This window comes from Kitasatospora sp. RG8 (assembly GCF_017813315.1).
GTDB lineage: Bacteria > Actinomycetota > Actinomycetes > Streptomycetales > Streptomycetaceae > Kitasatospora.
Map to the genome: position 1 here is coordinate 459,776 of NZ_JAGIYX010000004.1, position 57,671 is coordinate 517,446.

The window sequence follows — 57,671 nt, forward strand, 5'->3', positions numbered from 1 at the left end:
CCGGCCGGTGGGGGCGGCCAGCACCGGGCCGACCTGGGTGCCCATCCGCTCCAGCCGGACCAGTGCCTGGAGCCCGGCCTGCTCGGGGACGTCCAGGACGTCGAAGGCGCGGCCGGTCGGGAACAGTACGGAGACGCTGGCGCCGGAGCGGGCGGCCGGCTCGCCGCCGGGGGCGGGGTGCAGGCCGGGTGCGGCGCAGCGGGGGGTGCCGCAGTGGCAGCGGGCCGGGGTGGTGGCCGGGCGGGCCGGGTTGCCGACGGCGACCGCCCAGCCCCAGCGGCCGGTGTACTCCGCGGCCGCCTGGGACGCCGTGGCCCGGGTGCGGCGGCGCGCGCTCAGCGGGGCCAACCGCAGGTGCCCCAGTCGAAGTTCGCCGAACAGGTTGTCCATGCCTCCCCCAACAGGTTCTCGTTGCCGATGGTTACGGGATGGTGACTTTGTGTTGATTGTCCGTTGCGTGGTGCGTTGTGCGGTGGCGGCGCGCAGCGCGTGGCGTGCGCCAGTTGCGGGGCCGCGCCTCGGGCGCCGCCTTGTGGGGGGCGGGGCCCGTGCCGGATCGTCGGGTGCGCGGGAGGGTGGTCGGCCGGCTCGGCGGCAAACTCGCCGGTGGCCGCCGTGTGTTGCCGGTCTGAGCAGGGGGGCCGGTGGGGACTTGGCAGCCCGCATATGCCGGGCCGTCGGGACTATCCAGTGAAGCGTGTGCGGACTTGCTTCGGTTCACTCATGGGGGTGGCGAAAGGTGGCGTTTCGCCAGGGCCGCTCCCACGGGTACCACGCGGGGCATTACGTTCAGCACACGGACGCCGTCGTTGAGTCCGCTCCAGGCCCTCGGGGGACGGGAGTTGGGGAAACTGACGGCCCGTCCGCAAGGATGGCACACCAGTACGACAGCGGTTTCAAGAAGCGGTTCAAACAGCGGTACGGAACAACGCGGAACAACGGTGGCGGGGCGACGGCCCCGGAACGCCGCGGCGAACGGTCCGGCACCCGGCTTCGGCCGGCGGCACCGGCCCGCGCTCCCGGCGGCACCTCAGGTACGGCACGTCTGGCAAGAGCCCGCAACCGTCGGGCGGTCACGATCGGGGGCCCCGCAGCAGGGGCCGGGCGGGATGGGGACGTTCCCATGGCAGAGAAGCAACCCAATGAGAAGCTGACCACGTGGTTCACCCGCAGCGGTTGGTCCAAGGGCGAACTGGCGCGCCAGGTCAACCGCCGGGCCCGCCAGATCGGCGCCCACCACGTCTCCACCGACACCTCGCGGGTGCGCCGCTGGCTCGACGGCGAGCAGCCCCGCGAGCCGATCCCCAAGATCATGTCGGAGCTGTTCTCCGAGCGCTTCGGCTCCGTGGTCTCCATCGAGGACCTCGGGCTCCGGGCCGCCATCCCGGTCTCCACCGTGGGCGGCGGCGTCGACCTGCCGTGGAGCGCGCCGCAAACCGTCCAGCTGATCAGCGACTACTCGCGCAGCGACCTGATGCTCAACCGGCGCGGCTTCCTCGGCACCTCGCTCGCCCTGACGGCCGGCGCCGCGCTCATCGAGCCGATGCAGCGCTGGCTGGCCCCCGGTCCGACCGGCATTCCCACCCCCATCCTCACCGCGGCCAACGGCGGAGAGCCGTTCACCGGCCGGCTCTCCGAGCCCGAGCTGGAACTGCTGGAGCAGACGACCGTCATGTTCCGCCAGTGGGACGCCCAGAACGGCGGCGGGCTGCGCCGCAAGGCCGTCGTCGGCCAGCTGCACGAGGTCACCGACCTGCTCCAGGAGACCTACCCCGAGCAGACCACCCGGCGGCTGTTCCGGCTCACCGCCGAGCTGGCCCACCTGGCCGGCTGGATGTCGTACGACGTCGGAATGCACCCGAGCGCGCAGAAGTACTACGTACTGGCGCTGCACGCGGCCAAGGAGGCCGGCGACCGTCCGTTCGGCGCGCTGATCCTCACCGACATGAGCCGCCAGATGATCCACCTCAACCGCGGCGAGGACGCCCTGGAGCTGATCCACCTCGCCCAGTACGGCAGCCGCGACACCGCCACCCCGCGCCAGCAGTCCCTGCTGTACGCGATGGAGGCCCGCGCGTACGCCACCATCGGCGAGGTGAACCGCTGCGCCCGGGCGGTCCGGCTGGCCGAGGACACCTTCACCGACATCCGCGAGGGCGACGGCGACCCGGACTGGCTGAAGTTCTTCTCACCGGCCGAGCTGAACGCGGAGAACGCGCACTCCTTCCGCGACCTCGCCTACCACTCCGACAACGCCGAGCTGTACGCCTCGATGTCCGCCCCGGTGATGGAGCGCGCGGTCGACCTCTTCCGCCAGGACGGCGACCACGTCCGCTCGTACGCCTTCAACCTGATCGGCATGGCCAGCGTCCACCTGCTGCAGAAGGAGCCGGAGCAGGCCGTGGAGTACGCCGAGCAGGCGGTGGAGATCGCCGGCAAGGTGCGTTCGGAGCGGCTCAACTCGCGGGTGCGCAAGACCACGGAGGCCGCCTCCGTCCGGTTCAGGGGCGTGGACGCGGTGAGCCGGCTCCAGGAGCGGGTGGTCCAGGACATCCCGGAGTACGTCTCGGTGGTCTGACCCGTCCGCGTGGTCCGGCCCGTCCGCGTGGTCGGGCCTGCGCCCGCTGCCCGGGTGCCCCGCCGCCCGTGTACCGCTGCCCGTGATCCCGCCCCACCGTGAACCCCGCCGACCGTGACGGCCGCCGCCGCCACGGTCGGTGGCCGTTTCCGCACTCCCCGTGCCGTGCGGCGGCACGGTAGCCCATCCGGCGGCGCGGCACGGCCGTGGTTCACGCAGGCGTAACCCCACCGTCGCCGTCGTCACGGTCGCGAAACAACGGGCCGCATCGGCCGAAACCAGCCTTCGGCACTCTCCTTCTCATCGCCGACACCCCGGGTGGCACGGGACAGGTAACCCGGGTGTGGAGCGGCTTCCATTCATGAGGAGACGCCGATGCCGGACGGCTTCAGCGCGGGCGATACCGCCTTCGTGCTCATTTGTGCGGCCCTGGTCATGGTGATGACCCCGGGCCTGGCCTTCTTCTACGGAGGCATGGTCAGGGCCAAGAGCACGCTCAACATGCTGGCGATGAGCTTCCTCTCGCTCGGCATCGTCAGCGTGCTCTGGGTCCTCTACGGGTACTCGCTCAGCTTCGGGCCCGACGCGGGCGCCGGCCTGATCGGCAACCTGGACTTCCTCGGGATGCGCGGCATCGGGCTGAACGACCTGACCGGGACGATCCCGGTCACCGCGTTCTCCGCCTTCCAGCTGATGTTCGCGATCATCACCCCGGCGCTGATCAGCGGTGCGGTCGCGGACCGCGCCAAGTTCACGGCCTGGGGCCTGTTCATCGCGCTCTGGGTGACCGTCGTGTACTTCCCGGTCGCGCACTGGGTCTTCTTCTTCGACGGCGGCAACGGCGGCTGGCTCGGCGACCGCAACGGCGTGATCGACTTCGCCGGCGGCACTGCCGTGCACATCAACGCGGGCGTCGCGGGCCTGGCGCTCTGCCTGGTGCTGGGCAAGCGGGTCGGGTTCCGGAAGGACCCGATGCGCCCGCACAGCCTGCCGCTGGTGATGCTCGGCTCCGGGCTGCTCTGGTTCGGCTGGTTCGGCTTCAACGCGGGCTCGGCACTGGCCGCCAACGGCGTCGCCGCGATGGCCCTGGTCAACACGCAGGTCGCCACGGGCGCCGCGCTGGTCGGCTGGCTGGCCTATGAGAAGCTGCGGCACGGCGCCTTCACCACGCTCGGCGCCGCCTCCGGCGCGGTGGCCGGCCTGGTCGCCATCACCCCGGCCTGCGGCTCGGTCAGCCCGCTCGGCGCGGTCGCGATCGGCCTGATCGCCGGCGCCGTCTGCGCCGCCGCGATCAGCCTCAAGTACCGCTTCGGTTTCGACGACTCGCTCGACGTGGTCGGCGTGCACGCGGTCGGCGGTGCGATCGGTTCGCTGCTGGTCGGCCTCTTCGCCACCGGCACCGTCGGCCAGACCGCCAAGGGCCTCTTCTACGGCGGCGGCCTGGAGCAGCTCGGCAAGCAGGCGATGGGCGTGGCCGTGGTCGCCGCCTACTCCTTCGTGCTCTCCTGGCTGCTGGCCAAGGCGATCGACAAGACGGTCGGCTTCCGGGTCGCCGAGGAGGTCGAGGTCGCCGGCATCGACCAGGCCGAGCACGCCGAGTCCGCGTACGACTTCAGCGCGCTGGGCGCCGGCCTGGCCAGGAGCACCCCCGCCCCGGCCGCGGCCGTGGTCGCCGCCCCCGCCCCCGCCGCGCCGGCCGCTGCGAAGAGCACCGGGAAGCCTGCCGAGAAGAACACCGAGAAGACCGAGGTCGACGCCTGATGAAGCTCATCACCGCGGTCATCAAGCCGCACCGCCTGGACGACGTGAAGGCCGCCCTGCAGGCCTTCGGGGTACACGGCCTGACCGTCACCGAAGCCAGCGGCTACGGCCGCCAGCGCGGCCACACCGAGGTCTACCGGGGCGCGGAGTACACCGTGGACCTGGTGCCCAAGGTCAGAATCGAGGTCCTGGTCGAGGACGACGACGCCGAGCAGCTGATCGACGTCCTGGTCAAGGCGGCCCGGACCGGCAAGATCGGGGACGGCAAGGTCTGGAGCATCCCGGTCGAGACCGCCGTCCGGGTGCGGACCGGCGAGCGCGGCCCCGACGCCCTCTAGGGACACGCTCTAGCATTCAGCTTGATCACGCAGGCGGACCTGCGGCCGGCCCCCGGTCGCGGGTCCGCCGACGGCGTATCGGCGCCGTTGGTTCAACCGCACGACGGACGGGGACTTCGCATGGCCACCGAAACCGACGACCCCTGCGACTACGGCGCCGCCCGCGCCCGGCTGCTGGACGAGCCCGGCCCCGCCGGCAGCGCCCGCCGCGCCGCGCTGGCCGCGCTCACCGACGACTGGCTGGCCGGCCTGCTCACGGCGGCCGGAGCCCCGGCCGGCGTCGCCCTGGTCGCCGTCGGCGGCTACGGGCGCGGCGAACTCTCCCCGCGCAGCGACCTCGACGTCCTGCTGCTGCACGACGGCCCGCTCGACCCCGCGCTGCCCGAACGGATCTGGTACCCGGTCTGGGACACCGGCACCGCACTCGACCACTCGGTGCGCACCCCCGCCGAGGCCCGCGCGGTGGCGGCCGCCGACCTCAAGGCGCAGCTCGGCCTGCTGGACGCCCGCCACGTCGCCGGAGACCCGGCGCTCACCGCCTCGCTGCGCTCCGCCGTCCTCGCCGACTGGCGCGCCGCCGCCCCCGCACGCCTGCCCGAGCTGCGCGAACTCGGCCGGGAGCGGGCCGAACGGCACGGCGAGCTCTCCTTCCTGCTGGAGCCGGACCTCAAGGAGGCCCGCGGCGGCCTGCGGGACGTCGTCGCGCTCAACGCGATCGCCGCCACCTGGCTGGCCGACGCCCCGCGGGACGGCCTGGACGCCGCCGCGACGCGCCTGGCCGACGTCCGGGACGCCCTGCACCTGGCCACCGGCCGGGCCACCGAGCGGCTCAGCCTCCAGGACCAGGACCAGGTCGCGGAGCGGCTCGGTGTGCTGGACGCCGACACCCTGCTGCGCCAGGTCTACGAGGCCGCCCGCACCATCGCCTACGCGAGCGACGTCACCTGGCGGGCGGTGGACCGGGTGCTGGCCGCCCGCGCGGGCCGGGGCCGGCGCACCTCCCGGCTCTCCTTCCCGTTCACCGGCGCCGGGCGCGGCGCGGGCGCGGTGGCCCGTGGTGCGGTCGAGCGCCGTCCGCTGGCCGAGGGCGTGGTCGAGCAGGACGGCGAGGCGGTGCTCGCCCAGGGCGCGCGCCCGGCCGCCGACCCGGTGCTGCCGCTGCGCGCCGCTGCCGCCGCCGCGCAGAACGGCCTGACCATCTCCTACTCGACGGTGCGCCGGCTGGCCTCCGAGTGCCGGCCGCTGCCGGTGCCCTGGCCGGACGAGGCCCGCGAGCAGCTGGTCACGCTGCTCGGCGCGGGTGAGGCCTGTCTGCCGGTGTGGGAGGCGCTGGAGGCGGAGGGGCTGATCACCCGGCTGCTGCCGGACTGGGAGCGGGTCCGCTGCCGCCCGCAGCGCAACGCCGTGCACCGCTGGACGGTCGACCGGCACCTGGTGGAGACGGCGGTGCGGGCCGCCGCGATGACCCGCCGGGTGGCCCGGCCGGACCTGCTGCTGGTGGCCGCGCTGCTGCACGACCTCGGCAAGGGCTGGCCCGGCGACCACAGCGAGGCGGGCGAGGTGATCGTCCGTGACGTGGCGGTCCGGATGGGCTTCGACCGGGAGTCGGTCGAGACCCTGGCGATGCTGGTCCGCCACCACCTGACCCTGGTGGACACCGCGACCCGGCGGGACCCGGACGATCCCGCGACCGTAGAGGCGATCACCAAGGTGGTCGCGACCCTGCCGCAGCTGGAGCTGCTGCACGCGCTGACCGAGGCCGATGCGACCGCGACCGGCCCGGCGGCCTGGAGCCGCTGGCGGGCCTCGCTGGTGGACGGCCTGGCGGCCAGGGCCGCCGCCCAGCTGGCCGGCGCGTACCCTTCCCCGGCCGTCGGCCGGGGGTACCCCCACCCCGGGGAGGCCGCGCCGACCGCGGAGCAGGAGCGGCTCGCGGTGGAGGCGGCCCGGACGGGTGGGCCGGCGCTCTCGCTGCTGGCACAGGCCGAGGTGGCGGCCCAGGCCGGGGAGGCGGGCCTGAGGCGGGAGCCGGGCCTGGCCGCGGGTCAGGGCCGGCCGGGTGGAGGGGAGCCCGGCACCGAGCCGATGGGCGTGCGGCTGACCCTCGCCGTCCCGGACCAGCCGGGGTTGCTCGGCACCGTCGCCGGGGTGCTGGCCCTGCACCGGCTGACCGTCCGCTCGGCGGGCCTGCGCGAGCTGGACCCGATCGGCGCCGGCCCGGTGCTGCTGCTCTCCTGGACGGTGGCGGCCGAGTTCGGCGAGCTGCCGGAGGCGGCCCGGCTCCGGGCCGACCTGCGCAGGGCGCTCGACGGTTCGCTGGACGTCTCGCGCCGGCTCGCCGAGCGCGACGCGGCCGCCCCGCGCCGGCGCGGCATCCCGACCCCGCCACCGCTGGTCGCGGTGGCCCCCGCGGTGGCCTCGGCCACCGCGACCGTGCTGGAGGTGCGCGCCCACGACGCCCCCGGCCTGCTGCACCGGATCGGGCGGGCGCTGGACGGCGCCGGCGTCCGGGTCCGGACCGCGCACGTCTCCACGCTCGGTGCCGACGCCGTCGACTCCTTCTACCTGACCGACGACGCCGGCCGGCCGCTCACCGCCCAGCGGGCCGGGGAGGTCGCGGCGGCGGTCCGGGCGGCGCTGGGCTGAGCCCCGAGCCGGGGAGCGGCCTCCCCGGCCCGCTGGGGGTGTTCCGGGCTTTGATCCGGGAACGCTCCGGGGGTGCTCGGCGGTGCTCCGGGCGTGCTTCGGGCGGGCCCCGGGGAAAGCTCCAGGGCCGGTCGTCCCGGGGGTGGAGACCGTTCCCAGGGCGGCCGGATACCCTTGGGGACGACGACCGTACCGATACCGATGCCGCAGAGGACCCGCGACGACGTGTTCGACACCCTTTCCGATCGCCTCGCAGCGACGTTCAAGAACCTCCGTGGCAAGGGCCGCCTCAGCGAGGCGGACATCGACGCCACCGCCCGCGAGATCCGCATCGCGCTGCTGGAGGCGGACGTCGCGCTGCCGGTCGTGCGGGCCTTCATCAAGCAGGTCAAGGAGCGGGCGCTCGGCGCCGAGGTCTCCGGCGCGCTGAACCCGGCGCAGCAGATCATCAAGATCGTCAACGAGGAGCTCATCGCGATCCTCGGTGGCGAGACCCGCCGGGTGAGGTTCGCCAAGAGCGGCCCGACGGTGATCATGCTCGCCGGTCTCCAGGGTGCCGGTAAGACCACCCTCGCGGGCAAGCTCGGCCACTGGCTGAAGAAGCAGAAGCACACCCCGCTGCTGGTCGCCTGCGACCTCCAGCGCCCCAACGCCGTCAACCAGCTCCAGGTCGTCGCCGACCGCGCGGGCGTGGCCTTCTACGGCCCGCAGCCGGGCAACGGCGTCGGCGACCCGGTGCAGGTCGCCCGCGACTCGATCGAGTACGCGAAGCAGAAGCAGTACGACGTCGTCATCGTCGACACCGCCGGCCGCCTCGGCATCGACGCCGAGCTGATGCAGCAGGCCGCCGACATCCGGGCCGCGGTCAACCCGGACGAGGTCCTGTTCGTCGTCGACGCGATGATCGGCCAGGACGCGGTCACCACCGCCCAGGCCTTCCTCGACGGCGTCGACTTCACCGGCGTGGTGCTCTCCAAGCTCGACGGCGACGCCCGCGGTGGTGCCGCGCTCTCGGTCGCGCACGTCACCGGCCGCCAGATCATGTTCGCCTCCAACGGCGAGAAGGTCGACGACTTCGACGCCTTCCACCCGGACCGGATGGCCTCGCGCATCCTCGGCATGGGCGACATGCTGTCGCTGATCGAGAAGGCCGAGCAGACCTTCTCCCAGGCCGAGGCCGAGAAGATCGCCTCCAAGCTGCAGGGCGGCGGCAAGGACTTCACGCTCGACGACTTCCTGGCCCAGCTGGAGCAGGTCCGGAAGATGGGCTCGATCTCCAAGCTGCTGGGCATGCTGCCCGGCATGGGCCAGATCCGCGAGCAGATCAACAACATCGACGACAAGGACGTCGACCGCGTCGGCGCCATCATCAAGTCGATGACCCCGGCCGAGCGGACCGACCCGAAGATCATCAACGGCTCGCGCCGCGCCCGCATCGCCAAGGGTTCGGGCGTCCAGGTCGGCGAGGTCAACAACCTGGTCGAGCGGTTCTTCGACGCCCGCAAGATGATGTCGGCGATGGCCTCCGGCAAGGGCATCCCCGGCATGCCGGGGATCCCGGGCATGGGCGGCGGCTCGAAGAAGTCCGCGAAGAAGGCCCCGGCGGCCAAGGGCAAGCGCAAGAGCGGCAACCCGCTGAAGCGCGCGCAGGAGGAGGCCGCGGCCGCAGAGCGCCGCGCGCTCGGCGCGGGCGGCGGCCAGGCCCCGGCCCAGGGCGGCGCGTTCGGGCTCGGCGCGGGCAAGGGACCGGCCGACTTCGAGCTGCCGAAGGAGTTCAAGGACCTGCTGTAGGTCCGCTGCGCAGCCTCGCGCGGCCCGCCGTCCGGATTTCCTCCGGGCGGCGGGCCGTTCGCATGTCCGGGGAGGCCGTTCGCGCGCCCGGGGAGGTTGTTCGCCGGTCCGGTGCGGCCCTTCGCCGGTCCGGTGCGGCCCTTCGCAGGTCCGGGGAGGTCATCCGCCGGTCCGGGGAGGTCATCCGGCGGTCCGGTGCGGCCCTTCGCAGGTCCGGGGAGGTCATCCGCCGGTCCGATGCGGCCCTTCGCAGGTCGGATGATCCGCATGTCCGATGATGAGGGGGTGAGAGTGACGATCAGGGCCCCGCGGGCCGAGGACGTGGTTGCGTACGCCGAGGCGGTCCGACGGTCCGCCGAGCACATCGGACGGTGGAACCCGGTGGAGCCGGACGGCCTGCCGGACCTCATGGAGCGGCAGGGCGCCGGGCTGCGGACCTTCCTGATCTTCGACCGGGAGACCGGCGGGCTGGTCGGCAAGGTCAACGTGGCCAACATCGTGATGGGGCGGTTCTGCAACGGGGCGCTCGGCTACGACTCGTACCTGCCGTTCGCCGGCACCGGCCGGATGACCGAGGGCATGCGGCTGGTGCTGGACAGCTGCTTCGCCCCTCAGACGGCCGGCGGGCTCGGGCTGCACCGGCTGGAGATCAACGTGCAGCCGGACAACGGGCGTTCGATCGGGCTGGCCAAGCGGCTGGGCTTCCGGCACGAGGGGTTCACGCCCCGGATGCTGTTCCTGCAGGGCGAATGGCGGGACCACGAGCGCTTCGCCCTGACCGCCGAGGAATGGCCGGGCTCCGCGGCGGCGTAGCCGTCGGGGGGTGGCGCTGCCGGGGGGTTGGGGGCCGGGGGTTGCGGGCTCGGGGGCGGGGGTCCGCGGCTCCGGGGGGTGCGGCGTTGCGGATGGATCACCCGAGCAGGTGTCCGTATTGTCCGACGGGTGACCGAACCGGCGCCGCCTCGCCAGACCCCCGACCAGCCCTGGCGCTCCGAGGGTGCACCGCCCCCGCCGCCCCCGCGCCGCAGGATGCCCGGCGGCTGGACGGGTCTCATCCTCACCGCGCTGGTGGTCTTCCTGATCACCGACCTGCTGCTGTCCTTCTTCGGCAAAGCCGGCGCCACCACGATCTCCTACACCGAGTTCAACAACCAGCTGAACAAGGGCAACGTCGCCAAGATCTACTCCAAGGGCGACGCCATCGAGGGCACCCTGAAGAACGCCGCGCCCAAGCCGGACGGCGGCAAGGGCGACTACACCGACTTCGACACCCAGCGGCCCTCCTTCGCCGGCGACAGCCTCTGGACCACCCTCCAGCAGCAGGGGGTCGAGGTCACCGCCAAGCCGGTGGTCCAGCAGCGCAGCTTCCTCGCCAACCTGCTGATCTCGCTCGCCCCGATGCTGCTGCTCATCCTGGTCTGGGTGCTGCTCGCCCGACGGATGGCCGGCGGCCTGGGCGGCGGCGCGCTCGGCCGCAAGGCCCCGCCCAAACCGGTCGCCGCCGAGTCCGGCAAGCGCACCACCTTCGCCGACGTGGCCGGCATCGACGAGGTCGAGGCCGAACTCACCGAGGTGGTCGACTTCCTGAAGAACCCTCAGCGCTACCGCAGGCTCGGTGCCAAGATGCCCCGCGGCGTCCTGCTCAGCGGTCCGCCCGGCACCGGCAAGACCCTGCTGGCCCGGGCCGTCGCCGGCGAGGCCGACGTGCCGTTCTTCTCCGCCTCCGCCTCCGAATTCATCGAGATGATCGTCGGCGTCGGCGCCAGCCGGGTTCGGGACCTCTTCACCGAGGCCCGGAAGGTCGCCCCCTCGATCATCTTCATCGACGAGATCGACACCATCGGCCGCCAGCGCGGCGGCAGCGGCGGCATGGGCGGCCACGACGAACGCGAGCAGACGCTCAACCAGATCCTCACCGAGATGGACGGCTTCACCGGCTCCGAGGGCGTCATCGTCATCGCCGCCACCAACCGGGTCGACGTCCTCGACCCGGCCCTGCTGCGCCCCGGCCGGTTCGACCGCCGGATCACCGTCAGCCCGCCCGACCGGGACGGCCGCGCCGCCATCCTGCGCATCCACACCAGGACCGTCCCGCTCGCCGGGGGCACCGACCTCGCCCAGCTGGCCAAGGTCACCCCCGGCATGACCGGCGCCGACCTGGCCAACCTGGTCAACGAGGCCGCCCTGCTGGCGGTCAAGCGCAAGCAGGACGCGGTGGGGGAGCGGGACCTCTCGGACGCACTGGAGAAGGTCCAGTTGGGCGCCGTCCGGCCGCTGGTGATGCCGCAGGACGAGCGGGAGCGCACCGCGTACCACGAGAGCGGCCACGCGCTGCTCGGCATGCTCCAGCCGGGCGCCGACCCGGTCCGCAAGATCACCATCGTGCCGCGCGGCCGGGCCCTCGGCGTCACCCTCTCCACCCCCGAGACCGACCGCTACTCGTACACCGAGCCCTACCTGCGCGGGCGGATCATCGGCGCGCTCGGCGGGATGGCCGCCGAGCAGGTCGTCTACGGCGTCATCACCACCGGCGCGGAGAGCGACCTGGAACAGGTCACCAACATCGCCCGCGGCATGGCCGGCCGCTGGGGCATGAGCGAGCGCGTCGGCCGGCTCACCGCCGTCCCCTCCGACCCCCAGGGCGCCTACGGGCTCTCCGCCGCGCCGACCACGCTGGACGCGGTGGACGAGGAGGCCCGGCGGATCGTCTCCGAGTGCTACGACGAGGCGCTCCGGCTGCTGACCGAGCAGCGGGACCGGCTGGACGCGTTGGCGGCGGCCCTGCTGGAGGCGGAGACGCTGGACGAGGAGGAGGCGTACCGGGCGGCGGGGGTGCCGCGGAAGGCGCTCGACCAGGCCTGAGGCGCTGGGGACGGGGGTGTTCGGCGGGACGGGTTGGGGAGGGGCGCTCGCGGTGGGTGCGGGCGCCCCTCCGGTGTGCCGTCGCTGCGCTTGCCGCGGGCGAGCGGCCGGGATGCCGAGCGGGCGGGGCCCGGCCGGCGGTCGGGTGGCGGGCCCGGCCGGCGGTCGGGTGGCGGGGAGTCGGGCGACCGGGTGGTCAGCGGGGTTGTTCGGCGACCAGGTAACGGAAGACGTTCTCCATCCGGACTGAGCCGTCCGCGCGCAGGTACGGGTGCAGCACCTCCGCCAGCTCCTTCGCCACCAGCGGCAGCCCCGAGAACTCCGCCGCCGCGTTGTACAGACCGGTGGAGAGCAGCCCGCGCACCGCGCTGTCGAGGTCCGGGTAGGCGAACGGGCAGCCCACCCGGCCGCTGCCGGCCGGGCGCAGGCCGGCCGGTGCCAGGAGATCCTCCAGGGCGCCGGGCGTACTCAGTCCGAACGGGTCGCGCGCGGTGGTGCGCCCCGCCATCCGGCGGGCCACGTCCAGCACGGCCGCGCTCTCGCAGCGCTCCGGCGGACCCCAGGCGGCCAGCACCACGTGTCCGCCGCGCAGCGTCAGCCGGGCTGCCTCGGTCACCACGCGCTGCGGTTCCGCGGCCCCTGGCAGCTGCTCGAAAACCGTGACCAGCGAATGGGCCGAGCGGGGGACGGCCGATGCGGTCCGGGCACTCGCGCCCACCTGGAGCCGACGGCCCCGGGCCAGCTCGCGCAGCTCGTCCTGCGGCTCCAGTCCGGCGACCTGGGCACCCCGTCCGGCCGCCAGCAGCAGGGCCAGGCCCGACCGGCAGCCCAGACCCAGCACGCTGGTCGCCGGGCCGACCTCCAGGCGGTCGTAGACCGCTTCGTAGAGCGGCACCAACATGCGTTCCTGGATCTCCGCCCAGTCGCGCGCCCGCGCGGGCCACGCTGCCGGGGGCAGCGGGTCGTGCGGTCGTGCGCCCGCGGGTCGTACGGTTGTGCCGGTCGATCGAGCTGAAGCCATCGCGGCCTCCCATCCGGTCCTTCGGTGTGCTGCTACGGCTCCCCCAAAGTCCCGCCCCACTCCAGCGAACAGCGGCTCGGGCGTGGCGTCCAGAGGGGTGCAGGGTGGTGCGCGCGTGTCGCGGTCGTGCGCCCCCCGGCAGCAGCCGCGTTGCCGGTCCCGTCGCCCGACCCGTTGCCGGTCCCGGTGCCCGACCCGTTGACCGACTCACGGCCGATGCCGTTGCTGTTCAGGTGTGGTGCGGGCCGTCGGGCCGGTCGGCCCGGCGGCCGATCCGCTGCCGAGCCCGTTACCGATTCGAAGTCAGGGCCCTGCTCCCCGTACCATTCGCCCCATGGCAAAGGCACCCGTTCTCACCCCCCAGGCGGACGACTTCCCGCGCTGGTACCAGGACCTCATCAACAAGGCCGAGCTGGCCGACAACGGTCCGGTGCGCGGCACCATGGTCATCCGACCGTACGGCTACGGCCTGTGGGAGCGGATGCAGCAGGAGATGGACGCCCGCATCAAGAAGGCCGGCGCTCAGAACGCCTACTTCCCGATGTTCATCCCGCAGTCCTACCTGACCAAGGAAGCGGAGCACGTCGAGGGCTTCGCCCCCGAGCTCGCGGTGGTCACCCACGGCGGCGGCAAGCAGCTGGACGAGCCGGTCGTCGTCCGGCCCACCTCCGAGACCATCATCAACGAGTACTTCTCCAAGTGGGTGCAGAGCCACCGCGACCTGCCCCTGCTGATCAACCAGTGGGCCAACGTGGTCCGCTGGGAGCTCCGCCCGCGCGTCTTCCTGCGCACCACCGAGTTCCTCTGGCAGGAGGGCCACACGGCCCACGCCACGTACGAGGACGCCCGTGACTACGCGTCGATGATCCACACCCAGGTCTACGGCGACTTCATGACCAACGTGCTCGGCATCGACGTCGTGCTCGGCCGCAAGACCGCCAAGGAGCGCTTCGCCGGCGCCATCAACACCCTCACGCTCGAAGGCATGATGGGCGACGGCAAGGCGCTGCAGATGGGCACCAGCCACGAGCTGGGCCAGAACTTCGCCAAGGCGTTCAACACCACCTACCAGCTCCAGGGCGCCGAGCGCGAGTACGTCTGGCAGACCTCCTGGGGCGTCTCGACCCGCATGGTCGGCGGCCTGATCATGTCCCACGGCGACGACAACGGCCTGCGGGTTCCCCCGCGCCTGGCCGCCGTCCAGGCCGTCGTCCTCGCCATCAAGGGCGACGACGCGGTGATCGCCAAGGTGCGCGAGATCGGCGCCACGCTGGAGGCCGCCGGCATCCGGGTCGTCGTCGACGACCGCACCGACACCCCGTTCGGCCGCCGCGCGGTCGACTGGGAGCTCAAGGGCGTTCCGCTGCGCATCGAGGTCGGCCCGCGCGACCTGGAGAACGGCACCGCGATGCTGGCCCGCCGCATCCCCGGCGGCAAGGAGCCGGTCTCGATCGACGCCCTCGCGTCGCTCGTGCCGGGCGTGCTGGAGGAGGACCAGGCGCTGCTGCTGCGCCAGTCCCGCGAGCGCCGTGAGGCCCGCACCGTCGACGTGAAGAACCTCGACGAGGCCGTCGAGGCCGCCGCGACCGGCTGGGGCCGGATCTCCTGGGCCGAGCTTGGGCCGGAGGGCGAGGCCAAGCTGGCCGAGCAGGGCGTCTCGGTGCGCTGCATCGTGGCCGCCGACGGCTCCGTGCCGGCGACGGACGACCAGGACGGCAACATCGCCATCGTCGCGCGCGCCTACTGATCGACTCGGGGACGGGGCTCCGGTGCCGGTGGTTCGGTGCCGGGGCCCCGTTTCGACGGTTGGGTGATCTGGCGCCGGCGGTTCGGCGCTCCGGTGCCGCGGTTCGGTGCTCCGGTGCCGGTGGTTCGGTGCTCCGGTGTCGACGTTCCGCTGCCGGCGTTCCGGCGTCCGCGGTTCGGTGCGAGCCGTTCAGTGCGAGCCGTTCGGCGGGAGTCGTCGGCGCGAGTGGTTCGACGCCAAAGGGTTCGATACCAAAGGGCTCGATGTCGGGTGGTTCGGTACCGAAGATCCGAGGCTGAGCGTTTCGGGGCGTTCGGGAGTGATTCCGGCGCGTTCGAGGTGTTCGTGGTGCCGGAAACCGACTCGTACTGATGAGTAATGACGGGCCCCGGCAGCCGCCGCCGGAAATTCCGACGGTAACCGCCCCGGCGTCGTCTCGGTCGTCGACATCCCTACTGGCCGGTCAACTCCCGGTATTAACGGAATAGCGGTACGGTGTACGGCCCGTGGCCCTGTCAACTCGACAGGATCATGGGCCGTACGTATGTCCGGGGAGCGACAGCCCGTTCCCCGTGGCAGAAAAGGGATGAGGCCCGCCGAGCTGCGACGGGCCCAAACGTGCAGGGGGTTGGTCTTGCGTCAGATCCGGAACGCGCAATTTGCGCGCGCTCGTACATTCCTGAGAGTTTCCTGGGAATTCCCGGGGAACGGGAACATGCGGAACATCGGCTCGCACTCCATCGTTGGTCTAGCGTGAGCACGACACAGCCCCTCGTTCTCGCGGCCGAACTGGCCGCCGCCTGGAGCGACATCCAGGCCTTCCATCAGGACCTCCCCGACCTCGCCTCGCCCGAGGCGTTGATCGGCGAGTCCTCCTCGGCCTGTGGCACGCGGCTCGGTTTCGAGCGGCTCCTCCACGAGGCTGCCCACGGTCTGGCCGCGGCCCGGGACATCCGGGACACCTCGCGCGCCGGCCGCTACCACAACCGACGCTTCCTGCTCCTCGCCTCGGAGCTGGGCCTGGCGCACCCGGTGGAACCGCACGCGAGCAGCGGATTCTCCCAGGTGACCATGCTCAAGGAGACGCGCGAGCGGTACGCCGAGACCATCGAACGCCTGGACCGCGCCCTCGGTGCGCACCAGGAGGCGGTGGCCGGTGACGGCGCCACGCGGGCCTTCCGCGGCCCGGCCGCCCGGCACGGCTCCTCCGGGGGCGGCGTCCGGGTGAAGGCGGTCTGCGGCTGCGGGCGCAACGTCCGGGTCGTCCCGTCGGTGCTCGCGCAGGCGTCCATCGTCTGCGGGGCCTGCCAGCAGCCGTTCAAGATCGCGTAATCGGCGTCGGCGGAAGCAGTCGGCGGAGGCGGTCGGAAGGAGCGGCCGGTAGCTGTGCGGGCAGCTGCCCCGGCCGGAGCGAGTCCGTGGCGCCGACGCCGATCGGTGCGCGGTTGATCGCCGGACCTGCCTCCGGTCCCGATTGGCCGGTACCCGGCCGACCGGTGGTGGTGGGAGTTGGGCTGACCGGGAGCGGGGGCTCCCGGTCGGACCTGTCCCCTGTCGGTCGGACCGGCTCCCCTCCGCTCCCTCCCGGGCCTCCCAGGCCTCCGGCGGCGCCTCCCGGGGCTCGTCCCGCTCGGGTGCTCCCGGTCTTCTGTCCCGAATCTCCCCGGCCCCTTCGGGTGCGGTCCGTGGCCTGTCGCGCCCGAGCCCGGTCAAGGCGGTTCGCGCCGGTATGGCAGAATGGACAGCTGAGTACTCGGCAGCCGAGCAGGACCCCTCTCTCCTACGGCTGGCGTGTCCCTTGAACGGCCCACCCCCGCAACCCCACGCGAGGGCAAGGCTGCTCACCCACGTCAACACCAGGAGAATCCACTCCCGTGGCAGTCAAGATCAAGCTCAAGCGTCTCGGCAAGATTCGCTCCCCGCACTACCGCATCGTCGTCGCCGACGCCCGCACCAAGCGTGACGGTCGCGCGATCGAGGAGATCGGCATCTACCAGCCGACCTACAACCCCTCGAAGATCGAGGTCGACAGCGACCGCGCCCAGTACTGGCTGTCCGTCGGCGCCCAGCCGACCGAGCCGGTGCTCGCCATCCTGAAGCTGACCGGCGACTGGCAGAAGTTCAAGGGCCTGCCGGCTCCGGCGCCGCTGAAGGTCGCCGAGCCGAAGGTCGAGGACTTCTCGCACCTGTTCGCGAAGGCCGTCGCCGGCTTCGAGGACGCCACCACCGGTGTCGCCATCACCCCCAAGGCCAAGAAGTCGGACAAGGCCGAGGCTGAGGCCGACGCCGCCGCCGAGGCCTGATCGTGATCGAGGACGCCCTCGACCACCTGGTGAAGGGCATCGTCGAGCACCCCGACGAGGTGCAGGTGCGCTCGCGCAACCTGCGTCGGGGCAACACCATCGAGGTGCGAGTGCACCCCGATGACCTCGGCAAGGTGATCGGCCGGGGCGGCCGCACGGCGCGCGCACTGCGCACCGTGGTCGGCGCCCTCGGCGGTCGCAACGTCCGGGTCGACCTGGTCGACGTGGACAGCATTCGCTGACGCTGCTGCTCGTTCAGCCGTCAGGCTTGAGGCCGGTCGGGACGCATGTCGTCCCGGCCGGCCTTCGCCGTTTTTCTTGCGGCCCTGTTCTTTTCTCTGCCTTCCCTAGGCCTTCCCTAGCACCCATCCAGGAGAACGATCACCGTGCAGCTCGTCGTCGGCAAGATCGGCCGCGCCCACGGCATCAGGGGGGACGTCAGCGTCGAGGTCCGCACCGACGAGCCGGAACTCCGGCTCGGCCCCGGTGCCGTCGTGCTCACCGACCCCGCGTCGGCCGGACCGCTGACCGTCGAGTCCGGCAAGGTGCACAGCGGCCGGCTGTTGCTGCGTTTCGCCGGCATCAAGGACCGCAACGCCGCCGAGGCGCTGCGCGGCACCATCCTGATCGCCGAGGTCGACCCGGACGAGCGCCCGGACGACCCGGAGGAGTACTACGACCACCAGCTGATCGGCATGGACGTGGTGCTGCTGGACGGGACCCCGGTCGGCGAACTGACCGAGGTGGTCCACCTGCCCTACCAGGACCTCCTCACGGTGGAGAAGCCCGACGGCACGGAGGTGCTGGTGCCGTTCGTGACCCGCATCGTGCCGACCATCGACCTGGAGAACCAGCGGGTGGTGATCGACCCGCCGCCCGGGCTGATCGACCCGGAGCAGGCCGAGGTCGTGCAGGCTGCGGCGGACGAGCCGGAGGAGTCGGAGTGACCGCCGAGGGAGTGCAGCCGCAGGAGCGGTCCGAGGCGGCGGCCGCCCCGTCCGCCGGGGCTGACGGCTCCGCGTCGTCCGGCCCGTCCGGCCCGTCCGCCCCGTCCGGCCCGTCCGTGCAGGACGGGATGCGGATAGACGTCGTGACGATCTTCCCGGAGTACCTGGAGCCGCTGAACATCTCGCTGGTCGGCAAGGCCCGTGCCCGCGGCCAGCTCGACGTGCACGTCCACGACCTGCGCGAGTGGACCCACGACATCCACCGGACCGTGGACGACAGCCCCTACGGCGGCGGTCCCGGCATGGTGATGAAGCCCGAGCCGTGGGGCGAGGCGCTGGACGCGGTCATCGGCCGCGGTCCGGCGGGAGAGGTGCCCACGCTGGTGGTGCCCACCCCCAGCGGGCGCCCGTTCACCCAGGAGCTCGCCCAGGAACTCGCCGGCCGTCCGTGGCTGACGTTCACCCCGGCCCGGTACGAGGGCATCGACCGGCGCGTGATCGAGGAGGCGGCCACCCGGATGCCGGTGGTCGAGGCGTCGATCGGCGACTACGTCCTGGCCGGCGGCGAGGTCGCCGTCCTGGTGATGGTCGAGGCGATCGCCCGGCTGCTGCCCGGGGTGCTCGGCAACGCGGAGTCCCACCGTGACGACTCCTTCGCGCCCGGCGCCATGGCCGACCTGCTGGAAGGCCCGGTCTACACCAAGCCCGCCGAGTGGCGCGGCCGGACCGTCCCGGATGTGCTGCTCAGCGGCAACCACGGCCGGATCGCCCGCTGGCGGCGCGAGCAGGCCTTCGCCCGCACCCTGGCGAACCGGTCCGACCTGGTGGAACGCTGGCAGTACGGCGCCTTCGACAAGAAGGACCGCGAGGCGCTCAGCATCCTCGGTCTCGCCTGGGACGAACGGCTCGGCCGATTTCGGTCCGTGGCCGATGGTGTGGAAGAATAGGCCGCTGTTGTCTGTCGCTGGGCTCCTCCCGTAGGGGTCACGTGGTCCGGTGCCCCCGCCACGGGGGGAACATCGCCAACCGATGCGGCCCGCAGCAAACCCCATTGTGACGAACTTCCGTGGGCGGCCCGTGGCGCCTGCGATGGAGAGCAACATGAGCAACAAGCTCGCTGCTGTCGACGCGGCCTCGCTGCGTAGCGACATTCCGGCCTTCCGCGCCGGTGACACCCTGAAGGTTCACGTCCGGGTCATCGAGGGCAACCGCTCCCGTGTCCAGGTCTTCCAGGGCGTCGTCATCCGCCGCCACGGCGCCGGCGTCGGTGAGACCTTCACCGTCCGCAAGGTCAGCTTCAATGTCGGCGTGGAGCGCACCTTCCCGGTGCACACCCCGGTCGTCGAGAAGATCGAGGTCGTGACCCGCGGTGCGGTTCGCCGCGCCAAGCTGTACTACCTGCGTGACCTCCGCGGCAAGGCCGCGAAGATCAAGGAGAAGCGCGACCGCTGATCCACCGGCCCCCGGTTCTGCCGGGGGATCGGAGCGCTCTGGGGGGCGCCGCTGCCGCAGGGTAAGCTCAGCCCCCGATGAGCACGCACGAACCATCCGCGGACCGCGACGGCTGTCCCGCACCCACCGGTGCGGACTCGCCCTCGCGGTCCGCGGCCGTTTCTGCGGTCGTTTCCGGGGCTGTTTCCTCGGGCGTCGCTCCGGTCGCTGTTGCGGCGTCCGGGGCCGGGTCTGGGGACGGGGCCGGGGTCGCGTCCGGGGTCAGGTCCGGGGGCAGGTCCGGGGCGGCGGTCGGCCCGGAGGCCGGCCTGGGGGATGCGCCGAGCGAGGCCGCAGAAGCCGCAGAAGCCGCGGAGGCCTCGGCGAAGGCGGACGAGCGCCCGGAGGACGGCGCTGAGGAGGACGTCGCCCGCGACGGGGAAGAGGACGCCGAGGAACCGGGCCGTTCGCGGTCGCGTGACCTCCTTCTGCTGGTCGGTATCTGCCTGCTCTCCCTGCTACTGGTGAACGCCTTCGTGGCGCGGCCGTTCGCGGTGCCGTCCGCATCGATGGAGAACACCCTGCGTACCGGCGACCGCCTGGTCGCGAACAAGCTGGCCTACTCCTTCGGGAGTCGCCCGCAGCGCGGCGATGTCGTGGTGTTCGACGGGACGGGCACCTTCCGGAAGGGGCCGACCGAACCGACAGGGTTCTGGGACGGCCTGCGGTCGTTCGGCCAGGACCTCGGACTGGTACCGGCCGGCGACTCGATCTACGTGAAGCGCGTCATCGGGGTCGGCGGCGACCGGGTGACCAGCACCGGCCCCGGCGGGCGGATCACGGTCAACGGTGTGCCGGTCGACGAGTCCTCCTACCTCGCGCCGGGGGACGAACCGTCGAACGTGGCCTTCGACGTGGTGGTGCCGCCCGGCACGCTCTGGGTGATGGGTGACCACCGCAGCGCCTCCCGTGACTCGCGCGACCATCTGGGCGAACCCGGCGGCGGCTTCGTCCCGGAGGACAAGGTGGTCGGACGCGCGGAGTGGGTGGTCTTCCCGGTCGGGCACTGGACCAGCCTGGACCGGCCGGCGGCGTTCGCCGCGACTGGGAGGACCGGTGGCCATGGGGACCAGAGGTAGGGGCCGCCTCGCGGACCGCTCCACCGCCAAGTCCGCCTACCAGCCCGCCGCAGGGCCGTCGGAACCGGCGGCGGGGACGGCGGGGGCGGCCGACCCGCAGTCGCCTACCTCCGCGCGCGGCAGGGCCGAGCGGCGCCGCACGGCCCGCCGGGCGGCCCGACGGCGCAGGCGTTCCCTGCTGCGGGAGTTCCCGTTGATCGTCCTGGTGGCGCTGGTGGTGGCGCTGGTGATGAAGACGTTCATGGTGCAGGTCTTCGTGATTCCCTCCGGTTCGATGGAGCAGACCATCCAGATCGGGGACCGGGTGCTGGTCGACAAGTTCACCCCCTGGTTCGGTGCCGAGCCCGAGCGCGGCGAGGTGGTGGTCTTCAAGGATCCGGGCGGCTGGCTGGAAGCCGATCACAAGCCGTCCACGGACGGGCCGGTTCTGCGCGGGGCCAAGCAGGTTCTGACCTACGTCGGGCTGTTGCCGTCCGAGAGCGAGCAGGATCTGATCAAGCGTGTGATCGGTGTCGGCGGGGACACCGTGGAGTGCTGCGACGATCAGGGCCGGCTGAGTGTCAACGGCTCGCCGGTGGACGAGCCGTACCTGGCGCCCGGGAACCCGCCCTCCCGCCAGCCCTTCAAGGTGAAGGTGCCCCAGGGCCGGCTCTGGGTCATGGGCGACCACCGGGACGTGTCGGCCGACTCCCGCTTCCACATGGGGAATCCGGGGCAGGGCACGATCCCGTTGAGCGGTGTGGTGGGCCGGGCGTTCGTGATCGCCTGGCCGGTGGGCCGGGTTCATCAACTTGATGTGCCGGGTTCACTCTCCAAGGTGGCGCCGGCTCCGCAGGCTCGCGGAACTACGGCGAACTCGATGGGGGTTGGGCCGCTTCCGGCGGAACCTCCGCTCGTTATGGGTGTGTTGGGCATCCTTCCGCTCGTCGGCCGCAGGCCGGAGCGATCCCCGGCCTAGACCCGGCCGGTCGGCGACCGGCCGGGCCGTGCGTGTGGGAACGCGAGCCGGATGCCTGGGAGTGATAGAGAAGTGCTGATGCGGCCGGTAGGCGACAACGGCTGCGTCCGAAGGCTGTGCTGGTGCCAGGTGTGCCCGAGGAGGGCGCCCTTGGGGCGTTCATGGTCGATGGTGGAGCGTGGTGCCCGCTGTGCGGCACTGTGAGCGCGGGCGCGCGGGCGTCCGCACAGCTGGGAGGAGACGTTGTGGGGGATTTGGTGATCGGCGCCCGCTCAGGCGCCGGGGAGCCCGAGGGCTCCGGCGGCCGGGCGGCCCGGTCCACGGAGTCCGCGGTGTCGTCGGCTTCGGCCGAGGACCCGGCGGCCCAGTCCGCGGACGAACAGGGCAACGGCACCGGTGACACCTCGGACGACTTCCGTGACGCGGAGGGATCCGCGGAGCAGTCGGAGGAGAAGACCGGCGGCAAGGAGGGCAAGCAGCGCTCCTTCTGGAAGGAGCTGCCGATCCTGGTCGGGATCGCGCTCGTCCTGGCACTGGTGATCAAGACGTTCTTCGTCCAGGCGTTCTCCATTCCGTCCGAATCGATGCAGAACACGCTTCAGGTCGGCGACCGCGTCCTGGTGGACAAGCTGACTCCGTGGTTCGGAGCCGAGCCCGAGCGGGGAGAGGTCGTGGTGTTCCACGACCCGGGCGGCTGGCTTGCCGACGAGCCCACCAAGCAGAGCAGCAACTCCTTCGTCCGGGGCGTCCAGGACGTGCTCAGCTTTGTCGGCCTGATGCCCTCCGACAACGAGAAGGACCTCATCAAGCGCGTCATCGCGGTCGGCGGAGACACCGTCGAGTGCCAGGGCGACGGGCCGGTCAAGGTCAACGGGGTCGCTCTCAACGAGCCGTACGTCTACCCCGGGAACACCCCCTGCCAGCTGAAGGACTTCGGCCCGGTGAAGGTGCCGGAGGGCCGGATCTGGGTGATGGGCGACCACCGCGGGGACTCGCTGGACTCCCGCTTCCACATGGACCAGCCCGGCGGCGGCACCGTCCCCGTGAGCGACGTGATCGGCCGTGCGTTCGTGGTGGCCTGGCCGGTCAACCACTGGTCGACGCTCCCCGTGCCGGACACCTTCGACCAGAAGGGGCTGGCGGCGGCCGCGCCGCTCGTGCCGCCGGTGGCCGGGGCCGTCGGCGCCGTCGGCCTGCTCCCGCTGACGCGCCGCCTGAGGGACCGGACGGAGCGCAAGAAGGAGTCCTGACCTCAGTAGAGGAGCCCCCAGGTCTTGCGCGGGCCGTGGTACCGACGAGTAATCTGCTCGGACGTGCCACGGCCCGCCGGGTTTTCCGCCTGTGGCCCCGGCGCGCCGTGAGCGTTTCCGGGTCGGTCGGGGTTGGACGGTGTCGATGAGCAGTGTCGTGGACGAGACGACGGACCGCCCGCCTGTCGTGACGCGGCCCCGGCGCCGGCCTGCGGCCGTGCTTCAGGGACTGCTGATCGGGCTCGGACTGATCCTCCTGGTCGGAGGCTTCGTCGTCATGGCGGTGGACTACCGGCCGTACGGGATCCCGACGGGCTCGATGACACCGACGCTCAAGGTCGGTGACACCGTGGTCGCGCGGCAGATCGACGGCAAGTCCGTCGGCCGCGGCGACGTCGTGGTCTTCCGTGACCAGGCCTGGGGCGGTGAGCTCATGGTCAAGCGAGTGGTCGCGGTCGGTGGCGATACCGTGGCCACCACCGGGGAGGACCAGCGGCTGACCGTCAACGGCAAGCCGGTGGATGAGCCCTACCTGGCGGCGCAGGGCCCCCAGGGCAGCGCGTTCAGCGTGGAGGTGCCGACCGGCCGGCTGTTCCTGCTCGGCGACAACCGGCAGGGGTCCCTGGACTCCCGGCTCCACCTGGAGATCGACGGCGGCACGATCCCGGCCAGTGAGGTGGAGGCCCGGGTGGAGGCCACCGTCCTGCCGTTCGGCCGCACCGGGCTCTTCACCCGCACGACGGCCTTCGACGGCATCGGCGGCCCGAAGGCCGGTGAACCGGGACCGCTGGAGCCCGCCTTCTACGCCACCGTTGTAGGCGCGGCGGTGATCGTCGTGACTTCCGCGGCGGGCGGTGCGGCGAGCCTGACCCGGCGGCTCGGCCGCCGTCGCGCGGCGGCCTGACCACCACGCCGACGGGGACCACTGCCGCGCCAGCCGGAGCGGCGACCACCGCCAGGGCGGCCGCAGTCGGTGCAGCTGCTGCCACCGCCCGGGCGGCTCTCCCGAACATCGCCCCGCAGGGTCGCGCCGGGTGGCAGGATCGGGAGGGTCAGCGAGGTACACGAGGGGAGGAGGAGCCGTCATGGAGCCACAGCGACGCAGGGCCTCCCGCATCCTGCTGCTGGACCGGGGGGACCGCCTCCTCCTCTTCCAGGGCTCCGACCCGGCGGTGCCGGGCGTCACCTGGTGGTTCACCCCCGGGGGCGGTTTGGAAGCCGGCGAAGGCCTGCGCGAGGCCGCGGTCCGGGAGCTCTCGGAGGAGACCGGATTGCGGGGAGTGGAGCTGGGGCCGGTGGTTGCGTACGGCACGGCTTCGTTCTCCTTTCGGGGACGGCGCTACGAGCAGGAGCAGTGGTTCCACTTGGCGCGGACCACGGAGACCGTGCTCGACCACTCGGGAATGGGGACGGACGAGCACGCGGAACTGCTGGCGGCGCGCTGGTGGACGGTCGACGAGCTGAGAGAAACCGCGGAGACGGTCTACCCGGTCGGACTGGCGGCCTTCCTGGAGCAACTGGTGGCCGAGGGGCCTCCAGTCACTCCGGTGAGGCTCTGACGGCGGGTGCGGTGGTCCACAATGGGTGGACGTGACAAGTTGAGGGGACGCCTGGATGAGTGCCGAAGATCTCGAGAAGTACGAGACCGAGATGGAGCTCAAGCTCTACCGGGAGTACCGGGACGTCGTCGGCCTGTTCAAGTACGTGATCGAGACCGAGCGACGGTTCTACCTCACCAACGACTACGAGCTGCAGGTGCACTCGGTCCAGGGCGAGGTCTTCTTCGAGGTGTCGATGGCGGATGCGTGGGTCTGGGACATGTACCGGCCGGCCCGGTTCGTCCGCAAGGTCCGGGTGCTGACCTTCAAGGACGTGAACATCGAGGAGCTCGCGAAGAGCGATCTGGAGCTGCCCTCGGACGACTCCGGCTTCGGGAACTGACGTTGGACCGCCCGGCCCCGCGGTGTCCAGGGGATTTCCGGGTTCTCCAGAATTCTCACCCCTGCGGGTGACAAAAGTTATCCACAGGCCCGGGTTATCCACAGGAAATAACAACCCTCTGGTCCCGTCCCGGGCCGCACGGCAACCTCCCCGGCGGAGGTGGTCACCGTGCAGGACACCAAGCGCACCACTCGCAAGCAGACGCAGTCGACGCAGGCACCGAAGGCCCGGGCCGGTGGTGAGCCGCGGCGCAAGGCGGTGCGGCGGACGCAGGCAGGGCCGTCCGAGCCCGGCGGGGCGGCTCCGCCGCGCCCGGAACGGGCCGGACCGGACGGGGCCGGCGCGGAGGCGACCGGCTCGGTGAGAGCCGGCGGGGAGAAGCCCGGCCTGGACAAGGCCGGCCTGGACAAGGCCGGCGCCGGGCGCGGTACCAACAACGCCCTCGGCCGCTACGGTGAGCGGGTCGCCGCCCGCCGCCTCGCGGAGTCCGGTCTCCGCATCCTGGACCGCAACTGGCGCTGCGTCGAGGGCGAGCTGGACATCGTCGCCCTCGACGGGGACACCCTGGCGGTCTGCGAGGTCAAGACCCGTTCCGAGCGGGGGTTCCAGCAGCCCAGCGAAGCCATCGACCAGGCCAAGGCCGCCCGGCTCCAACGCCTTGCCGAGCGCTGGATGGCCGAGCGATGGCCCGGTCACTTCGCCAGGCTGGCCGGCCCCGGGTACCAGCCCGCTCCCGCCGACCCGCAGTGGCCGCCCATCCCGCCCGGCGGCGTCCGGATCGACCTCGTGGCCGTGATCAACCGGGTCCGCGGCGCGGCCTCGGTCGACCACCTGCGGGGGGTGGTCTGAGATGGCCTTCGCCCGTACCTGCTCCGTCGCCCTGGTCGGCGTCGACGGTGTGATCGTCGAGGTCCAGGCCGATCTGGAGCCGGGAGTCGCCGCGTTCGCCCTGGTCGGCCTGCCCGACAAAGCCCTGTCCGAGGCCCGCGACCGGGTGCGGGCGGCCGTCGTCAACAGCGGGGAGGCCTGGCCCCAGCGGAAGCTGACGGTGGGGCTCAGCCCCGCCTCCGTCCCCAAGAGCGGCAGCGGCTTCGACCTCGCCGTCGCCTGCGCCGTCCTCGCCGCCGCCGAGCGGTTGGACCCGTCGTCCATCGCCGATCTGCTGATCATCGGCGAGCTGGGGCTGGACGGCCGGGTGCGTCCGGTGCGCGGCGTGCTCCCGTCGGTCCTGGCCGCCGCCGACGCCGGGTACCAGCGGGTCGTGGTGGCCGAGCGGACCGCGGCCGAGGCCTCGCTGGTCCCGGGCGTCACCGTCATCGGGGTGCGCAGCCTGCGCCAGCTGGTCGCCGTCCTCACCGGTGCCCCCGAGCCGGAGGAGCCACCGGATCCGATCGCCGGCTGTCCGGACCCGGTGATGGCCGGGCTGATGCTCCCCACCGCGGGTGTGCGCGGACTGCCCGACGACAGGACGTCACGCCTCGACCTGGCCGATGTGGCCGGCCAGTACGAGGCCCGTCGAGCCCTGGAGATCGCTGCCGCGGGCGGTCACCACCTCTACCTCAAGGGCCCGCCGGGAGCCGGGAAGACGATGCTGGCGGAGCGACTCCCGGCGCTGCTGCCGCCGCTGACCCAGAAGGAGGCCCTGGAGGTCACCGCCGTGCACTCCGTGGCGGGGCTCCTCCCGGCCGGCAGGCCGCTGATCGACAGCCCGCCGTACTGCGCTCCGCACCACTCGACCACCATGCCGGCGATCGTCGGCGGCGGCAGCGGCCTGCCCAGACCGGGCGCGGTCTCCTTGGCGCACAGGGGAGTCCTGTTCCTCGACGAGGCCCCGGAGTTTCCGGTCCGGGTGCTCGACGCCCTGCGCCAGCCACTCGAGTCGGGTGAGGTGGTGATCGCCCGGTCGGCCGGATCGCTCCGGCTCCCGGCCAGGTTCCTGCTCTGCCTGGCGGCCAACCCGTGCCCGTGCGGGCGGCACTCGCGCCGGGGAGAGGGCTGCGAATGCACCCCCGCGATGGTCAGCCGGTACCAGGGGAGACTCTCCGGTCCGCTGCTCGACCGGGTCGATCTCCAGGTCCAAGTGGCCCCCGTGACCAGGGTCGAGCTCATGGAGAGGGACACCACGGCGGAGAGCACGGAGGTCGTCGCGGCCAGGGTGCTGGCCGCGCGGGAGCGTGCGGCGGCCCGGCTGGCGCACACCCCGTGGCGTACCAACGCCGAGGTGCCCGGCCATGAGCTGCGCACCCGCTGGCAGCTCGCGTCCGGCGCGTTGAACGACGCCGCGTGCCAACTGGAGCGGGGGCTGCTGACCGCCCGTGGCCTGGACCGGGTGCTCCGGGTCGCCTGGACGGTCGCCGACCTCGCCGGCCGGGACCGCCCGGACCAACGGGACGTGCGAACGGCCCTTGTGCTGCGGACCGGTGTCGAACGCGGGCTGCCGCTGACCGAGCGGGCCTTCGGCCGGTTCGGCGTCGGCCGGGCGGCGGCGGACGCACCGAAGCACTCGCCGAAGGGCGGGAAGGCGGCCCGAGCCAGCCCTGCCGACAACGGCGGATGACCGTGGATCAGCGGAACAGGACACGAAGGGACCAGACCGTGAACCGGACGATCAACCACCGACAGCCTCCGCCCGGGTCTGCCGTCGAGGCCGGGCCCGAGCGATTGGCCAGGGCGGCGCTGAGCCGGCTCAGCGAGGCGGGCGACGCCGTCCTGGGACGATGGCTCTCCCAACTCGCCGCCGCCGACGTCGTCCAGGCGATCAGGGACGGCACCGTACCCGACCATCCGGGGCTGGACGCGGACAGGCTCGCGGCCTACCGGGCCAGACTCGTGGACGTGGACCCCGTCTCCGACCTGGAGCGGGTGCGAACCGCCGGTGGACGCTTCATCATTCCGGGCGACACGGAGTGGCCCAGCCAGCTGGACGACCTCGGGGACGGGCGGCCGATCGGGCTCTGGCTGGCCGGGACGGGTTCCCTGCGCCTGCTGGCCCTGCGTTCGGTGGCGGTCGTCGGCGCACGGGCCTGCACTGCGTACGGCGCACACGTGGCGGGGGAGTTGTCGGCGGAACTCGCAGAGCGCGGATGGGTCGTGGTCTCCGGCGCGGCGTACGGGATCGACGCCTCGGCCCACCGGGGTGCGCTGGCCGTCGGTGGTATGACCATCGGCGTCCTCGCCTGCGGCGTCGACGTCGCCTACCCGCGCGGCAACTCCGAGCTGATCCGGCGGATCGCCTCGCAGGGGCTGCTGCTGAGCGAACTCCCGCCGGGCGAGCACCCGACCCGGTTCCGGTTCGTGCTGCGCAACCGGGTCATCGCGGCGCTCACCCGGGGCACGGTGGTGGTCGAGGCGGCGCTGCGCAGTGGAGCGCTCAGCACGGCCAGACGCGCCCGCGACCTCAACCGGCACACCATGGGCGTCGCTGGTCCGGTGACGTCGGAGCTCTCCGCCGGAGTGCACGCCCTGATCCGCGGCGGAGCCACCCTGGTCACCGACGCGTCCGAGGTGGCCGAGCTGATCGGGGCGATCGGCGACGACCTGGCGCCGCAGCGAAGCGGTCCGGTGCTGCCCAGGGACCTGTTGGAGCCGGCGGTGGCCCGGGTGCTGGAGGCCGTGCCCGCCACCGCGGAGGGTTCCCCGGTGGAACGGCTGGCCCGGAAGGCCGGACTGCCGCCGGACGAAGTGCTCAACCGGCTCTACGAGTTGGGATCGCTCGGCTATGTCGAGCGGCACGGCGCGCACTGGCGACTGGTGCGGAGAAGGGGAGGCGACTGACCGGAGCGGGGTCGCGGGGCGAGCCCGGCGGCGTGGGCGAGCGCAGGGACAGAACGGATGAGAACGAGAGGGAGGGACGCAGGGAAGGCGAGGCCGGGAGATGGCCGAGCAAAGGCCCGGTGACGACCGGGAAGGGCGGAGGTAAAGGGGAGAGGAGAGCGGCTCGCCCGGAACCGGCACTGTCTCCGGTCTCCGGATCCGGTGACACGAACGCCACCGGTTCGGGGGACGACCGAGTGGCGGTAGCACATTGCAGTGAGTCGGTCACGCTACGCTCGCCATGCCTTCCCTATCAGCACATGACTCGGCAGAACGGCGCAGACCAACGCATGCCCACACACATTCCCGGACACAGAGTGACCGGTGGCGCTCGGTCCTCGGGGGGGCCGCGGACCGAGCGGCGCCCCGCGACCGAGTTTCCGCCCAAAGCGACGGGCGCGATGGGGGCCCTCGCCCGGCAGGGCGGTCGGCCGGCACACACCGGGGCGTACGCGGACCGGACGGACGCGCCCGGTGCGCCGGACGCCCCCGAACAGCTCGTCACCTCTGAACAGCTCGCCGCCCCTGCGCGGCCAAGTACCCCGGATCAGCGCGGCACCTCCGAGCAGCACCGTGCCTCCGAGCACCCGGATGTTCCCGACCAGCCGGGCGCCCCGGGCGAGAGCGTGGTGCCCCCGCCCGCAGAGGCGCCCGCTCCACGGCGGGCGGCGGGCAGCCAGGACCGCACGGCGCTCGAAGAGCTCTGGCGCTCCTACAAGGAGACGAGTGACCAGCGGCTCCGGGAACAGCTGATCCTGCACTACTCACCACTCGTCAAATACGTGGCGGGTCGGGTCGGCGTCGGCCTGCCCTCCAATGTCGAGCAGGCCGACTTCGTCTCGTCCGGCGTCTTCGGACTGATCGACGCGATCGAGAAGTTCGACATCGACCGCGCCATCAAGTTCGAGACGTACGCCATCAGCCGGATCCGCGGCGCGATCATCGACGAGCTGCGGGCCCTGGACTGGATCCCGCGCTCGGTGCGACAGAAGGCCAAGGCCGTCGAGCGGACGTACGCGACGCTGGAGGCGCGGCTGCGCCGCACGCCGCACGATCCCGAGGTCGCGGCCGAGATGGGCATCGCGATCGAGGACCTGCACACGATCTTCAGTCAGCTCTCCCTCGCCAACGTGGTGGCGCTCGACGAACTCCTCCACCCGGGCGCGGAGAGCGGGGACCGGCCGAGCCTGGTGGACACCCTGGAGGACCACGGCGCGGAGAACCCCGTGGAGGTGGCCGAGGACCGGGAGCTGCGCAGGCTGCTGGCCCAGGCGGTGAACACCCTCCCCGAGCGGGAGAAGACGGTGGTGACGCTCTACTACTACGAGGGGTTGACCCTCGCCGAGATCGGCCAGGTCCTGGGGGTGACGGAGAGCAGGGTCAGCCAGATCCACACCAAGTCGGTACTGCAGCTGCGGGCCAAGCTGTCCGACATCCGTTAGCGCGCCCCGCCCCGCCCCGCCCGCGCGCTCCCGCCTCGTACGCGCCTCCACACCTCCGCCGCCTGCACGCCTTCGCCCGCGCATGCGCGCCTGCACGCTCGCACGCGTCTGCACGTGTCTGCAGGCCTCCGGCTCCATCTCAGGTCTCACCGCCGGTGTCGCCTCCGGCTCCACCTCCACTGACCGTCCGCCCGGGCGCGCCCGCCCGGTTCCACCCTGTTCCACCCTGCTCCGCCCGGCCTTCCGGCCCGGTCGCGCGCTGCGGATCGCCCTTGTGCGCGGCGCCGTATCGGCCGGATGTAGGGCTCCGTACAGTGGGAGGGTGCCGAAGATCCGAGCGGCCACTTTGGCCGAGCATCGCCAGCTGCAGCGGGCAGCACTCCTCGACGCTGCCCGCAGCCTCCTCACCGAGGGAGGCATGGAGGCCCTGACCTTCCCCGCGCTCGCGGCACGCACCGGGCTGGCGCGTTCCTCGGTCTACGAGTACTTCCGTTCCCGCGCTGCGGTGGTCGAGGTGCTCTGTGAGGTCGACTTCCCGCTCTGGGCTGCCGAGATCGAGGCCGGCATGGAGAGCAGCGACAGTGCGGCGGGCCGGATCGAGGCGTACGTCCGGGGTCAGCTCGCGCTGGCCGGGGACCCGCGCCACCGGGCGGTGACGGCGATCTCGGTACTGGAGCTGGACGAGGCAGCGCGCGAGCGCATCCGGGCGGCGCACGGAAAGCTGGTCGGTCTGGTGATCCAGGCTCTTGAGGACCTCGGCCACGAGCAGCCGCGGCTGGCGGCGGCACTGCTCCAGGGGATCGTGGAGGCCGCTGTCCGGCAGGCCGAGCAACGGGCCGCCGGCCCGGCCGAGGGCCCGGACGTGATCGCCGACGCCGCCGTCGCCCTCGCGCTGCACGGCCTGGGCGGGGGCCGGGTGGAGACGGGCTCACCGGTCGCGGCCGAGCGGTAGCAGCCGTGACGCACCCCCGCCGAGAAGTGCCGGAGGGTCGAGGTAGCGCTCGCCGCGGAGCAGCCCCCAGTGCAGGCAGTCGCGGCCTGCGCAGTGACCGTTGCCGGGAGCGAGCTGTCCGATCACCTGGCCGGCCGCGACTGCGGTGCCCACGGGGACGGTGCCGGTGACCGGCAGGTAGGTGGTCCGCAGCGGGGGAGTGCCGGATGCGGGGTGCGTGACGGTCACCACGGGCCGGCCGGCCACGACACCAGAGAACGAGATCACGCCCGGCGCCGCGGCGCGGATGTCCGAGCCGGGGGCGGCAGCCAGATCGACACCCCGGTGGCCGGCGGCCCATGGCGTCGGCGGCGCCTCGAACCGTGCTACCAGCGCGCCCGGCCCGCCCACCGGCCACGCCCGCCCGGAGCCGGGGTCACTCGCAGCGCCGGTCCCACCCCTGACCAGCGAGGCACCTCTGCGAAGTTGGGTACCTCCGTCAACGGCTCCATCCGAGTCCCCGCCCCAGTCCCCGCCCCCTCCACCACCACCTCCACCCCCACCTCCGCCGACGCCAACGTCCGCGCCCGTCGCGTGTCCCACCGGAGCGGGCAGCATGACCAGCAGCAGAGCTGTCAGCACCAGCAACGCCAACAGAGCCGGCCGGTGGTCGTGTCCCGGTCCGGGCGGTTGAGGTGCCGACGAGGGTGAGGGCGACGCTGACGGTGAGGGGGACGGCACCGCCGCGGCCGGGCGCGAGGCGCCCGCCGACCCGACGGCAGGGACTCCGGTGACGGAAGGGATTCCGGCGTGAGAACCGGCGATGCCGGCGGCAGCACTCATGCGCACGAGACTTCACGGAGCCCGCCGCCCCGGCCAGCCCCACACCGATTCCTGTGGACAACCGGCCCCTGTGGACAATCACCGTCCCCCCAACGGGTGTACCCGGGCCCCGGAGCCCACCCAGGACGCCCTTACCTCCACGCCCACCCACGTACACGCGCGGGACCCCACGCCCGTCCACACCCACCCCACGCCCGTCCACACCCACCCCACGCCCGCCCCACCCGTGTCCGTCCACACCCACCCGCGTCCGCACGCCCACCCCCACGCCAACGCCCACGTCCACCCACCTGCCCCCGCGGCACCGCACGCCCACGTCCACCCACCTGCCCCCGCGGCACCGCACGCCCACGTCCACCCACCTGCCCCCGCGGCACCGCACGCCCACCCGCCGCAAGCCACCCCGCGACGCACCCTCCCCTCTCCCCCGTCCCCACCCTCACCTCCGCCCCCATGCCGCTGGAGTCGCCCGCCGCTCGGCGCTTCCCGTACACTTCACACGCGACCCGGTCCGCCGGGTCGACTTCGCACGCCCCGCCACCGGTGGACGGATGCGGCTCAGCCGCCGCCCCCGCCAGGTGCGAGTGCCGCTCGGTCCGCCGAGCCCGAACCGGTCCCCGGACCACTCGGGCCGAAGCGGCTCGGCACGTTCGGGGCGTCAGGCGTGGCTGTCACCTGGCTGCCACGGACAAAACCGAGCCTGACCCGGCCGTATGCAGACGCCCGAGCGGTGAGCGCCATCGCGCGAACCACGACGTCGGCTGCGCGAGACCCGGGCGCAACACCTTAGGAGTACGGCTATGGCCGTCGTCACGATGCGGGAGCTGCTGGAGAGCGGCGTCCACTTCGGTCACCAGACCCGCCGCTGGAACCCGAAGATGAAGCGCTTCATCATCACCGAGCGCAACGGCATCTACATCATCGACCTCCTGCAGTCGCTGAACTACATCGACCGCGCCTTCGAGTTCATCAAGGAGACCGTTGCCCACGGCGGCAGCGTCCTCTTCGTCGGCACGAAGAAGCAGGCCCAGGAGGCCATCGCCGAGCAGGCCACCCGCGTGGGCATGCCCTACGTGAACCAGCGCTGGCTCGGCGGCATGCTGACCAACTTCTCGACCGTCTACAAGCGCCTGCAGCGCCTCAAGGAGCTCGGCGAGCTGGACTTCTCGGACGTGGCCGGCTCCGGCCTCACCAAGAAGGAGCTCCTGGTCCTCCAGCGCGAGCACGACAAGCTGGAGAAGACCCTCGGCGGTATCCGCGACATGCAGCGCGTTCCCAGCGCCGTCTGGATCGTGGACACCAAGAAGGAGCACATCGCGGTCGGCGAGGCCCGGAAGCTCAACATCCCGGTCGTCGCCATCCTCGACACCAACTGCGACCCCGACGAGGTCGACTACAAGATCCCGGGCAACGACGACGCGATCCGCTCCGTCACCCTGCTGACCCGTGTGATCGCCGACGCCGTCGCCGAGGGCCTCAAGGCCCGCGCGGGTGTCGCCAAGGGCGACGCCAAGGCCGAGCCGGGCGCCGACCAGCCGCTGGCCGACTGGGAGAAGGACCTCCTGGAGGGCGAGAAGAAGGCCGAGGAGGCCCCCGCCGCCGCCGAGGCCCCCGCTGCTGAGGCCCCCGCCGCCGAGGCCCCCGCTGCCGAGGCTCCGGCCGAGCAGGCCTGACGTACCAAGGGTGAGGGGCACCCGCCGGCACGCACCGGTTGGTGCCCCTCTCTCCCGCGCCGGGACCGAACCAGCGGTCCCGGCGCAACCCCACGCAGACACGCGAGACGCGAGAAGAGATTCACACCATGGCGAACTTCACCGCCGCGGACGTCAAGAAGCTCCGTGAGCTCACCGGCGCCGGCATGATGGACTGCAAGAAGGCCCTGGACGAGGCCGAGGGCAACGTCGAGAAGGCCGTCGAGCTCCTGCGCATCAAGGGCCAGAAGGGCGTTGCCAAGCGCGAGGGCCGTGACGCCTCCAACGGCGCCGTCGCCGCGCTGATCGCCGAGGACAAGAAGTCCGGCGTTCTGGTCGAGCTCAACTGCGAGACCGACTTCGTCGCCAAGGGCGACAAGTTCGTCGAGGTCGCCGACGCGATCGCCGCCCACGTCGCCAAGTCCGCCCCGGCCGACCTGGACGCCGCCCTGGCTTCCGAGATCGAGGCCGGCAAGACCGTCCAGCAGTTCGTGGACGAGGCCAACGCGACCCTGGGCGAGAAGATCGTCTTCCGTCGCTTCGCCCAGTTCGACGGTGACGGCTTCGTCGCGGTCTACCTGCACAAGACCAGCCCCGACCTGCCGCCGGCCGTTGGCGTCCTGGTCGAGCTGGACAAGGAGAACGCCGACGTCGCCAAGGACGTCGCGCAGCACATCGCCGCCTTCGCGCCGAAGTACCTCTCCCGCGAGGACATCCCGGCCGAGGACATCGAGAACGAGCGCCGCGTCGCCGAGGCCACCGCTCGCGAGGAGGGCAAGCCGGAGGCCGCCCTCTCGAAGATCGTCGAGGGTCGCGTCACCGGCTTCGTGAAGGAGAACTCCGTCCTGGAGCAGGCCTTCGCGAAGGACAACAAGAAGACCGTCGCCAAGGTCCTCGAGGAGAACGGCGTCGCCCTCAAGCGCTTCGCCCGCTTCCGCGTCGGCGCCTGAGCCACGTTCCCAACGGACTCCCGGCACGCTTAGGCTGGGAACCGCCCCCGCCCGCTGACCAGGGCGGGAGGGACGCGCCGAACGGGCTCACCCAGCGTCATCCGTCTATGGGCGGGCCGCGTCGGCACCATGAACGACGAGGAGGCCATTGCCGTGCAGGACACCGTACCGGTTCCCGCGGCAGTGGCCTCCTCGCGTGTACGCGCGGGCCTGGGATCCGTACCCCAGCGCCTGTGAACCAGTAGGTGTGTAGAAGGAGAAGTCCATGCAGGAGACGCAGGAGACCGCGCAGGACCCGCAGGCCGGCTCGCGCCGCCGGGTGCTGCTGAAGCTGTCCGGTGAGGCCTTCGCCGGTGGCGGCGGGCTCGGCGTCGACCCGGACGTCGTGCACGCGATCGCCCGCGAGATCGCCACCGTCGTCCGCGCCGGTACCGAGGTGGCGGTGGTCATCGGTGGTGGCAACTTCTTCCGCGGCGCCGAGCTGCAGGTCCGCGGCATGGACCGGGCCCGTTCGGACTACATGGGCATGCTCGGCACCGTGATGAACTGTCTCGCGCTGCAGGACTTCCTGGTCAAGGAAGGCATCGAGACCCGGGTCCAGACCGCCATCACCATGGGCCAGGTCGCCGAGCCGTACCTGCCGCTGCGCGCCGTCCGGCACCTGGAGAAGGGCCGTGTCGTGATCTTCGGCGCGGGGATGGGCATGCCCTACTTCTCCACCGACACCACGGCCGTCCAGCGGGCCCTGGAGATCCACGCCGACGTCCTGCTGATGGGCAAGAACGGCGTGGACGGCGTCTACGACTCCGACCCCCGGACCAACCCGGACGCGGTCAAGTTCGACGCGCTGGAGTACTCCGAGGTCATCGCCCGTGACCTCAAGGTCGCCGACCTCACCGCGATCACGCTGTGCAAGGACAACAACCTCCCGATGCTCGTCTTCGAGCTGCTGGCGGAGGGCAATATCGCGCGTGCGGTGAAGAGTGAGAAGATCGGCACACTCATCAGCCAGGATTCTGTCCGGGCCTGAGCAGCAGTCAGCCGTACGGGAGGGCGCCGGCACCGCGACCGGCGCCCTCCACACCGCGACCGGCTTCGACGCCGACACCGGTCGGGACACCAGCAGATGAACCGGACAGGGAGTACACAGTGATCGAAGAGACCCTCCTCGAGGCCGAGGAGAAGATGGAGAAGGCCGTCGAGGTCGCCAAGAACGACTTCGCCGCCATCCGCACCGGCCGCGCGCACCCGGCGATGTTCGCCAAGATCGTGGCCGAGTACTACGGCGCCGTGACGCCGATCAACCAGCTGGCCTCCTTCTCCGTGCCGGAGCCGCGGATGGCGGTCGTCGCGCCGTTCGACAAGACCGCGCTGAAGGCCATCGAGCAGGCGATCCGCGACTCCGACCTCGGCGTCAACCCGAGCAACGACGGTTCCATCATCCGGGTGGTGCTCCCCGAGCTCACCGAGGAGCGTCGCCGCGAGTACATCAAGGTCGCCCGCGGCAAGGGCGAGGACGCCAAGGTCTCGATCCGCTCCGTGCGCCGCAAGGCGAAGGACGCCATCGACAAGCTGGTCAAGGACGGCGAGATCGGCGAGGACGAGGGCCGCCGCGCGGAGAAGGAGCTCGACGACACCACGGCCAAGTACGTGGCCGGCGTCGACGAGCTGCTGAAGCACAAGGAAGCCGAGCTGCTCGAAGTCTGATGAACGACGCCCCTGACGCCCCCGGCTACTGGGGCCCATCCGACCAGCAGTACCCGCAGTACCAGCCGCACCCCCCGTACCAGCCGGCCGCGCCGGGCGCTGCTGCGGGTGACCCCGGACACCGAACGGGTCACTCGCAGCAGCCTCAGGTGTACTGGGGTGGTGACGCGGAGGAGACTCAGGTCATGCCTCCCGTACCGGCCGACCCAGGGCCCGACCCCGTCGAGGGGCCGGCCCGGGAGGCCGGGCGGCTGAGCGGCCCGTTGTTCCGGGACGAACAGCCCCGGACGGCGGTGCCGGGTGCGGCGGAGACGGTCGTGCTGCGCGCGATCACCGACGACGTCGCCCCCACCCCCGGCCACGGCGGACAGCCGCCGTGGCCGGGGGCTCCGGCGTACCCCGCGCCACCGCAGAGCCACGCGGCGGCCGGGCGGCCCCACCCTGTGCCGTCGTCCCCCCCAGGGCAGGAGACACCCGTGGCCCAGCCCGACCCGCAGCCGCAGCCGCGCAAGCAGCGCGGTGGTCGCAACCTCCAGGCCGCCATAGGCGTGGGGGTCGGCCTCGGCGCGGTGATCATCGCCTCGCTGTTCGTCGTCAAGGCGCTGTTCCTGGTCGTGGTGATGGCGGCCGTGTCGGTCGGCGTCTGGGAGCTGACCAGCCGGCTGTCCGAGCGCAAGGAGATCAAGGCGCCGCTGATCCCGCTGGTCGCGGGCGGCATCGCGATGATCGCCACCGGCTACTGGTCCGGCGTGCAGTGGGCCGCGGCCTCACTGGCGCTGACCGGGTTGGCGGTGATGGTCTGGCGGATGGCCGAGCCGCCGGAGAACTACCTGCGCGACATAACGGCCGGCATCTTCACCGCCTTCTACGTCCCGTTCCTGGCCACCTTCGTGGCGCTGATGCTGGCGGCCGACGACGGCCCGCAGCGGATCGTCCTGTTCCTGATCGTCACCGTCTGCAGCGACACCGGCGCCTACGCGGTGGGTTACAAGTTCGGCAGGACCAAGCTGGCCCCGACGATCAGCCCGGGCAAGACCCGCGAGGGCCTGGCCGGCGGCATCGGGCTGTCGATGCTGGCGGGCGCGCTGCTGATGCAGCTGATCATCGACGGCGGAAGCTGGTGGCAGGGCCTGATCCTCGGCGGCTGCGCGGCGGTCGTCGCGACCCTGGGCGACCTGGGCGAGTCGATGATCAAGCGCGACCTCGGCATCAAGGACATGGGCACGCTGCTGCCCGGTCACGGCGGCATCATGGACCGGCTGGACTCGCTCCTGCCGACCGCTCCGGTGGTCTGGCTGCTGCTGGCGGCCTTCGTCGGCAGCTGACCGCCGCGCACCCACCCGTACGAAGGCCCCGCACGACCGCAAGCCCCGAGCGGCCGTCCGGGGCCTTCGCCGTGCGCCGGGACTTCGCCGTGCCGCGGGGTCTTCGCCGTGTTCCCCAGGCCTTCGCCCTATCGCCGCGGGCCTTCGCCCTACCGCCGGGGGCTTCGCCGTCGGCCCACCCCTTGACGTCTGCGACACTGGAACAACCATGCCTAAGCCCGGAGAACTCACCTTTGTCGCGCCGCGCGGCGCCAAGCCCCCGCGACACCTCGCCGACCTGAGCCCCGCCGAGCGCAAGGAGGCCGTCGCCGAGCTGGGCGAGCAGCCGTTCCGCGCGAAGCAGCTCTCCAACCACTACTTCGGCCGGATGTCGAACGACCCGGAGGCCTGGACGGACATTCCCGCCGCCAGCCGGGGGAAGCTCACCGAGAGCCTGATGCCCGAGCTGATGTCGGTCGTCCGGCACGTCTCGTGCGACGACGACACCACCCGCAAGACGCTCTGGAAGCTGTTCGACGGCACGCTGGTCGAGTCGGTGCTGATGCGCTACCCCGACCGGGTCACGATGTGCATCAGCTCGCAGGCCGGCTGCGGCATGAACTGCCCGTTCTGTGCGACCGGCCAGGCCGGACTGACCCGCAACCTCTCCACCGCCGAGATCGTGGAGCAGATCGCCGCCGGCATGCGTGCGCTCAAGGCCGGCGAGATCCCGGGCGGCGAGGCGCGCCTGTCCAACGTGGTCTTCATGGGTATGGGCGAGCCGCTGGCCAACTACAACCGCGTGCTGGCCGCGATCCGCCGCCTCACCGACCCGGCGCCGGACGGCTTCGGCCTCTCCCAGCGCGGCATCACCGTCTCCACCGTCGGCCTAGTCCCGGCGATGAACCGGCTCGCCGACGAGGGCCTGTCCTGCCGGCTCGCGCTGTCGCTGCACGCCCCGGACGACGAGCTGCGCGACGAGCTGGTGCCGGTCAACACCCGCTGGAAGGTCGCCGAGGTGCTTGACGCGGCGTGGAACTACGCGGAGAAGTCCGGCCGCCGGATCTCCATCGAGTACGCGCTGATCAAGGACATCAACGACCAGGCGTGGCGGGCGGACCTGCTGGGCCGGCTGATCAAGAACCATCGGGTGCACGTCAACCTGATCCCGCTGAACCCGACCCCGGGGTCCAAGTGGACGGCCTCCCGGCCCGAGGACGAGCGCGAGTTCGTCCGCCGGCTCCAGGCCCACGGCGTGCCCACCACGGTCCGGGACACCCGCGGCCAGGAGATCGACGGCGCCTGCGGCCAGCTCGCCGCGGCGGGCTGAGGCAGCCGCCCCGCCCCCCGGGGCGGCTCAGCGGAGCCCGGCGGCCGCCAGGGCGGCGGTCAGTCCGCCGGTGACCAGGAGGACGGTGCCGACCGCCAGCGTCCGCAGCGCCACCGCCCCGGCCAGCAGCCGGGGCGAGGCGCCGAGCCGCAGCAGCGCGTCGGCGACGTCCCGGCGGGCGCTGCGCAGCTCGGCCAGCCGGGACGCGACGGCGGCCGCGGTGCAGCCCAGCACCAGGCAGGCCTCCATCGCGGGCAGGGCGTCGGCGCTGTCCGGCGTTCCGATCCAGTAGCGGACGGTGGTGAGCACCAGCGCGAGCGCCAGGGTGAGCACGGCCAGCGGGGGCCCGAGCCGGCGGGCCTGCGCGGTCAGGCCCCGCCCGGCCAGCAGCCGCAGCGGGGTGGGCCGGCCGAGGGCGAGCAGCCGGCCGGTCCAGGAGAGCAGCGGGCCGGTCAGCAGGGCGAGGCCGAGGGCGCCGGCGGCCCAGCCGCCGAGGGCGGCGGCGCTGGTGTTGCCGAGCCCGGCCGGCAGGTGGATCGGGCGGCCGTCGGCGGGGGCACCGGGCCGCAGGGCGATCAGCTCCAGGGCGAGTCCGATCACCGCCAGGCCGACCGGCAGTGCGATCCGCAGCGGGCCGAAGCCGGTCCGGACCGGCCGCGGGCGGCCGGGCAGGGTCTCGGCGAGCGGTACGGCGCCTGCCGCGGAGATCCCGGCGGTGAGCGGTACGAGGGCGAGCAGGGTGACCGGCGCGGCGGCCGGCAGTTCGACGCCCATCCCGAGGTCGGCGGCGAGCGAGGGTCCGGCGATGTCGTTGCGCAGGACGAGGAAGAGCAGCAGGGTCAGCACGGCGCCGAGCGTGCAGGCGAGCGCGACCTCGCCAGCGATCAGGGCCCGGATCCGGGCCGAGCCGGCTCCGGCGGCGGTGAGGCCGGTGATCCTCTCGGGCCGTTGCGCGGGGACCGCGCGGGCGGCGACGGCGGCGAACCAGGCGACGGCGGCCAGCGGTGGCAGGCACCAGAGCAGCCGGGCGACGGTGTCCGCGCCGCCCGGCGGGTCGCTCATCGCCCGGCCGAGGGCCCGCAGCAGGAAGGCGGCGACGACCGCGCCGGCCACGGCGGTGAGCAGCCAGCGGCCGAGGTCGAGCACCCGGTAGCCCCGGGCCAGACGGAGATAGAACACGTCGACTCTTTCAGCGGCGGGGCGGCGTCAGCGGCGGGTGGCCGACACGGCGGACGCCCCGGTGGCTCCCGGCGTCCCGGTGGCTCCCGGCCCGGCGGTGGCCGCGGCCGTCCCGGTGTGCCCGGCGGCCGGCGCGGTGGTGCGCGGGACGGGCGCGACGGGGGCGGCGAGGCGTCCGTCGACGAGGGCGACGGCGCGGTCCGCGAACCGGACGAGTTCGGGGTCGTGGGTGGCCAGGACGAGGGTGAGCTGGTGCGAGCGGGCCGCGCTGGTCAGTATCCGCAGGACCTGGTCAGCGGCCTCGCGGTGGAGCGGGGCGGTGGGGTCGTCGGCGAAGACGACCGGCGGCAGCGGGGCGAGCGCACGGGCGACGGCGATCCGCTGGCGCTGGCTCTGGATCAGCCGGTCGGGCCGCAGCCGGGAGGCGGCCCCGATGTCGAGCCGTTGCAGCCACTCGTCGGCGGCGGTGTACGCGGCCTTGTTGCCGGCGCCGGCCAGCAGCAGTGGCAGGGCGACGTTCTCCCGGGCCGTCAGCTCGGGGACCAGGTGCGGTTCGGAGCCGACGAAGCCGAAGCGGTCGCGGCGCAACCGTTCACGGCCGGCCCGGCCGAGGGTGTGGACGGGGGCGCTGTTGAACCAGACCTCGCCCTCGTCGACCGGGAGGAGGGCCGAGAGGCAGCCGAGCAGGGTGCTCTTGCCCGAGCCTCGTGGGCCGGTGACGGCGAGCACCTCGCCCTCCCGGACGCCGAGCGAGATACCGCGCAGGGCGGGGGTGCCGTGATGGGACTTGACGATCCCCCGGGCCCACAGCACGTCGTTGTCAGGCGGGGCCGCTGACATGAGGTTCCATCCTGGGTGGCCGCAGGGATATGACAGTCGTCAGATTAGAACGATCGGGCCCCGGCGCGGTTGCGGCGCACTGGTCCATCAAGGGCAAATCACCCGTAATCAGGCGTGTTTGATTGGTCTCCGCTACGGATTCCGGGTGGCGGACGGGGCGGGAAGCACCGAAGGGCGGCCCCGCTGGGAAGCAGGGCCGCCCTTCGGCGGAGGGTGAGGAAGAAGGATCAGGTCGTCAGATCTTCGCCCACGCGTCGGTGAGGCTGGTCCGCAGGATCTGCTCGATCTCGTCGAAGGTCGACTGGTCGGAGATCAGCGGCGGGGCCAGCTGGACGACCGGGTCGCCACGGTCGTCGGCGCGGCAGTACAGGCCGTTGTCGAAGAGCGCCTTCGACAGGAAGCCGTAGAGCACGCGCTCCACCTCGTCGTCGTTGAACGACTCCTTGGTGACCTTGTCCTTCACGAGCTCGATGCCGTAGAAGTACCCGTTGCCGCGGACGTCGCCGACGATCGGCAGGTCGCGCAGCTTGTTCAGGGTGCCGAGGAAGGCGGCCTCGTTGTCGAGGACGTGCTGGTTCAGGCCCTCGCGCTCGAAGATGTCGAGGTTGGCCAGCGCCACCGCGGAGGAGACCGGGTGGCCACCGAAGGTGTAGCCGTGCAGGAAGGTGTTGTCACCCTTGTAGAACGGCTCGGCGATGCGGTCCGAGATGATCGTGGCGCCGATCGGGGAGTAGCCCGAGGTCATGCCCTTGGCGCAGGTGATCATGTCGGGCTGGTAGCCGAACTTGTCGGCGCCGAACATGGTGCCCAGGCGGCCGAAGGCGCAGATGACCTCGTCCGAGACCAGCAGCACGTCGTGGCGGTCGCAGATCTCGCGCAGGCGCTGGAAGTACCCGGGCGGCGGCGGGAAGCAGCCACCGGCGTTCTGCACCGGCTCGACGAAGACGGCGGCGACGGTCTCGGCGCCCTCGTTGAGGATGGCCACCTCGATCTCGTCGGCGCACCAGCGGCCGTAGGCCTCGGGGTCGACCGTGCCGTCGGGGCCGGCCAGGAACGCCGGGGCGCGGTAGATGTTGGTGTTCGGAGCCTTGTGGGTGCCCGGCACCAGCGGCTCGAACGGGGCCTTCAGGCCCGGCAGGCCGGTGATCGACAGGGCGCCCTGGGGGGTGCCGTGGTAGGCGACGGCGCGCGAGATGACCTTGTACTTGGTCGGCTTGCCGATCAGCTTGAAGTACTGCTTGGCGAGCTTCCAGGCGGTCTCGACGGCCTCGCCGCCACCGGTGGAGAAGAAGACCTTGTTCAGGTCGCCCGGGGCGTAGTTGGCCAGGCGCTCGGCCAGCTCGACGGCCTTCGGGTGGGCGTAGCTCCACACCGGGAAGAAGGCGAGCTCCTTGGCCTGCTTGGCGGCGGCCTCGGCGAGCTCCTCGCGGCCGTGACCGGCCTGGACGACGAACAGGCCGGCGAGGCCGTCGAGGTACTTGCGCCCCTTGTCGTCCCAGACGTAGGTGCCTTCGCCCTTGACGATCGTCGGCACGGGGGAGTTCTCGTACGACGACATGCGGGTGAAGTGCATCCACAGGTGGTCGTAGGCGGTCTTGGAAAGGTCCTTCTGCGCCGGGTCGGCTGTCATCGGGTGCCCCAGGTGTAGGTCTGTTTCCGGAGCTTCAGGTAAACGAAGCTCTCGGTGCTCCGCACGCCGGGAAGCGCGCGGATGCGCTTGTTGATCATTTCGAGCAGGTGCTCGTCGTCCTCGCAGACCAGTTCGGCCAGGAGGTCGAACGAGCCTGCGGTGCAGACGACGTAGTCGACCTCGTCGAGGGCGGCCAGCGCGTCGGCGACGGGCTCGATGTCGCCCTCCACCCGGATCCCGACCATCGCCTGGCGGGTGAAGCCGACGGTGAGCGGGTCCGTGACGGCGACGATCTGCATCACGCCCTGGTCGAGCAGCTTCTGGACGCGCTGCCGTACGGCTGCCTCGGACAGGCCCACGGCCTTGCCGATGGCGGCGTACGGGCGGCGCCCGTCCTCCTGGAGCTGCTCGATGATCGCCTTGGAGGCGGCGTCGAGGGGAACGCTGGCGTTCCGGTCGCGGTTGGCCACGCCGCAACTGTGCCTGATCGTTTCTGCGTTCGCAAGCGAGGATGCTGCTGATTTCGTCGCGATCTTGGAGAACGCATACGGATTTCATCGTGAGATCGGAGTTGGTCTGTCGATAACCGCAGCCGTGCGGCTAACCTGACCCGGTACGCGCGCGGCTCCGCAGCGCAGCGCGCGTTCGCCCAACCAGTGGACCGCGCCGCCACCGGCCCGGCCACTCGGCACCCTTCGTCCGTCGGACCCGCCGACGTACCATGGCGCCGGAATCTGCAACGCCGCAGGCCCAGACCGAGGAGAGACCCGTGAGCGACCTTCGCACGCTGCGCAACTACATCAACGGTGAGTTCGTCGATGCGGCGGACGGCCGCACGCTCGACATCGTGGACCCCACCACCGGCGAGGTCTACGCGACGTCCCCGCTGTCCGGCGCCTCCGACGTCGACGCCGCCATGGCCTCCGCCGCCGCGGCCTTCCCGGTCTGGCGCGACGCCACCCCGAGCACCCGGCAGAAGCTGCTCCTCAAGATCGCGGACGCGGTCGAGGCGCGCGCCGACGAGATCGTCGACGTCGAGGTGCGCAACACCGGCAAGCCCCGCGCGCTGACCCTCTCCGAGGAGATCGGCCCGATGGTGGACCAGATCCGCTTCTTCGCCGGCGCCGCCCGCCTGCTGGAGGGCAAGGCCGCCGGTGAGTACATGGACGGGATGACCTCGATCATCCGCCGCGAGCCGGTCGGCGTCTGCGCCCAGGTCGCGCCGTGGAACTACCCGATGATGATGGCCGTCTGGAAGTTCGCCCCGGCCATCGCCGCCGGCAACACCGTGGTGCTCAAGCCCTCCGACACCACCCCGGCCTCCACCGTGCTGCTCGCCGAGATCATCGGCGGCGTGCTCAAGGACCTGGACCTGCCGGCCGGCGTCTTCAACGTGATCTGCGGTGACCGCGAGACCGGCAAGGCCATGGTCGAGCACCCCACCCCGGCGATGGCCTCCATCACCGGCTCGGTGCGGGCCGGCATCTCGGTCGCCGAGTCCGCCTCCAAGGACGTCAAGCGCGTCCACCTGGAGCTGGGTGGCAAGGCCCCGGTCGTGGTCTTCGAGGACGCCGACATCGCCGAGGCCGTCGAGGGCATCTCGGTGGCCGGCTTCTTCAACGCGGGCCAGGACTGTACGGCCGCCACCCGCGTGCTGGTGCACGAGTCGATCCACGACGCCTTCGTCGAGGCGCTGGCCAAGGCCGCCGCTGAGACCAAGACCGGTGGCGTGGACGACGAGGACGTGCTCTACGGCCCGCTGAACAACGCCAACCAGCTGCAGCAGGTCGTCGGCTTCATCGAGCGCCTGCCCGAGCACGCCAAGGTCGAGGCCGGTGGCCACCGGGTCGGCGACAAGGGCTACTTCTACGCCCCGACCGTCGTCTCCGGCCTGAACCAGGACGACGAGATCATCCAGAACGAGGTCTTCGGCCCGGTCATCACCGTGCAGAAGTTCTCCGACGAGGACCAGGCCGTCGGCTACGCCAACGGTGTGGAGTACGCGCTGGCCTCCTCGGTGTGGACCAAGGACCACGCCCGCGCCATGCGGATGTCGCGCCGGCTGGACTTCGGCTGCGTCTGGATCAACACCCACATCCCGCTGGTCGCCGAGATGCCGCACGGTGGCTTCAAGAAGTCCGGCTACGGCAAGGACCTCTCCTCCTACGGCTTCGAGGACTACACCCGCGTGAAGCACGTCATGACCGCGATCTGACATCGCGATCTGAAGCACGGATGATCGTGTGATCTGACAACGGGCCCGGGTCGTTTCGACCCGGGCCCTGTGCCTTGTCACCCTGTCGGCCGATCACGTGACCGCCTGACAAGATGAACCTGCACTTCACGGGCGGGACTCCCTAGCCTTGCCGCATGAGCATCCCCACCGCTGACTCAGCCGCCGGCCAGGCCGTCAAGGCCGCCGACCGCGCGCACGTCTTCCACTCGTGGTCCGCCCAGGCGCTGATCGACCCCCTCGCGGTGGCCGGCGCAGAGGGCTCCTACTTCTGGGACTACGAGGGCAACCGCTACCTGGACTTCTCCTCGCAGCTCGTGAACACCAACATCGGGCACCAGCACCCGAAGGTGGTCGCGGCGATCCAGGAGCAGGCCGCGAAGCTCTGCACGATCGCGCCCGGCTTCGCCGTCGAGTCCCGCAGCGAGGCGGCCCGGCTGATCGCCGAGCGCACCCCCGGCGACCTGGACAAGATCTTCTTCACCAACGGCGGGGCCGAGGCCGTCGAGAACGCGATCCGGCTGGCCCGGCTGCACACCGGCCGGCAGAAGGTCATGTCGGCCTACCGCTCCTACCACGGCGCCACCGCCAACGCGATCGCCCTCACCGGCGACCCGCGCCGCTGGGCCAGCGAGACCGGGGTCTCCGGCGTGGTCCACTTCTGGGGCCCGTACGCCTACCGCTCCCACTTCCACGCCGAGAACGAGGCGCAGGAGTGCGAGCGCGCGCTGAAGCACCTGGAGGAGGTGATCGCCTTCGAGGGTCCGGGCACCGTCGCGGCGATCATCCTGGAGACCGTGGTCGGCACCGCCGGCATCCTGGTCCCGCCGCAGGGCTACCTGGCCGGGGTGCGCGAGATCTGCGACCGGTACGGGATCGTCTTCATCCTGGACGAGGTGATGGCAGGGTTCGGCCGCACCGGCGCCTGGTTCGCCGCCGACCACTGGGGCGTCACGCCGGACCTGATGACCTTCGCCAAGGGCGTCAACTCGGGCTACGTCCCGCTGGGCGGTGTGGCGATCAGCGCCGAGATCGCCGCCACCTTCGCCGAGCGGCCGTTCCCCGGCGGGCTCACCTACTCCGGCCACCCGCTGGCCTGCGCCTCGGCCGTCGCCACCATCAACGTGATGGAGGAGGAGGGCATCGTCGAGAACGCGAAGCACATCGGCGAGAACGTGCTCGGCCCCGGCCTGCGCGAGCTGGCCGAGCGCCACCCCTCGATCGGCGAGGTGCGCGGCCTCGGCGTGTTCTGGGCGCTGGACCTGGTCAAGGACCGCACCACCCGCGAGCCGCTGGTGCCGTACAACGCGGCCGGCGCCGCCAACGCGCCGATGGCCGAGCTGGCCGCCGCCTGCAAGCAGCGCGGGCTCTGGCCGTTCGTCAACATGAACCGGTTCCACGTCGTCCCGGCGTGCACGGTCACCGAGGAGGAGGCCAAGGCCGGGCTCGCGGTGCTCGACGAGGTGCTGTCGCTCACCGACGCACACACTGTCTGACGTACCGACGGAAGGCCCCGGGTCGCCCGTGCGCCCGGGGCCGTCCCATGCTCCGGAGGCCCCACCATGTCCAGCACCACCCTCACCCGCCGCCCGGTCGGCCGGCGCCGGCCGACCCGCCGCAGCGTGCTCGGCACCGCCGGGCTGCTCGGCCTCGGAAGCCTGACCGGCTGCGGCATCCCGTCCGCGTACGTCGCCGAGGACCGCCGCTCGGCCCCGGACCGCTCCGAGCGCGAGCAGCGGCTGGCCTTCTCCAACTGGACGCAGTACATCGACACCGACGACGAGGGCGGGCGCCCGACCCTCGACGCGTTCACCGAGCGGACCGGGATCCAGGTCACCTACACCGAGGACATCAACGACAACGACGAGTTCTTCGGCAAGATCGGCCCGGTGCTCACCCAGGGCACCGACCCCGGCCGCGACCTCATGGTGGTCAGCGACTGGATGGCCGGGCGGTACGTCTCGCTCGGCTGGGTGCAGACCATGGACCGGGCCAACCTGCCCAACGTCACCGCCCAGCTGGACCCGCAGCTGGCCGACCCGGCGTTCGACCCCGGGCGGCGGCGCAGCGTGCCGTGGCAGTCCGGGATCACCGGCATCGCCTACAACCGCAAGGAGCTCGGCCGGGAGATCCGGTCCACCGCCGACCTCTGGGCGCCCGACCTCAAGGGCCGGGTCACCCTGTTCGCCGGGCTGGACGAGGCGCTCGGCCTGCTGATGCTGGCGCACGGCGCCGACCTCGCGGCCTTCACCGAGGACGACGCGCACCGGGCGATGGACCTGGTGCAGAGGATGGTCGACGCCCGGCACGTCCGCCGGTTCACCGGCAACGACTACACCAGCGACCTGGCCTCCGGCGCCGCGCTGGCCTGCCAGGCGTACTCCGGCGACGCCGTCCAGCTCACCGCCGAGAACCCGGACATCGCCTTCGTGGTGCCGGAGGAGGGCGGGGAGCTCTGGGCGGAGAGCCTGCTCATCCCGAACCGGGCGGGGCACAAGCGCAACGCCGAGCTGCTGATCGACCACTACTACCAGCCCGAGGTGGCCGCCGAACTGGCCGCCGCCGTGCAGTACATCTGCCCGGTGCCGGCCGCCCGCGAGGTGCTGGCGGCCAGCGGGGACAAGGAGAAGGCCGAGCTGGCGGAGCACCCGCTGGTCTTCCCGACCGAGGAGATGCGGGCCCGGCTGCACACCATGCGCGACGTCACCTCGGCCGAGCGGCCGGGCCTGCACAAGGTGTGGGGCCGCATCACCGGGGTCTGACGGCTACCTGCGCACGGCGTCCAGTGCGAGCAGCGCCACGTGCAGGGAGAGACAGGACTCCACCTGGTCGAGGTCGACGCCGAGGATCCGCTCGACCTTGTGCAACCGGTCGTAGAAGGACGGCCGGGACAGGTGCGCGGCGTCGGCCGCCGCGGACTTGTTCCGGCCCTGCTCCAGGTAGATCCGCAGCATCTGCACCAGCTGGGCGTTGTGCTCGGCGTCGTAGGCGAGCAGCGGGCCCAGCTCGCGCTCCACGTAGGTCTGCAGCCGGGCGTCGTCGCGCAGCAGGTGCAGCAGGCCGCGCAGCCGGACGTCGGGCAGCCGGTAGTAGGCGGCGGCCCGCCCGCCGGGTGCGTCGTGCAGGGCGGCGTCGGCGACCTGGGTGGCCTCCAGCAGGGTGCGCCGGGCGTCGCGGACCGAGCCGACCGAAGAGCCGACCGCGACCACCGGGGCCGGTACCGGGGCGGTGTCCCGGTGCGCCTCCGCGGTCAGCCGGCGCAGCGCCGCCGCGAAGGCGTCCAGCGCGGCGTGCTCGTCCTGCTGGGTGCCGAGCGCGATCAGCACGCCCACGCCCTCGTCGTCCAGCGCGCCGACCAGGGCGGAGAGCCGGCAGACGCGGACGGCGCTCGCCGCCAGCTCGGTGAAGTCGCGCAGGCGGGCCTGGGCCTCCAGGGCGGCCGGGATCGGCCCGCGGCGCTGGCGCAGCACCACGCCGACCAGCCGCCGGCCCTCCAGCGGCACGCCGAGCGCCTGGGCGCGCAGGGCCACCTCGGAGACGGTCAGCGCGTGGGTGAGGATGCCGGAGAGCAGGGTGCGGTGGGTCTGCCGCTCCAGGCTCTCCCGGTCGCGGACCACCAGCCGGTTGAGCGCCAGCGCGGAGGCGCCGCGTTCCAGCAGCATGGTGTGCGGGTGCGTGCCGCCCTCCGGCAGCGGCCCCGGGTCCTGGACCAGGACGAGCCGGCCCCAGTCCTGGCCGCGGGCGCCGACGGTGGTCACCAGCCAGCCGCTGCGCGGGTCGTGGCCGGTCCGCCCGGCCGGGCGGACCCCGCGGGATCGGCGCTCCCAGTCCTCCAGCAGCTCGGTCTCGGGCCGTCCGGCGGTGTCGTGCGCCAGGACCTGGTGGGCGAGGTTCTCCAGGACGACGGGCCCGCCCGCCATCCGGGCCACCTGGCGGACCACCTCGGCCGGTTCGGCCCCCTCCACCACCAGCTCGTTGAAGACCTGGTGGACCGCCTCCGACGTGCGCAGCTGCTCCAGCTGGGCGTTGACCACCAGGGCGTGCACGGCCTCGGTGACGGCGACGAAGCGCAGCTCCCGGCGGAGCGCGATCAGCGGCAGTCCGCGCTGCTCGGCGGCGTGCACCAGGGCGCGCGGCAGCGAGTCGAAGTAGCGCCGGCCGAACTCGATGACCAGCCCGGCCACCCCGACCTCGTCCAGCTCGCGCACGTAGCGGGCCAGGCCCTCGCGGTCCTCGGGCAGCGCGATGCCGGTGGTCAGCACCAGCTCGCCGCCCTGCAGGACACCGGCGACGTCGGGCAGTTCGCTGACGTGGACCCAGCGGACCGGGCGCTCCAGGTGGGCGGCGCCGGCGACGACCTGGGGGAGGCCGCGCCGCATCACCTCCAGGTCGAGCACGCGGGCGACGGTGGGGAGCATCGCGGGGCCTCCAGGGTTCAGAGTGTCAGGTAAATCATCCATCGCGGCGACGACCTGTTGCCCTCCCCGAACCCTTCCACCCTGTAAGGCCCTTTGCGCTGAGGTTGTCGGAGTGACCCTTGTCACGCGCGGGCGCCAACGGGCATGGTCAGCGGGTCGGCTGTGGCGGAAAACGAACATCCCGGCGGAATCCGTTGCGTAACCGGAAAGCAACAGTGGAATCCCTTGTCGGGGTAACGCGGGGCTGTCAGGATCGCGCATCCCGGTGATCAACCGGACCGGATTCCCCCCGTACCGCAGACGCGGCGACTCGACCAGTCGTACCGACGCCGGTACGGGCCCTGCGCCCGCCGGCACGGGCAGCATGACGGGGACCAGCCGATCGGCAGACCGTACGGCGTTCGAACCGCGGGCCGCCGAACCACCGGGCACTTGGAGGAACCAGATGGACCTGACCGACTTCGGCGCGGGCGCGCAGTACATCGCGGGCCGGCAGAGCCGGGGGAGCGGCGAGCCCTTCCAGGTCGTCAACCCCGCCGACGGCAGCGTGGTCGAGCAGATCTCCCTGGCCTCCACCGGGCAGGTCGACGCCGCGGTGGCGGCCGCCCGGGCGGCGCTGCCCGAGTGGGCCGGCGCCACCCCGGGCGCCCGCTCCGAGGCGCTGACCCGGCTGGCCGCCGTCCTCACCGACGCCGCCGCCGACCTCGCCGCGGTGGAGACCGCGCAGACCGGCAAGCCGGTCAAGCTGGCCACCGAGTTCGACGTCCCCGGGACCATCGACAACACGGCGTTCTTCGCCGGGGCCGCCCGCAACCTGGAGGGCAAGGCGGCCGGCGAGTACTCCGGCGACCACACCTCGTACGTGCGGCGCGAGCCGGTCGGCGTGGTCGGCTCGATCTCGCCGTGGAACTACCCGCTGCAGATGGCCGCCTGGAAGATCCTCCCGGCGATCGCGGCGGGCAACACCATCGTCCTCAAGCCGGCCGAACTGACCCCGCTGACCTCGCTGATGTTCGCCAGGGCCTGCGCTGCGGCCGGCATCCCGGACGGCGTGGTCAACGTCGTCACCGGTGCCGGGCGCACCGCGGGCGAGCACCTGGTCTCCCACCCGGACGTCGCGATGGTGTCCTTCACCGGCTCCACCCCCGTCGGCAGGCGCGTCGCCGAACTCGCCACCGCGAGCGTCAAGCGCACCCACCTGGAGCTCGGCGGCAAGGCCCCGTTCGTGGTCTTCGACGACGCGGACCTGGAGGCCGCCGTGCACGGAGCGGTCGCCGCCTCGCTGATCAACGGCGGACAGGACTGCACCGCCGCCACCCGAGCCTACGTGCAGCGGCCGCTCTACGACGCCTTCGTGGCCGGCGTCGCCGAGCTGTACGGCGCGGTCCGGCTCGGCGACCCGCTGAACCCGCAGACCGACCTGGGCCCGCTGGTCTCCCACACCCACCGCGACCGGGTGGCCGGCTTCGTCGAGCGCGCCCGCTCCTACGCGACCGTCGTCACCGGCGGCCGTTCCCCCGAGAAGGGCCACGACGGCAGCGACCTCACCCGCGGCGCCTACTACGCCCCCACCCTGGTCACCGGCGCCGCCCAGGACAGCGAGATCGTCCAGGGCGAGATCTTCGGCCCCGTCCTGGTCGTGCTGCCCTTCGACGGCGACGACGAGGGCCTGCGGCTGGCCAACGACACCCCGTACGGCCTGGCCGCCTCGGCCTGGACGAGCAACGTCCACCGCTCGCTGCGGGCCACCCGGGAGATCGCGGCCGGCTGCGTCTGGGTCAACGACCACATCCCGATCATCAGCGAGATGCCGCACGGCGGCTACAAGTCCTCCGGCTACGGCAAGGACATGTCGCAGTACTCGCTGGACGAGTACACCCAGGTCAAGCACGTCATGTTCGACACCACCGCGGTCGCCCGCAAGGACTGGCACCGCACCGTCTTCGGAGACAGATAACCGGCCCGGGTGGCCCCCCTCACCCCCCTCTCTCCCCAGGAGGCCCGTTCCATGGCGTTCAACGAGCTCACCGACGGCCTGTCGGAACCGGTCCGCAAGGCCTGGGAACGCAGCCTGACCGGCGGCCGGGCCGCCCTCAGCCGCCGTACCCTGCTGCGCGCCGCCGCCCTCACCGCCGGCGCGGGAAGCCTGGCCGCCTGCGGCATCCCGGCCGCCAGGACCGCCGGCACCGGCGACTCCACGGCGAACGCCGCCAAGGACCTCTCGGACAGCGAGAAGGAGGTGAACTTCTCCAACTGGCCGCTCTACGTCGACACCGACGAGAAGGACAAGGAGAAGCACGGCACGCTGGAGGCCTTCACCGCCGCCTCCGGGATCAAGGTCAAGTACACCGAGGACGTCAACGACAACGTCGAGTTCTTCGGCAAGGTCAAGCCGCAGCTCGCCGCCGGCCAGGACACCGGCCGCGACCTGGTGGTGCTCACCGACTGGATGGCCGCCCGGCTGATCCGCCTCGGCTGGGCGCAGAAGCTCAACCCGGCCAACGTCACCACCGCCATCACCAACGTCGAGTCCCGCTTCCGCGCCCCCGACTGGGACCCGGGCCGGCTCTACAGCTACCCGTGGGCCGGCATCCAGACGGTGGTCGCCTACAACAAGAAGGCCACCAAGGGGAAGGAGGTCACCAGCATCGCGCAGCTGCTGGACGACCCGGACCTCAAGGGTCGGGTCACCTTCCTCTCCGAGATGCGCGACAGCATCGGGATGACCCTGCTCGACATGGGCAAGAACCCGGCGAAGTTCACCGCCGACGACTACGACGCGGCGATCGCCCGCCTCCAGAAGGCGGTGGACAGCAAGCAGATCCGCCGCTTCACCGGCAACGACTACGGCCAGGAGCTCTCCTCCGGCGACATCGCGGCCTGCGTCGCCTGGGGTGGCGACCTCATCCAACTGCGCGCCGACAACCCGGACATCGAGTTCGTCATACCCGAGAAGGGCTTCGTCACGTCGACGGACAACATGCTGGTCCCGGCCAAGGCGCAGCACAAGACCAACGCCGAGAAGCTGATCGACTTCTACTATCAGCCGGAGATCGCGGCGCAGCTGGTCGCGGGCATCGGCTTCGTCTCCGCCGTCACCGGGATGAAGGAGGAGCTGGCCACCCTCGCCCCGGACAGCGCGGCCAACCCGCTGGTCGTCCCCACCCCCGAGATGGCGGCCAAGGCGCACGTCTTCCGGACCCTCACCGAGACCGAGGAGAGCGGCTTCGAGGAGAAGTTCTCCAAGCTCATCGGCGCCTGACCCCCACTGACGGCAGAGAACCAGAGAGACACCACCCATGACAGAGCAGCAGCGCTCCGCGGCCACCGGCGGCGACGTCCGCCTCACCGGCATCGGCAAGACCTACGGCTCCTTCACCGCGGTCCAGCCGCTCGACCTGACCGTCCCGCAGGGCTCCTTCTTCGCCCTGCTCGGCGCCTCCGGCTGCGGCAAGACCACCACCCTGCGCATGATCGCCGGACTGGAGGAGCCCACCAGCGGCACCGTCCTGATCGGCGGCCAGGACGTGACCGCCCTGCCCCCGTACAAGCGGCCGGTGAACACCGTCTTCCAGAGCTACGCGCTCTTCCCGCACCTCGACATCTTCGAGAACGTCGCCTTCGGCCTGCGCCGGCGCGGCAAGAAGGACGTCAAGAAGCAGGTCGACGAGATGCTGGAGCTGGTCGAGCTCGGCCAGTACGCCCGGCGCAAGCCGCACCAGCTCTCCGGCGGCCAGCAGCAGCGCGTCGCCGTCGCCCGGGCACTGATCAACCACCCGCAGGTGCTGCTCCTCGACGAGCCGCTCGGCGCCCTCGACCTCAAGCTCCGCCGCCAGATGCAGCTGGAGCTCAAGCGGATCCAGACCGAGGTCGGCATCACCTTCGTCCACGTCACCCACGACCAGGAGGAGGCCATGACCATGGCCGACACCATCGCGGTGATGAACGGCGGCCGGGTCGAACAGCTCGGCGCGCCCGCCGACCTCTACGAGAACCCCGCCACCACCTTCGTGGCCAACTTCCTCGGCCAGTCCAACCTGCTGCCCGCCGAGGTCACCGGAGGCGAGGGCGACGACCTGCTGCTCACCTGCGGCGGCATCCGGCTCGCCGTCCCGAAGGCCCGCTGCGCCACCGACACGAAGAAGGTCCACCTCGGGGTCCGCCCGGAGAAGATCACCATCGAGCACGTCTCCGCCGAGGTCGCCGAGGGCCGCAACCGGCTGACCGGCACCGTGGCCGACTCCAGCTTCATCGGCGTCTCCACCCAGTACCTGGTGCGCACCGACGGGGGCCAGGAGGTCACCGTCTTCGAGCAGAACATGGAGCGCGACGCCCGGATCGTCCCCGGCGCACCGGTCGTCCTGCACTGGAACCCGGCGCACTCCTTCGCCCTGGACGCCGCGCAGGCGATCGACGCGGGCACCGGGGAGGAGGCGGCATGACCACCACCACCCCGGCGGCACCGCCGCAGGCCATACCCCCCGACGGCAGCCCCCTGCCCGACGCCGCCCCCAGGCCGAAGCGCAAGCTCACCCCGTACTGGCTGCTGCTGCCCGGCATCGCCTGGCTGGTCGTCTTCTTCGCCGTGCCGATGGTCTACCAGGGCTCCACCTCGCTGCAGACCGGCTCGCTGGAGGACGGCTTCCGCGTCACCTGGCACTTCGCCACCTACTGGGACGCCCTGGTCGAGTACCGCTGGCACTTCGTCCGCTCGTTCGGCTACGCCGCCACCGCGACCGTGATGTGCCTGGCCATCGGCTACCCGCTCGCGTACACGATCGCCTTCAAGGCGAGCAAGCGCTGGCGCAACGTCATCCTGATCCTGGTGATCGCGCCCTTCTTCACCAGCTTCCTGATCCGCACGCTGGCCTGGAAGACGATCCTCTCGGACGGCGGCCCCGTGGTCGGCGCGCTCAACGTGCTGCACGTCCTGGACCTCACCAGCGCGATCGGCCTCACCTCCGGCGACCGGGTGCTCGCCACGCCGCTCGCCGTGGTCTGCGGCCTCACCTACAACTTCCTGCCGTTCATGATCCTGCCGCTGTACACCTCGCTGGAGCGGATCGACCCGCGCCTGCACGAGGCGGCCGGCGACCTCTACGCCCGCCCGTTCACCACCTTCCGCAAGGTGACCTTCCCGATCTCGCTGCCGGGTGTCGTCGCGGGCACGCTGCTCACCTTCATCCCGGCGTCCGGCGACTACATCAACGCCCAGCTGCTGGGCTCGCCGAGCGAGCAGATGGTCGGCAACGGCATCCAGAAGCAGTTCCTGAACGTGCTCGACTACCCCACGGCGGCCGCGCTGAGCTTCATCCTGATGGCCCTGATCCTGGGCATGGTGACGGTCTACATGCGCAAGGCCGGGACGGAGGAACTGGTCTGATGTCCCGAGTGTTCACATGGATCCGCGCCCACCTGGTGGTGCTCGCGGGCCTGCTCGCCCTGGCCTACCTGGTGCTGCCCAACCTGGTGGTGCTCGCCTTCTCGTTCAACAAGCCGGTCGGCAAGTTCAACTACGAGTGGTCCGAGTTCTCCACCGACGCCTGGACCAACCCCTGCGGCGTCGCCGACATGTGCCAGTCGCTCTCGCTGAGCCTCCAGGTCGCGGTGCTCGCCACCATCGGCGCCACCGTCCTCGGCACCATGGTCGCCTTCGCGCTGGCCCGCTACCGCTTCCGCGGCCGATCGGCCACCACCGCGATGATCTTCCTGCCGATGGCCATGCCCGAGGTGGTGATGGCCGCCTCGCTGGGCACGCTCTTCCTCAACATGCGCATCCCGTTCGGCTTCACGACCATCCTGATCGCGCACATCATGTTCTGCCTGAGCTTCGTCGTGACGGCGGTCAAGGCACGCGTGATGAGCATGGACCCGAGGCTCGAACAGGCCGCCCAGGACCTCTACGCCACCCCCGTCCAGACCTTCCTCCGGGTCACCCTGCCGCTCGCCGCCCCCGGCATCGCCGCCGGCGCGCTGCTCAGCTTCGCGCTCTCCTTCGACGACTTCATCATCACCCAGTTCAACTCGGGGCCGACCACGGTCACCTTCCCGATGTTCGTCTGGGGCGCCTCGCAGCGCGGCATCCCGGTGCAGGTGAACGTCATCGGCACCGCGATGTTCGTCGCCGCCGTCGCGCTCACCGTCGCCGGCCAGTGGCTCGGCAACCGCCGGAAGGCCACGGCCTGACCGCCCGGGCCGCCTGCCGGCATACCGTCGGCAGGGGCCCGCAACCATCATCAATGTGCAGAAAGTGGCTGATAATGCATGGACTCCGCCCGCGCACTCAGTGACGCCAGGCCCACCCCCTTCTGGCTGGAGGACCCGGGCAGGCCGGAGGCACTGCCCGCCCTCGTCGGCGACGTCCACTGCGACCTGCTGGTCGTCGGCGGCGGCTACTCCGGCCTCTGGACCGCGCTGATCGCCAAGGAGCGCGACCCCTCGCTGGACGTCGTCCTGGTCGAGGGCAAGGAAGCGGGGTGGGCCGCGTCCGGGCGCAACGGCGGATTCTGCGCGGCCAGCCTGACCCACGGCTTCGGCAACGGCCTGCAGCGGTGGCCCGCCGAACTCGGGCAGCTGGAACGCCTCGGTGCCGCCAACCTGGACGGCATCGAGGACACCCTCAAGCGCTACGGCATCGACGCCGAGTGGGAGCGCACCGGCGAGATCGACATCGCCACCCAGCCCCACCAGCTCGAAGAGCTGCACGAGGTCGCCGAGGCCGTCGCCGAGTACGGCCTCGACGTCACCGTGCTCGACCGCGACGAGCTGCGCGCCCAGGTCGACTCGCCGACCTTCCTCGGCGGGATCTGGGACAAGGAGGGCGTGGCGATGGTCCACCCCGCCAAGCTGGCCTGGGGCCTCAAGGCCGCCTGCGAGGCCCAGGGCGTGCGGATCTTCGAGCACACCCGGGCCACCGACCTGAGCGAGCACGGCAGCGGCATGGCCGTCCGCACCCCGTACGGGCGGGTCTTCGCCCGCCGGGTCGCGCTCGGCACTAACGTCTTCCCGTCGCTGGTCAAGCGGGTCCGCCCGTTCGTCGTCCCGGTCTACGACTACGCGCTGATGACCGAGCCGCTCAGCGCGGAGCAGCTCGCCGCCATCGGCTGGCAGGGCCGCCAGGGGCTCAGCGACAGCGCCAACAAGTTCCACTACTTCCGGCTCTCCGCAGACAACCGCATCCTCTGGGGCGGCTACGACGCGGTCTACCACTACGGCGGGCACGTCCGGAACGAGTACGACCAGCGGCCGGAGACGTTCCGCACCCTGGCACACAACTTCTTCCGCTGCTTCCCGCAGCTGGAGGGGCTGCGCTTCACCCACGCCTGGGGCGGCGCGATCGACACCTGCACCCGGTTCAGCGCCTTCTTCGACACCGCCTACCGCGGCCGGGTCGCCTACGCGGCCGGCTACACCGGGCTCGGCGTCGGCGCCACCCGGTTCGGCGCCGAGGTGATGCTCGACCTGCTGGACGGCGCCCGGACCGAGCGCACCTCACTGGAGATGGTGCGCAGCAAGCCGCTGCCGTTCCCGCCCGAGCCGGTCCGGTGGGCCGGCATCGAGATCACCACCCGCTCGCTCCAGCGGGCCGACCGCACCGGCGGCCGGCGCAACCTCTGGCTGCGCACCCTCGACCGGATGGGGCTGGGCTTCGACAGCTGAGCCCGTTCGGATCACGTGATCCGGTACCGGTGTAAGAGAGACCCGCCGTCCGCCTCTCGTTGGTGACGGCGGGTCTCGGGTTTCCCGTCGCGCCACGACCGGCGACAACGCCGAGAGACGGGGACGGGACATGGAGAGCACCGGACTGCACTGGCTCGCCGAGGCGGCACCGGATCCGGAGTCCTGCCGGGAACAGTGGGAACGCACCGGGCCGGGCCTGATGCTGCTGCCCGCCGGCCGGCGCTGGGACGTCCTGTCGGTGCCGGGCCGGCTCGGCCGTCCCGTCCTCGACATCCTGGACGCCCGTTCCTGCGGGCCGGTCCTCACCGACTTCGGAGGGGAGAGCGTCGGCTTCCTCGTCCCGGTCGGGACGGCCGCCCGCTGGGTCGGCACCGGGGTGAGAACCGCGGGCGACGGCACCTGGATCGTCGTCCCGCACCCCGGACGGCGCAGCCGGGGCGTGCGCTGGCTCGTGCCACCCGACGGCTCCGGTCGGCTCAACGACCCGGTCCTGCTGGAGCTCGCCCTGCACGAGGCCGCCGCCCGGCTGACCGACTGGTGACTCCGCCCCCGGTCCGGGCGGCCGGCTCCGGGAAGGCCCGCACCGGTCGGTCCGGGGCTTGCCCGTCCCGTACCGGTCGGGCCGGGGCCGCTCGGGACGGGTGGGGGCCGGCGGCGCGTGGGCGCGCAGGACGGGCGCCCGGGTCAGACTGGAAGCGTGACCACCGCCCCGGACGCCCTCGACGCGTCCCTCCGCCCGGGGCCGGCCCAGCAGCGGCTCGCCGAGCTGGCCCGGCCCGTCTGCGACCGGCTCGGGCTCGCCCTCGCCGGAGGGCACGCGCTGCGCGCGCACGGGGTGCCGGCCTGTCCGCAGGACGGGCTCACCCTGGTGACCAGCGGCGGCACCGACCTGCCGCAGGCCGCCGCCGAGCTGGCCGCCGCCTACCGGGCGGCCGGCGGCGGGGTGGCCGAACGCCCGGGCACGCCG

The 57,671-nt window shown here is 72.1% G+C and carries 50 protein-coding genes (2 of these 50 running past the window's edge); 42 read left to right on the top strand and 8 right to left on the bottom strand.

From position 1 onward, the window contains the following. On the bottom strand, positions 1-390 hold the 5' portion of the coding sequence (locus J5Y04_RS09620) for a bifunctional DNA primase/polymerase (RefSeq protein WP_209411432.1). It extends 285 nt beyond the left edge of the window; only the first 390 of its 675 coding nucleotides appear in the window; it begins with the start codon at positions 388-390; its stop codon lies beyond the left edge, outside the window. A gap of 733 nt (positions 391-1,123) precedes the next feature. Here J5Y04_RS09620 and J5Y04_RS09625 point away from each other — a divergent pair. From J5Y04_RS09625 to ftsH, 7 genes are all read left to right on the top strand, one after another. After that, complete coding sequence (locus J5Y04_RS09625) at positions 1,124-2,578, top strand: tetratricopeptide repeat protein (RefSeq protein WP_148642779.1); 1,455 nt, start codon at positions 1,124-1,126, stop codon at positions 2,576-2,578. 375 nt (positions 2,579-2,953) lie between these two features. Then, a complete protein-coding gene (locus J5Y04_RS09630) occupies positions 2,954-4,339 on the top strand; it encodes an ammonium transporter (RefSeq protein ID WP_209411433.1) in 1,386 nt (461 codons plus the stop codon). Then, complete coding sequence (locus J5Y04_RS09635; RefSeq protein ID WP_148642777.1) at positions 4,339-4,677, top strand: P-II family nitrogen regulator; 339 nt, start codon at positions 4,339-4,341, stop codon at positions 4,675-4,677. The genes J5Y04_RS09630 and J5Y04_RS09635 overlap by 1 nt, the downstream gene beginning before the upstream one ends. 120 nt (positions 4,678-4,797) lie before the next feature. Further along, positions 4,798-7,323 carry a [protein-PII] uridylyltransferase gene (locus J5Y04_RS09640; RefSeq protein WP_209411434.1) on the top strand — a complete coding sequence of 842 codons (2,526 nt, stop codon included), beginning with the start codon at positions 4,798-4,800 and terminating at the stop codon, positions 7,321-7,323. Positions 7,324-7,548: 225 nt separating this feature from the next. Then, positions 7,549-9,114, top strand: a complete 1,566-nt coding sequence (gene ffh, locus J5Y04_RS09645) for a signal recognition particle protein (RefSeq protein WP_209411550.1) — start codon at positions 7,549-7,551, stop codon at positions 9,112-9,114. 267 nt (positions 9,115-9,381) lie between these two features. Continuing rightward, positions 9,382-9,927: a GNAT family N-acetyltransferase gene (locus tag J5Y04_RS09650; protein ID WP_209411435.1), complete on the top strand. Its 546-nt coding sequence runs from the start codon at positions 9,382-9,384 to the stop codon at positions 9,925-9,927. Between the two features lie 129 nt (positions 9,928-10,056). After that, on the top strand, positions 10,057-11,976 hold the full coding sequence (ftsH, locus tag J5Y04_RS09655; RefSeq protein ID WP_209411436.1) for an ATP-dependent zinc metalloprotease FtsH: 1,920 nt from the start codon (positions 10,057-10,059) through the stop codon (positions 11,974-11,976). 196 nt (positions 11,977-12,172) lie between these two features. Here the strand turns inward: ftsH and J5Y04_RS09660 are convergent, their stop codons facing one another. After that, positions 12,173-12,997, bottom strand: a complete 825-nt coding sequence (locus J5Y04_RS09660) for a methyltransferase domain-containing protein (RefSeq protein ID WP_209411438.1) — start codon at positions 12,995-12,997, stop codon at positions 12,173-12,175. A 334-nt stretch (positions 12,998-13,331) separates the two neighbouring features. Between J5Y04_RS09660 and proS the strand changes: the two genes are divergently transcribed. The 18 genes from proS to J5Y04_RS09750 all read left to right on the top strand — a co-directional run bounded on the left by proS (position 13,332) and on the right by J5Y04_RS09750 (position 30,920). Further along, positions 13,332-14,744, top strand: coding sequence for a proline--tRNA ligase (gene proS / locus J5Y04_RS09665; protein WP_209411440.1), 1,413 nt, complete (start codon positions 13,332-13,334; stop codon positions 14,742-14,744). 753 nt (positions 14,745-15,497) lie between these two features. After that, the gene (locus J5Y04_RS09670; protein ID WP_148642772.1) at positions 15,498-16,076 is read left to right on the top strand and encodes a hypothetical protein; all 579 of its coding nucleotides are present in this window, start codon (positions 15,498-15,500) and stop codon (positions 16,074-16,076) included. Positions 16,077-16,618: 542 nt separating this feature from the next. Continuing rightward, positions 16,619-17,047, top strand: a complete 429-nt coding sequence (rpsP, locus tag J5Y04_RS09675; RefSeq protein WP_045700219.1) for a 30S ribosomal protein S16 — start codon at positions 16,619-16,621, stop codon at positions 17,045-17,047. Between the two features lie 2 nt (positions 17,048-17,049). Then, positions 17,050-17,289, top strand: a complete 240-nt coding sequence (locus J5Y04_RS09680) for an RNA-binding protein (protein WP_030306741.1) — start codon at positions 17,050-17,052, stop codon at positions 17,287-17,289. A gap of 144 nt (positions 17,290-17,433) precedes the next feature. Beyond that, complete coding sequence (gene rimM / locus J5Y04_RS09685; RefSeq protein WP_209411441.1) at positions 17,434-17,994, top strand: ribosome maturation factor RimM; 561 nt, start codon at positions 17,434-17,436, stop codon at positions 17,992-17,994. A gap of 128 nt (positions 17,995-18,122) precedes the next feature. Further along, positions 18,123-18,941 (top strand): tRNA (guanosine(37)-N1)-methyltransferase TrmD, encoded by an 819-nt coding sequence (trmD, locus tag J5Y04_RS09690; RefSeq protein ID WP_209411552.1) that lies wholly within the window; start codon positions 18,123-18,125, stop codon positions 18,939-18,941. Positions 18,942-19,095: 154 nt separating this feature from the next. Next, positions 19,096-19,446 carry a 50S ribosomal protein L19 gene (gene rplS, locus J5Y04_RS09695; RefSeq protein WP_063347674.1) on the top strand — a complete coding sequence of 117 codons (351 nt, stop codon included), beginning with the start codon at positions 19,096-19,098 and terminating at the stop codon, positions 19,444-19,446. A 308-nt stretch (positions 19,447-19,754) separates the two neighbouring features. Then, positions 19,755-20,564, top strand: a complete 810-nt coding sequence (gene lepB, locus J5Y04_RS09700; RefSeq protein ID WP_209411554.1) for a signal peptidase I — start codon at positions 19,755-19,757, stop codon at positions 20,562-20,564. Positions 20,565-20,757: 193 nt separating this feature from the next. Next, complete coding sequence (gene lepB / locus J5Y04_RS09705; RefSeq protein ID WP_374105974.1) at positions 20,758-21,522, top strand: signal peptidase I; 765 nt, start codon at positions 20,758-20,760, stop codon at positions 21,520-21,522. Between the two features lie 245 nt (positions 21,523-21,767). After that, positions 21,768-22,772, top strand: a complete 1,005-nt coding sequence (lepB, locus tag J5Y04_RS09710) for a signal peptidase I (RefSeq protein WP_209411444.1) — start codon at positions 21,768-21,770, stop codon at positions 22,770-22,772. A gap of 217 nt (positions 22,773-22,989) precedes the next feature. Then, a complete protein-coding gene (gene lepB, locus J5Y04_RS09715; protein ID WP_307853021.1) occupies positions 22,990-23,676 on the top strand; it encodes a signal peptidase I in 687 nt (228 codons plus the stop codon). A gap of 181 nt (positions 23,677-23,857) precedes the next feature. Next, positions 23,858-24,331, top strand: coding sequence for an NUDIX domain-containing protein (locus J5Y04_RS09720; RefSeq protein ID WP_209411447.1), 474 nt, complete (start codon positions 23,858-23,860; stop codon positions 24,329-24,331). A 55-nt stretch (positions 24,332-24,386) separates the two neighbouring features. Beyond that, the gene (locus tag J5Y04_RS09725) at positions 24,387-24,713 is read left to right on the top strand and encodes a DUF2469 domain-containing protein (RefSeq protein WP_148642766.1); all 327 of its coding nucleotides are present in this window, start codon (positions 24,387-24,389) and stop codon (positions 24,711-24,713) included. Positions 24,714-25,115: 402 nt separating this feature from the next. Continuing rightward, complete coding sequence (locus J5Y04_RS09730) at positions 25,116-25,562, top strand: YraN family protein (RefSeq protein WP_209411556.1); 447 nt, start codon at positions 25,116-25,118, stop codon at positions 25,560-25,562. 1 nt (position 25,563) lies between these two features. Further along, positions 25,564-27,270: a YifB family Mg chelatase-like AAA ATPase gene (locus J5Y04_RS09735; protein ID WP_209411448.1), complete on the top strand. Its 1,707-nt coding sequence runs from the start codon at positions 25,564-25,566 to the stop codon at positions 27,268-27,270. Between the two features lie 38 nt (positions 27,271-27,308). Next, entirely contained in the window at positions 27,309-28,487 is a 1,179-nt protein-coding gene (gene dprA / locus J5Y04_RS09740) for a DNA-processing protein DprA (RefSeq protein ID WP_307853022.1), read from the top strand. Between the two features lie 668 nt (positions 28,488-29,155). Further along, entirely contained in the window at positions 29,156-29,968 is an 813-nt protein-coding gene (gene whiG / locus J5Y04_RS09745) for an RNA polymerase sigma factor WhiG (RefSeq protein ID WP_374105977.1), read from the top strand. A gap of 346 nt (positions 29,969-30,314) precedes the next feature. Beyond that, positions 30,315-30,920 (top strand): TetR/AcrR family transcriptional regulator, encoded by a 606-nt coding sequence (locus J5Y04_RS09750; protein ID WP_209411559.1) that lies wholly within the window; start codon positions 30,315-30,317, stop codon positions 30,918-30,920. Here the strand turns inward: J5Y04_RS09750 and J5Y04_RS09755 are convergent. Beyond that, on the bottom strand, positions 30,897-31,742 hold the full coding sequence (locus J5Y04_RS09755) for a M23 family metallopeptidase (RefSeq protein WP_307853023.1): 846 nt from the start codon (positions 31,740-31,742) through the stop codon (positions 30,897-30,899). The genes J5Y04_RS09750 and J5Y04_RS09755 overlap by 24 nt on opposite strands. Positions 31,743-32,542: 800 nt before the next feature. On the opposite strand from J5Y04_RS09755, the gene rpsB reads away from it, so the two are divergent. The 6 genes from rpsB (at position 32,543) to rlmN (ending at position 38,724) form a co-directional block, all read left to right on the top strand. Further along, a complete protein-coding gene (rpsB, locus tag J5Y04_RS09760; RefSeq protein WP_209411454.1) occupies positions 32,543-33,415 on the top strand; it encodes a 30S ribosomal protein S2 in 873 nt (290 codons plus the stop codon). Positions 33,416-33,543: 128 nt separating this feature from the next. Further along, on the top strand, positions 33,544-34,383 hold the full coding sequence (gene tsf, locus J5Y04_RS09765) for a translation elongation factor Ts (RefSeq protein WP_209411456.1): 840 nt from the start codon (positions 33,544-33,546) through the stop codon (positions 34,381-34,383). A 265-nt stretch (positions 34,384-34,648) separates the two neighbouring features. Further along, positions 34,649-35,413, top strand: coding sequence for a UMP kinase (pyrH, locus tag J5Y04_RS09770; protein WP_148642763.1), 765 nt, complete (start codon positions 34,649-34,651; stop codon positions 35,411-35,413). 119 nt (positions 35,414-35,532) lie between these two features. Then, complete coding sequence (frr, locus tag J5Y04_RS09775; RefSeq protein WP_148642762.1) at positions 35,533-36,090, top strand: ribosome recycling factor; 558 nt, start codon at positions 35,533-35,535, stop codon at positions 36,088-36,090. Beyond that, positions 36,090-37,415 (top strand): phosphatidate cytidylyltransferase, encoded by a 1,326-nt coding sequence (locus J5Y04_RS09780; protein WP_209411458.1) that lies wholly within the window; start codon positions 36,090-36,092, stop codon positions 37,413-37,415. Before frr ends, J5Y04_RS09780 begins: the two co-directional genes overlap by 1 nt. Before the next feature lie 208 nt (positions 37,416-37,623). Next, on the top strand, positions 37,624-38,724 hold the full coding sequence (gene rlmN / locus J5Y04_RS09785; RefSeq protein WP_209411459.1) for a 23S rRNA (adenine(2503)-C(2))-methyltransferase RlmN: 1,101 nt from the start codon (positions 37,624-37,626) through the stop codon (positions 38,722-38,724). A 27-nt stretch (positions 38,725-38,751) separates the two neighbouring features. Here the strand turns inward: rlmN and J5Y04_RS09790 are convergent, their stop codons facing one another. The 4 genes from J5Y04_RS09790 to J5Y04_RS09805 all read right to left on the bottom strand — a co-directional run bounded on the left by J5Y04_RS09790 (position 38,752) and on the right by J5Y04_RS09805 (position 42,843). Then, positions 38,752-39,903, bottom strand: coding sequence for a hypothetical protein (locus J5Y04_RS09790; protein ID WP_209411462.1), 1,152 nt, complete (start codon positions 39,901-39,903; stop codon positions 38,752-38,754). A 27-nt stretch (positions 39,904-39,930) separates the two neighbouring features. After that, positions 39,931-40,743, bottom strand: coding sequence for an ABC transporter ATP-binding protein (locus J5Y04_RS09795; RefSeq protein WP_209411464.1), 813 nt, complete (start codon positions 40,741-40,743; stop codon positions 39,931-39,933). Positions 40,744-40,978: 235 nt separating this feature from the next. Next, complete coding sequence (locus J5Y04_RS09800; RefSeq protein ID WP_209411466.1) at positions 40,979-42,373, bottom strand: aspartate aminotransferase family protein; 1,395 nt, start codon at positions 42,371-42,373, stop codon at positions 40,979-40,981. Continuing rightward, on the bottom strand, positions 42,370-42,843 hold the full coding sequence (locus tag J5Y04_RS09805) for an Lrp/AsnC family transcriptional regulator (protein ID WP_030306695.1): 474 nt from the start codon (positions 42,841-42,843) through the stop codon (positions 42,370-42,372). Before J5Y04_RS09805 ends, J5Y04_RS09800 begins: the two co-directional genes overlap by 4 nt. A gap of 251 nt (positions 42,844-43,094) precedes the next feature. On the opposite strand from J5Y04_RS09805, the gene J5Y04_RS09810 reads away from it, so the two are divergent. The 3 genes from J5Y04_RS09810 to J5Y04_RS09820 all read left to right on the top strand — a co-directional run bounded on the left by J5Y04_RS09810 (position 43,095) and on the right by J5Y04_RS09820 (position 47,368). Next, positions 43,095-44,588 (top strand): gamma-aminobutyraldehyde dehydrogenase, encoded by a 1,494-nt coding sequence (locus tag J5Y04_RS09810; protein ID WP_148642757.1) that lies wholly within the window; start codon positions 43,095-43,097, stop codon positions 44,586-44,588. 155 nt (positions 44,589-44,743) lie between these two features. Next, complete coding sequence (locus J5Y04_RS09815; RefSeq protein ID WP_148642756.1) at positions 44,744-46,102, top strand: aspartate aminotransferase family protein; 1,359 nt, start codon at positions 44,744-44,746, stop codon at positions 46,100-46,102. A gap of 66 nt (positions 46,103-46,168) precedes the next feature. Beyond that, positions 46,169-47,368, top strand: a complete 1,200-nt coding sequence (locus J5Y04_RS09820; RefSeq protein WP_209411468.1) for a spermidine/putrescine ABC transporter substrate-binding protein — start codon at positions 46,169-46,171, stop codon at positions 47,366-47,368. A 3-nt stretch (positions 47,369-47,371) separates the two neighbouring features. Here the strand turns inward: J5Y04_RS09820 and J5Y04_RS09825 are convergent, their stop codons facing one another. Continuing rightward, positions 47,372-49,024: a PucR family transcriptional regulator gene (locus J5Y04_RS09825; protein ID WP_209411470.1), complete on the bottom strand. Its 1,653-nt coding sequence runs from the start codon at positions 49,022-49,024 to the stop codon at positions 47,372-47,374. Between the two features lie 445 nt (positions 49,025-49,469). On the opposite strand from J5Y04_RS09825, the gene J5Y04_RS09830 reads away from it, so the two are divergent. The 8 genes from J5Y04_RS09830 to J5Y04_RS09865 all read left to right on the top strand — a co-directional run. Beyond that, positions 49,470-50,981: a gamma-aminobutyraldehyde dehydrogenase gene (locus J5Y04_RS09830; RefSeq protein WP_209411472.1), complete on the top strand. Its 1,512-nt coding sequence runs from the start codon at positions 49,470-49,472 to the stop codon at positions 50,979-50,981. Positions 50,982-51,032: 51 nt separating this feature from the next. Then, positions 51,033-52,286 (top strand): PotD/PotF family extracellular solute-binding protein, encoded by a 1,254-nt coding sequence (locus tag J5Y04_RS09835; RefSeq protein WP_209411474.1) that lies wholly within the window; start codon positions 51,033-51,035, stop codon positions 52,284-52,286. A 37-nt stretch (positions 52,287-52,323) separates the two neighbouring features. After that, positions 52,324-53,466 (top strand): ABC transporter ATP-binding protein, encoded by a 1,143-nt coding sequence (locus J5Y04_RS09840; protein ID WP_209411476.1) that lies wholly within the window; start codon positions 52,324-52,326, stop codon positions 53,464-53,466. Further along, positions 53,463-54,407: an ABC transporter permease gene (locus J5Y04_RS09845; RefSeq protein ID WP_209411478.1), complete on the top strand. Its 945-nt coding sequence runs from the start codon at positions 53,463-53,465 to the stop codon at positions 54,405-54,407. Before J5Y04_RS09840 ends, J5Y04_RS09845 begins: the two co-directional genes overlap by 4 nt. Next, positions 54,407-55,210 (top strand): ABC transporter permease, encoded by an 804-nt coding sequence (locus J5Y04_RS09850; protein ID WP_148642749.1) that lies wholly within the window; start codon positions 54,407-54,409, stop codon positions 55,208-55,210. Before J5Y04_RS09845 ends, J5Y04_RS09850 begins: the two co-directional genes overlap by 1 nt. A 78-nt stretch (positions 55,211-55,288) precedes the next feature. Further along, a complete protein-coding gene (locus J5Y04_RS09855; RefSeq protein ID WP_209411480.1) occupies positions 55,289-56,683 on the top strand; it encodes an FAD-binding oxidoreductase in 1,395 nt (464 codons plus the stop codon). A 130-nt stretch (positions 56,684-56,813) separates the two neighbouring features. Further along, positions 56,814-57,245, top strand: coding sequence for a hypothetical protein (locus J5Y04_RS09860; protein ID WP_209411482.1), 432 nt, complete (start codon positions 56,814-56,816; stop codon positions 57,243-57,245). 156 nt (positions 57,246-57,401) lie between these two features. Further along, positions 57,402-57,671 carry the beginning of a hypothetical protein gene (locus J5Y04_RS09865; protein ID WP_209411484.1) on the top strand. 513 nt of this gene lie beyond the right edge of the window, so 270 of the gene's 783 nt are visible here — the first part of the coding sequence; its start codon is at positions 57,402-57,404; its stop codon lies off the right edge, out of view.

Excerpts from the sequence above, each read along its gene's own strand:
- J5Y04_RS09625 (WP_148642779.1), top strand. The coding sequence starts at position 1,124 with ATGGCAGAGAAGCAACCCAATGAGAAGCTGACCACGTGGTTCACCCGC.
- J5Y04_RS09630 (WP_209411433.1), top strand. The coding sequence starts at position 2,954 with ATGCCGGACGGCTTCAGCGCGGGCGATACCGCCTTCGTGCTCATTTGT.
- J5Y04_RS09635 (WP_148642777.1), top strand. The coding sequence starts at position 4,339 with ATGAAGCTCATCACCGCGGTCATCAAGCCGCACCGCCTGGACGACGTG.
- J5Y04_RS09640 (WP_209411434.1), top strand. The coding sequence starts at position 4,798 with ATGGCCACCGAAACCGACGACCCCTGCGACTACGGCGCCGCCCGCGCC.
- J5Y04_RS09650 (WP_209411435.1), top strand. The coding sequence starts at position 9,382 with ATGTCCGATGATGAGGGGGTGAGAGTGACGATCAGGGCCCCGCGGGCC.
- J5Y04_RS09660 (WP_209411438.1), bottom strand. The coding sequence starts at position 12,997 with ATGGCTTCAGCTCGATCGACCGGCACAACCGTACGACCCGCGGGCGCA.
- proS (WP_209411440.1), top strand. The coding sequence starts at position 13,332 with ATGGCAAAGGCACCCGTTCTCACCCCCCAGGCGGACGACTTCCCGCGC.
- trmD (WP_209411552.1), top strand. The coding sequence starts at position 18,123 with ATGCGGATAGACGTCGTGACGATCTTCCCGGAGTACCTGGAGCCGCTG.
- rplS (WP_063347674.1), top strand. The coding sequence starts at position 19,096 with ATGAGCAACAAGCTCGCTGCTGTCGACGCGGCCTCGCTGCGTAGCGAC.
- J5Y04_RS09720 (WP_209411447.1), top strand. The coding sequence starts at position 23,858 with ATGGAGCCACAGCGACGCAGGGCCTCCCGCATCCTGCTGCTGGACCGG.
- J5Y04_RS09725 (WP_148642766.1), top strand. The coding sequence starts at position 24,387 with ATGAGTGCCGAAGATCTCGAGAAGTACGAGACCGAGATGGAGCTCAAG.
- J5Y04_RS09735 (WP_209411448.1), top strand. The coding sequence starts at position 25,564 with ATGGCCTTCGCCCGTACCTGCTCCGTCGCCCTGGTCGGCGTCGACGGT.
- J5Y04_RS09755 (WP_307853023.1), bottom strand. The coding sequence starts at position 31,742 with ATGAGTGCTGCCGCCGGCATCGCCGGTTCTCACGCCGGAATCCCTTCC.
- rpsB (WP_209411454.1), top strand. The coding sequence starts at position 32,543 with ATGGCCGTCGTCACGATGCGGGAGCTGCTGGAGAGCGGCGTCCACTTC.
- tsf (WP_209411456.1), top strand. The coding sequence starts at position 33,544 with ATGGCGAACTTCACCGCCGCGGACGTCAAGAAGCTCCGTGAGCTCACC.
- pyrH (WP_148642763.1), top strand. The coding sequence starts at position 34,649 with ATGCAGGAGACGCAGGAGACCGCGCAGGACCCGCAGGCCGGCTCGCGC.
- J5Y04_RS09780 (WP_209411458.1), top strand. The coding sequence starts at position 36,090 with ATGAACGACGCCCCTGACGCCCCCGGCTACTGGGGCCCATCCGACCAG.
- rlmN (WP_209411459.1), top strand. The coding sequence starts at position 37,624 with ATGCCTAAGCCCGGAGAACTCACCTTTGTCGCGCCGCGCGGCGCCAAG.
- J5Y04_RS09795 (WP_209411464.1), bottom strand. The coding sequence starts at position 40,743 with ATGTCAGCGGCCCCGCCTGACAACGACGTGCTGTGGGCCCGGGGGATC.
- J5Y04_RS09800 (WP_209411466.1), bottom strand. The coding sequence starts at position 42,373 with ATGACAGCCGACCCGGCGCAGAAGGACCTTTCCAAGACCGCCTACGAC.
- J5Y04_RS09810 (WP_148642757.1), top strand. The coding sequence starts at position 43,095 with ATGGCGCCGGAATCTGCAACGCCGCAGGCCCAGACCGAGGAGAGACCC.
- J5Y04_RS09815 (WP_148642756.1), top strand. The coding sequence starts at position 44,744 with ATGAGCATCCCCACCGCTGACTCAGCCGCCGGCCAGGCCGTCAAGGCC.
- J5Y04_RS09820 (WP_209411468.1), top strand. The coding sequence starts at position 46,169 with ATGTCCAGCACCACCCTCACCCGCCGCCCGGTCGGCCGGCGCCGGCCG.
- J5Y04_RS09825 (WP_209411470.1), bottom strand. The coding sequence starts at position 49,024 with ATGCTCCCCACCGTCGCCCGCGTGCTCGACCTGGAGGTGATGCGGCGC.
- J5Y04_RS09830 (WP_209411472.1), top strand. The coding sequence starts at position 49,470 with ATGGACCTGACCGACTTCGGCGCGGGCGCGCAGTACATCGCGGGCCGG.
- J5Y04_RS09835 (WP_209411474.1), top strand. The coding sequence starts at position 51,033 with ATGGCGTTCAACGAGCTCACCGACGGCCTGTCGGAACCGGTCCGCAAG.
- J5Y04_RS09840 (WP_209411476.1), top strand. The coding sequence starts at position 52,324 with ATGACAGAGCAGCAGCGCTCCGCGGCCACCGGCGGCGACGTCCGCCTC.
- J5Y04_RS09845 (WP_209411478.1), top strand. The coding sequence starts at position 53,463 with ATGACCACCACCACCCCGGCGGCACCGCCGCAGGCCATACCCCCCGAC.
- J5Y04_RS09850 (WP_148642749.1), top strand. The coding sequence starts at position 54,407 with ATGTCCCGAGTGTTCACATGGATCCGCGCCCACCTGGTGGTGCTCGCG.
- J5Y04_RS09855 (WP_209411480.1), top strand. The coding sequence starts at position 55,289 with ATGGACTCCGCCCGCGCACTCAGTGACGCCAGGCCCACCCCCTTCTGG.
- J5Y04_RS09860 (WP_209411482.1), top strand. The coding sequence starts at position 56,814 with ATGGAGAGCACCGGACTGCACTGGCTCGCCGAGGCGGCACCGGATCCG.